Source organism: Bradyrhizobium sp., from assembly GCF_016219575.1.
Classification (GTDB): domain Bacteria; phylum Pseudomonadota; class Alphaproteobacteria; order Rhizobiales; family Xanthobacteraceae; genus Bradyrhizobium.
The window spans coordinates 1-53,936 of record NZ_JACRMG010000022.1; the positions used below are offsets into that span (position 1 = coordinate 1).

Annotated in this window: 49 protein-coding genes, 1 tRNA gene, 1 other RNA gene and 6 pseudogenes; 26 read left to right on the plus strand and 31 right to left on the minus strand. The window is 64.1% G+C overall.

Annotated features, from left to right (window positions below):
• Window positions 1–261: 261 nt before the first annotated feature.
• Together HZB49_RS18085 and polA are read right to left on the minus strand one after the other, a co-directional pair.
• Window positions 262–894: a LysE family translocator gene (locus tag HZB49_RS18085; protein ID WP_291613786.1), complete on the minus strand. Its 633-nt coding sequence runs from the start codon at window positions 892–894 to the stop codon at window positions 262–264.
• A 92-nt stretch (window positions 895–986) separates the two neighbouring features.
• Window positions 987–4,016, minus strand: a complete 3,030-nt coding sequence (gene polA / locus HZB49_RS18090) for a DNA polymerase I (RefSeq protein WP_291613788.1) — start codon at window positions 4,014–4,016, stop codon at window positions 987–989.
• Window positions 4,017–4,166: 150 nt separating this feature from the next.
• On the opposite strand from polA, the gene HZB49_RS18095 reads away from it, so the two are divergent.
• Window positions 4,167–4,757: a hypothetical protein gene (locus tag HZB49_RS18095; RefSeq protein WP_291613790.1), complete on the plus strand. Its 591-nt coding sequence runs from the start codon at window positions 4,167–4,169 to the stop codon at window positions 4,755–4,757.
• A gap of 49 nt (window positions 4,758–4,806) precedes the next feature.
• Here the strand turns inward: HZB49_RS18095 and HZB49_RS18100 are convergent, their stop codons facing one another.
• Window positions 4,807–5,865 carry an acyltransferase family protein gene (locus HZB49_RS18100; protein ID WP_291613792.1) on the minus strand — a complete coding sequence of 353 codons (1,059 nt, stop codon included), beginning with the start codon at window positions 5,863–5,865 and terminating at the stop codon, window positions 4,807–4,809.
• A 168-nt stretch (window positions 5,866–6,033) separates the two neighbouring features.
• Between HZB49_RS18100 and HZB49_RS18105 the strand changes: the two genes are divergently transcribed.
• From HZB49_RS18105 to HZB49_RS18120, 4 genes are all read left to right on the plus strand, one after another.
• Complete coding sequence (locus HZB49_RS18105; RefSeq protein WP_291613793.1) at window positions 6,034–7,350, plus strand: UDP-glucose/GDP-mannose dehydrogenase family protein; 1,317 nt, start codon at window positions 6,034–6,036, stop codon at window positions 7,348–7,350.
• Window positions 7,351–7,474: 124 nt separating this feature from the next.
• Window positions 7,475–9,949, plus strand: a complete 2,475-nt coding sequence (gene hrpB, locus HZB49_RS18110; RefSeq protein ID WP_291613794.1) for an ATP-dependent helicase HrpB — start codon at window positions 7,475–7,477, stop codon at window positions 9,947–9,949.
• Window positions 9,950–10,076: 127 nt separating this feature from the next.
• Entirely contained in the window at window positions 10,077–10,595 is a 519-nt protein-coding gene (locus HZB49_RS18115; protein ID WP_291613795.1) for a TIGR02281 family clan AA aspartic protease, read from the plus strand.
• A gap of 122 nt (window positions 10,596–10,717) precedes the next feature.
• The gene (locus HZB49_RS18120) at window positions 10,718–12,217 is read left to right on the plus strand and encodes a phosphomannomutase/phosphoglucomutase (protein WP_291613796.1); all 1,500 of its coding nucleotides are present in this window, start codon (window positions 10,718–10,720) and stop codon (window positions 12,215–12,217) included.
• A 220-nt stretch (window positions 12,218–12,437) separates the two neighbouring features.
• On the opposite strand, the gene HZB49_RS18125 is transcribed toward HZB49_RS18120, so the two are convergent.
• From HZB49_RS18125 to HZB49_RS18150, 6 genes are all read right to left on the minus strand, one after another.
• Window positions 12,438–13,907 carry a methyl-accepting chemotaxis protein gene (locus tag HZB49_RS18125; RefSeq protein ID WP_291613798.1) on the minus strand — a complete coding sequence of 490 codons (1,470 nt, stop codon included), beginning with the start codon at window positions 13,905–13,907 and terminating at the stop codon, window positions 12,438–12,440.
• Between the two features lie 10 nt (window positions 13,908–13,917).
• A complete protein-coding gene (locus HZB49_RS18130; RefSeq protein WP_291613800.1) occupies window positions 13,918–14,250 on the minus strand; it encodes a hypothetical protein in 333 nt (110 codons plus the stop codon).
• A gap of 131 nt (window positions 14,251–14,381) precedes the next feature.
• A complete protein-coding gene (locus HZB49_RS18135) occupies window positions 14,382–14,888 on the minus strand; it encodes an Lrp/AsnC family transcriptional regulator (protein WP_291613802.1) in 507 nt (168 codons plus the stop codon).
• A gap of 80 nt (window positions 14,889–14,968) precedes the next feature.
• A complete protein-coding gene (locus HZB49_RS18140; RefSeq protein WP_291613804.1) occupies window positions 14,969–15,919 on the minus strand; it encodes a sugar kinase in 951 nt (316 codons plus the stop codon).
• A 64-nt stretch (window positions 15,920–15,983) separates the two neighbouring features.
• Window positions 15,984–16,934: an NAD(+) diphosphatase gene (gene nudC, locus HZB49_RS18145; RefSeq protein WP_291613806.1), complete on the minus strand. Its 951-nt coding sequence runs from the start codon at window positions 16,932–16,934 to the stop codon at window positions 15,984–15,986.
• A 10-nt stretch (window positions 16,935–16,944) separates the two neighbouring features.
• On the minus strand, window positions 16,945–17,361 hold the full coding sequence (locus HZB49_RS18150) for an HIT family protein (protein WP_291613808.1): 417 nt from the start codon (window positions 17,359–17,361) through the stop codon (window positions 16,945–16,947).
• A 224-nt stretch (window positions 17,362–17,585) separates the two neighbouring features.
• Here HZB49_RS18150 and ffs point away from each other — a divergent pair.
• The 5 genes from ffs to HZB49_RS18175 all read left to right on the plus strand — a co-directional run bounded on the left by ffs (window position 17,586) and on the right by HZB49_RS18175 (window position 21,019).
• An RNA gene (gene ffs / locus HZB49_RS18155) (signal recognition particle sRNA small type) lies at window positions 17,586–17,682 on the plus strand.
• Between the two features lie 103 nt (window positions 17,683–17,785).
• Complete coding sequence (locus HZB49_RS18160) at window positions 17,786–19,606, plus strand: DNA polymerase III subunit gamma/tau (protein WP_291613810.1); 1,821 nt, start codon at window positions 17,786–17,788, stop codon at window positions 19,604–19,606.
• 18 nt (window positions 19,607–19,624) lie between these two features.
• Window positions 19,625–19,954 carry a YbaB/EbfC family nucleoid-associated protein gene (locus HZB49_RS18165; protein ID WP_291613812.1) on the plus strand — a complete coding sequence of 110 codons (330 nt, stop codon included), beginning with the start codon at window positions 19,625–19,627 and terminating at the stop codon, window positions 19,952–19,954.
• Window positions 19,955–19,957: 3 nt separating this feature from the next.
• Entirely contained in the window at window positions 19,958–20,560 is a 603-nt protein-coding gene (recR, locus tag HZB49_RS18170; protein WP_291613814.1) for a recombination mediator RecR, read from the plus strand.
• 24 nt (window positions 20,561–20,584) lie between these two features.
• The gene (locus HZB49_RS18175; protein ID WP_291613817.1) at window positions 20,585–21,019 is read left to right on the plus strand and encodes a hypothetical protein; all 435 of its coding nucleotides are present in this window, start codon (window positions 20,585–20,587) and stop codon (window positions 21,017–21,019) included.
• A 115-nt stretch (window positions 21,020–21,134) separates the two neighbouring features.
• On the opposite strand, the gene HZB49_RS18180 is transcribed toward HZB49_RS18175, so the two are convergent.
• Both HZB49_RS18180 and rmuC read right to left on the minus strand, forming a co-directional pair.
• A complete protein-coding gene (locus tag HZB49_RS18180; protein WP_291613819.1) occupies window positions 21,135–22,496 on the minus strand; it encodes an MFS transporter in 1,362 nt (453 codons plus the stop codon).
• A 112-nt stretch (window positions 22,497–22,608) separates the two neighbouring features.
• Window positions 22,609–23,814: a DNA recombination protein RmuC gene (gene rmuC / locus HZB49_RS18185; protein WP_291613821.1), complete on the minus strand. Its 1,206-nt coding sequence runs from the start codon at window positions 23,812–23,814 to the stop codon at window positions 22,609–22,611.
• Window positions 23,815–23,984: 170 nt separating this feature from the next.
• Between rmuC and def the strand changes: the two genes are divergently transcribed.
• The 3 genes from def (at window position 23,985) to truA (ending at window position 26,333) form a co-directional block, all read left to right on the plus strand.
• Window positions 23,985–24,512: a peptide deformylase gene (gene def, locus HZB49_RS18190; RefSeq protein ID WP_291613823.1), complete on the plus strand. Its 528-nt coding sequence runs from the start codon at window positions 23,985–23,987 to the stop codon at window positions 24,510–24,512.
• 151 nt (window positions 24,513–24,663) lie between these two features.
• Window positions 24,664–25,596, plus strand: coding sequence for a methionyl-tRNA formyltransferase (fmt, locus tag HZB49_RS18195; protein WP_291613824.1), 933 nt, complete (start codon window positions 24,664–24,666; stop codon window positions 25,594–25,596).
• Window positions 25,596–26,333 (plus strand): tRNA pseudouridine(38-40) synthase TruA, encoded by a 738-nt coding sequence (truA, locus tag HZB49_RS18200; RefSeq protein ID WP_291613826.1) that lies wholly within the window; start codon window positions 25,596–25,598, stop codon window positions 26,331–26,333. Before fmt ends, truA begins: the two co-directional genes overlap by 1 nt.
• A 198-nt stretch (window positions 26,334–26,531) precedes the next feature.
• Here truA and dapE read toward each other — a convergent pair whose 3' ends face one another.
• Together dapE and HZB49_RS18210 are read right to left on the minus strand one after the other, a co-directional pair.
• Window positions 26,532–27,686, minus strand: a complete 1,155-nt coding sequence (gene dapE, locus HZB49_RS18205) for a succinyl-diaminopimelate desuccinylase (RefSeq protein ID WP_291613828.1) — start codon at window positions 27,684–27,686, stop codon at window positions 26,532–26,534.
• A gap of 142 nt (window positions 27,687–27,828) precedes the next feature.
• Window positions 27,829–29,382 (minus strand): winged helix-turn-helix domain-containing tetratricopeptide repeat protein, encoded by a 1,554-nt coding sequence (locus HZB49_RS18210; protein WP_291613830.1) that lies wholly within the window; start codon window positions 29,380–29,382, stop codon window positions 27,829–27,831.
• 152 nt (window positions 29,383–29,534) lie between these two features.
• Between HZB49_RS18210 and mddA the strand changes: the two genes are divergently transcribed.
• Window positions 29,535–30,311 carry a methanethiol S-methyltransferase gene (gene mddA / locus HZB49_RS18215; RefSeq protein WP_291613832.1) on the plus strand — a complete coding sequence of 259 codons (777 nt, stop codon included), beginning with the start codon at window positions 29,535–29,537 and terminating at the stop codon, window positions 30,309–30,311.
• 26 nt (window positions 30,312–30,337) lie between these two features.
• A complete protein-coding gene (locus HZB49_RS18220; protein WP_291613834.1) occupies window positions 30,338–30,760 on the plus strand; it encodes a GFA family protein in 423 nt (140 codons plus the stop codon).
• 57 nt (window positions 30,761–30,817) lie between these two features.
• Here HZB49_RS18220 and HZB49_RS18225 read toward each other — a convergent pair whose 3' ends face one another.
• The 10 genes from HZB49_RS18225 to rpmH form a co-directional block, all read right to left on the minus strand.
• Window positions 30,818–32,380, minus strand: coding sequence for a winged helix-turn-helix domain-containing protein (locus HZB49_RS18225; protein ID WP_291613837.1), 1,563 nt, complete (start codon window positions 32,378–32,380; stop codon window positions 30,818–30,820).
• A gap of 348 nt (window positions 32,381–32,728) precedes the next feature.
• Entirely contained in the window at window positions 32,729–33,574 is an 846-nt protein-coding gene (gene dapD / locus HZB49_RS18230) for a 2,3,4,5-tetrahydropyridine-2,6-dicarboxylate N-succinyltransferase (RefSeq protein ID WP_291613839.1), read from the minus strand.
• Between the two features lie 78 nt (window positions 33,575–33,652).
• Window positions 33,653–34,339, minus strand: coding sequence for a pyrimidine 5'-nucleotidase (locus HZB49_RS18235; protein WP_291613841.1), 687 nt, complete (start codon window positions 34,337–34,339; stop codon window positions 33,653–33,655).
• A gap of 132 nt (window positions 34,340–34,471) precedes the next feature.
• A complete protein-coding gene (locus tag HZB49_RS18240; protein ID WP_291613898.1) occupies window positions 34,472–35,485 on the minus strand; it encodes a DUF1036 domain-containing protein in 1,014 nt (337 codons plus the stop codon).
• Between the two features lie 50 nt (window positions 35,486–35,535).
• Complete coding sequence (argB, locus tag HZB49_RS18245; RefSeq protein ID WP_291613843.1) at window positions 35,536–36,429, minus strand: acetylglutamate kinase; 894 nt, start codon at window positions 36,427–36,429, stop codon at window positions 35,536–35,538.
• 92 nt (window positions 36,430–36,521) lie between these two features.
• A complete protein-coding gene (locus HZB49_RS18250) occupies window positions 36,522–36,893 on the minus strand; it encodes a DUF423 domain-containing protein (RefSeq protein WP_291613845.1) in 372 nt (123 codons plus the stop codon).
• Window positions 36,890–37,546 (minus strand): ribosome biogenesis GTP-binding protein YihA/YsxC, encoded by a 657-nt coding sequence (yihA, locus tag HZB49_RS18255; protein ID WP_291613847.1) that lies wholly within the window; start codon window positions 37,544–37,546, stop codon window positions 36,890–36,892. Before yihA ends, HZB49_RS18250 begins: the two co-directional genes overlap by 4 nt.
• A gap of 123 nt (window positions 37,547–37,669) precedes the next feature.
• Entirely contained in the window at window positions 37,670–39,562 is a 1,893-nt protein-coding gene (gene yidC / locus HZB49_RS18260) for a membrane protein insertase YidC (RefSeq protein ID WP_291613849.1), read from the minus strand.
• 20 nt (window positions 39,563–39,582) lie between these two features.
• Window positions 39,583–39,993, minus strand: a complete 411-nt coding sequence (gene rnpA, locus HZB49_RS18265) for a ribonuclease P protein component (protein WP_291613851.1) — start codon at window positions 39,991–39,993, stop codon at window positions 39,583–39,585.
• Window positions 39,994–40,019: 26 nt separating this feature from the next.
• The gene (gene rpmH, locus HZB49_RS18270; RefSeq protein ID WP_008542748.1) at window positions 40,020–40,154 is read right to left on the minus strand and encodes a 50S ribosomal protein L34; all 135 of its coding nucleotides are present in this window, start codon (window positions 40,152–40,154) and stop codon (window positions 40,020–40,022) included.
• A 482-nt stretch (window positions 40,155–40,636) separates the two neighbouring features.
• Between rpmH and HZB49_RS18275 the strand changes: the two genes are divergently transcribed.
• On the plus strand, window positions 40,637–42,028 hold the full coding sequence (locus HZB49_RS18275; RefSeq protein WP_291613853.1) for a HAMP domain-containing sensor histidine kinase: 1,392 nt from the start codon (window positions 40,637–40,639) through the stop codon (window positions 42,026–42,028).
• 268 nt (window positions 42,029–42,296) lie between these two features.
• Window positions 42,297–42,373: transfer RNA gene (locus tag HZB49_RS18280), tRNA-Arg, on the plus strand.
• Window positions 42,374–42,674: 301 nt separating this feature from the next.
• Here the strand turns inward: HZB49_RS18280 and HZB49_RS18285 are convergent.
• Together HZB49_RS18285 and traA are read right to left on the minus strand one after the other, a co-directional pair.
• Window positions 42,675–42,887: an AlpA family phage regulatory protein gene (locus HZB49_RS18285; protein ID WP_291613855.1), complete on the minus strand. Its 213-nt coding sequence runs from the start codon at window positions 42,885–42,887 to the stop codon at window positions 42,675–42,677.
• 128 nt (window positions 42,888–43,015) lie between these two features.
• The gene (gene traA / locus HZB49_RS18290) at window positions 43,016–45,982 is read right to left on the minus strand and encodes a Ti-type conjugative transfer relaxase TraA (protein WP_291613857.1); all 2,967 of its coding nucleotides are present in this window, start codon (window positions 45,980–45,982) and stop codon (window positions 43,016–43,018) included.
• Between the two features lie 171 nt (window positions 45,983–46,153).
• On the opposite strand from traA, the gene HZB49_RS18295 reads away from it, so the two are divergent.
• On the plus strand, window positions 46,154–46,480 hold the full coding sequence (locus tag HZB49_RS18295) for a conjugal transfer protein TraD (RefSeq protein WP_291613900.1): 327 nt from the start codon (window positions 46,154–46,156) through the stop codon (window positions 46,478–46,480).
• A 1-nt stretch (window position 46,481) separates the two neighbouring features.
• Window positions 46,482–46,742 carry a conjugal transfer protein TraD gene (locus tag HZB49_RS18300; protein WP_291613859.1) on the plus strand — a complete coding sequence of 87 codons (261 nt, stop codon included), beginning with the start codon at window positions 46,482–46,484 and terminating at the stop codon, window positions 46,740–46,742.
• A 296-nt stretch (window positions 46,743–47,038) separates the two neighbouring features.
• Here HZB49_RS18300 and HZB49_RS18305 read toward each other — a convergent pair whose 3' ends face one another.
• The 5 genes and pseudogenes from HZB49_RS18305 to HZB49_RS30070 all read right to left on the minus strand — a co-directional run.
• A complete protein-coding gene (locus HZB49_RS18305) occupies window positions 47,039–47,299 on the minus strand; it encodes a hypothetical protein (RefSeq protein ID WP_291613861.1) in 261 nt (86 codons plus the stop codon).
• Between the two features lie 344 nt (window positions 47,300–47,643).
• Entirely contained in the window at window positions 47,644–47,910 is a 267-nt protein-coding gene (locus HZB49_RS18310) for a flagellar biosynthetic protein FliQ (RefSeq protein WP_291613863.1), read from the minus strand.
• Window positions 47,911–48,092: 182 nt separating this feature from the next.
• Window positions 48,093–48,457, minus strand: a pseudogene (locus tag HZB49_RS18315) (transposase); the annotation flags it as partial.
• Window positions 48,458–48,643: 186 nt separating this feature from the next.
• On the minus strand, window positions 48,644–49,018 hold the full coding sequence (locus HZB49_RS18320; RefSeq protein ID WP_291613865.1) for a hypothetical protein: 375 nt from the start codon (window positions 49,016–49,018) through the stop codon (window positions 48,644–48,646).
• A gap of 1,250 nt (window positions 49,019–50,268) precedes the next feature.
• Window positions 50,269–50,410, minus strand: a pseudogene (locus tag HZB49_RS30070) (YHS domain-containing protein); the annotation flags it as partial.
• 173 nt (window positions 50,411–50,583) lie between these two features.
• Between HZB49_RS30070 and HZB49_RS18330 the strand changes: the two are divergent.
• The 7 genes and pseudogenes from HZB49_RS18330 to HZB49_RS18360 all read left to right on the plus strand — a co-directional run bounded on the left by HZB49_RS18330 (window position 50,584) and on the right by HZB49_RS18360 (window position 53,576).
• Window positions 50,584–50,854, plus strand: a pseudogene (locus HZB49_RS18330) (metal-sensitive transcriptional regulator).
• Between the two features lie 106 nt (window positions 50,855–50,960).
• Window positions 50,961–51,437, plus strand: a complete 477-nt coding sequence (locus tag HZB49_RS18335) for a hypothetical protein (RefSeq protein ID WP_291613889.1) — start codon at window positions 50,961–50,963, stop codon at window positions 51,435–51,437.
• Window positions 51,438–51,612: 175 nt separating this feature from the next.
• Window positions 51,613–51,810: pseudogene (locus HZB49_RS18340) on the plus strand (copper oxidase); the annotation flags it as partial.
• A gap of 76 nt (window positions 51,811–51,886) precedes the next feature.
• A complete protein-coding gene (locus HZB49_RS18345) occupies window positions 51,887–52,384 on the plus strand; it encodes a cupredoxin family protein (RefSeq protein WP_291613892.1) in 498 nt (165 codons plus the stop codon).
• A gap of 66 nt (window positions 52,385–52,450) precedes the next feature.
• Window positions 52,451–52,666 (plus strand): annotated as a pseudogene (locus HZB49_RS18350) (copper-binding protein); the annotation flags it as partial.
• A gap of 113 nt (window positions 52,667–52,779) precedes the next feature.
• Entirely contained in the window at window positions 52,780–52,941 is a 162-nt protein-coding gene (locus HZB49_RS18355; RefSeq protein ID WP_291613894.1) for a hypothetical protein, read from the plus strand.
• Entirely contained in the window at window positions 52,932–53,576 is a 645-nt protein-coding gene (locus HZB49_RS18360; protein ID WP_291613896.1) for an FkbM family methyltransferase, read from the plus strand. The genes HZB49_RS18355 and HZB49_RS18360 overlap by 10 nt, the downstream gene beginning before the upstream one ends.
• 52 nt (window positions 53,577–53,628) lie before the next feature.
• Here HZB49_RS18360 and HZB49_RS18365 read toward each other — a convergent pair.
• Window positions 53,629–53,936 (minus strand): annotated as a pseudogene (locus HZB49_RS18365) (hypothetical protein); the annotation flags it as partial.

Below are 53,936 nucleotides of genomic sequence, written 5' to 3' on the forward strand. Positions count from 1 at the left end.
AACATGCGCCGATGGGCCACAATCGCAGCATAAGCTTCACCCCGAACACAGCCACCTAGCCTTCAGCCCCAATCCGAAAGACGTCCCTCTTCCCTCTCACGGCCAATAAGTCCAATTACGCAACAGGCCCCTTGTGGGAGAGGGTCGCTTCGCGCAGCGAAGCGGGGTGAGGGGTCTCCATCCGCGGAGACAGACCCCTCATCCGTCGCGCATCTGTCGATGCGCGCCACCTTCTCCCACAAGGGGAGAAGGAAGAAAAGATCAAGCCCGCTTCTCCACCGCCATTTTCACCGCAAGCCCGGCGAGCACCGTTCCCATCAGCCAGCGCTGGATCAGAAGCCATGCCGGCCGCGTGCCGAGGAATAACGCGATCGAGCCTGCGGCCAGCGCGATCATCGCATTCACACTGACGCTGATGACGATCTGGATCGAGCCGAGCGCAATCGATTGAACCAGCACGCTGCCTGCGGCGGGATCGATGAACTGCGGCAGCAGCGCCAGATACAGCATCGCGATCTTTGGATTGAGCAGGTTGGTGAGCAGGCCCATAGCGAATAATTTGCGCGGACCGTCGACCTGCAACCTCCTCACCTGGAACGGCGAGCGGCCGCCGGGCTTCAGCGCCTGCCAAGCCAGCCACAGCAGATAGGCCGCGCCGGCAAGGCGCAGCGCGTCATAGGCATAGGGCACGGCGAACAGGAGCGCAGTGATGCCGAACGCCGCGCACAGCATGTAGAACACGAAGCCGAGCGCGACGCCGCCGAGCGAGACGATGCCGGCGGCGGGCCCTTGCGTGATCGAGCGCGAGATCAGGTAGATCATGTTCGGCCCCGGCGTCAGCACGATGCCGAGCGAGACCAGGGCGAATCCGATGAGAGAGGCATGCGAGGGCATGCGCGTTTTCTAGCGCACGATGTCCCGCGCTGTCATCGCGCCAATTGCACTCGGAGCAATTTTAGGCGTGGCCCGTGGTCAGCGCGAATGCGCTAATGCGCCTCGTCCCAGTTGTTCGCCGCGCGCGCGTCGACCTGCAGCGGCACCGACAGCAGCACGGCGGGGAACGGCGCGTCCTGCATGACGTGCTGCACCACCGGCAGCGTCGCCGCGACTTCCTTCTCGGGCACCTCGAAGATCAGCTCGTCATGCACCTGCAGCAGCATCTGCGCCGACAGTTTCTTCTCGGCGAGAGCATCCTCGATGCGGGTCATGGCGCGGCGGATGATGTCGGCCGCCGTGCCCTGGAGCCGCGCGTTGATCGCGGCGCGCTCGTTGAAGGCGCGGACCGAGGCGTTGGAAGCCTTGATCTCGGGGTAATGGCACTTTCGTCCGAACAGCGTCTCGACATAGCCGTGCTTGCGGCAAAACTCCTTCGTCGAGTCCATGTAGTCGCGGATGCCCGGGAAGCGCTCAAAGTACTTCTTGATGTAGGCGGATGCTTCCTCGCGCGCGATGCTTAGCTGGTTGGCGAGCCCAAACGCCGAGATGCCGTAGATGATTCCGAAGTTGATCGCCTTCGCGCGCCGGCGCACCTCGCCCGGCATGTCCTTGATCGGGACGCCGAACATTTCCGAGGCCGTCATGGCGTGAATGTCGAGCCCGTCCTTGAACGCCTGCTTCAGCTGCGGAATGTCGGCGATCTCGGCCAGCAGGCGCAATTCGATCTGCGAATAGTCGGCGGAGACCAGCTTGTGCCCGGGCGCGGCAATGAAGGCGCGGCGGATCTTGCGGCCGTCCTCGGTGCGAACCGGGATGTTCTGCAGATTCGGCTCGTTCGACGACAAACGCCCCGTGGTGGTCGCCGCCAGCGCGTAGGTCGTGTGCACGCGATGGGTCTGCGGATGCACGTAATTCGGCAGCGCGTCGGTATAGGTCGATTTAAGCTTGGAGACCTGGCGCCATTCCAGGATCTTCTTCGGGAATTCGTGGCCCTGCTCCGCGAGTTCGTCGAGTACCTGCGCCGAGGTCGACCACGCCCCGGTCTTGGTCTTGCTGCCGCCGGGCAACCCCATCTTGCCGAAGATGACATCGCCAAGTTGCTTGGGGCTGCCGACATTGATCGGCTCGCCCGCGAGCTCATGGATTTCCGCTTCCACCCGCGCCGCGGTCTGGGCGAAATCGCCCGACAGCCGCGACAGCACCTGCCGATCGATCGAGATGCCGCGTCGCTCCATCCGGGCCAGCACGCTCACCAGCGGACGCTCCAGCGTCTCGTAGACCGTATTCATGCGCTCGGCGACGAGGCGCGGCTTCAGCACGCGCCAGAGGCGCTCGATCATGTCGGCATATTCGGCGGAATATTCCGCGGCCCTGTCGATCGCGACCTGATCGAAGCTGAGTTTGCCCTTGCCGCTGCCGACCAGCGCGCCGTAGTCGATCACCACATGGTCGAACCAGCGCGAGGCCAGCGAATCCATCGCGTGCGAATTGCGTCCGGCGTCGAGCGCGTAGGACATCAGCTGCACGTCGTCATGATTGCACAGCGTGATGCCATGCTGCGCCAGCACGACCGCGGTGAACTTGATGTTGTAGCCTAGCTTGAGGATGCCGGCGGATTCCAGCAGCGGCTTCAGCGCGGCGAGCGCATCGGCGGCCTTGATCTGGTCGGGCGCGAGCCCCGCATCGAACAGCCCCGCTCCGCCGCCGGACTGTTTGTGGCCGAACGGCACATAGGCAGCGTCGTTGGGTGCCATCGCCAGAGCAAGGCCGGAAATCTCGGCCTGCATCGGATCGATGGAATCCGACATCGCATCAACAACGAAATGACCGGCCTCCGCAGCGCGCGCGATCCAGGCCTTGAGCGCATCGTGGCTGCGGATGGTCTCATATTTCTTGCGGTCGACCGGAATCTTCTTGACCGCTTCGGCACGTGCTTCCGCGAGCGAGACCGGCGTGCCCTTTGGGCTCGACGACTTGTCCTGCCTGTCGCCGGATTTCTTCGCTGCAGGCAACGGCTTGTCGCCGGGAAACAGATCACCCGTGGTATCGGCGGACCTGGCCTTGGCGGGTGCGGCCGCTGCTCCATCCTTGCTGCCGATATCCGGCGAGACATCGGCCGGATCGATCTGCGAATACTCCGCCACGCGGCGGGTGAGGGTGGAGAATTCCATCGCCTTCAGGAACGCAATCAGCTTGCGGGCGTCGGGCTCGTGCACGGCGAGATCGTCGAGCGGCACTTCGAGATCGACCTTGTCGTCGAGCAGAACGAGCTTGCGCGAGATGCGCGCCTTGTCGGCATTCTCGATCAGCGCCTCGCGCCGCTTCGGCTGCTTGATCTCGGTAGCGCGGAATAACAGCTGCTCGAGGTCGCCATATTCGACAATCAGCTGCGCCGCGGTCTTGACGCCGATGCCGGGCACGCCGGGCACGTTGTCGGTGGAATCGCCGGCCAAGGCCTGCACCTCCACCACCTTCTCCGGCGGAACGCCGAACTTCTCGATCACCTCGGGGATACCGATGCGGCGATCCTTCATGGTGTCGTACATCACGACCTTGTCGGTCACGAGCTGCATCAGGTCCTTGTCGGACGACACGATCGTCGTGGTCGCGCCGCGCTCGCTGGCCTGCCGCGCATAGGTCGCGATCAAATCGTCGGCCTCGAAGCCGCCTTGTTCCAGGCAGGGCAGATCAAAGGCGCGCACGGCGTCGCGGATCAGGCCGAATTGCGGGATCAGGTCGTCGGGCGCCGGCGGCCGGTGCGCCTTGTAGTCGGGATAGAGCTTGTTGCGGAACGTGACTTCAGACTTGTCGAACACGATGGCCAGGTGGGTCGGTCGGTTGTCGGGCGGCATGTCGCGGAGCAGCTTCCACAGCATGTTGCAGAAGCCGAGCACGGCGTTGACCTGCAGCCCGTCGGACTTGCGGTTCAGCGGCGGCAGCGCGTGATAGGCGCGAAAAATGTAGGAGGAGCCGTCCACCAGGAACACATGATCGCCCTTGGCGAGCGACTTTGCGGCGACCGGCTTGGGGGCGGCCTTGGCGGCGGGTTTTGCGGCGGCTTTGGGGGCTGTCTTCGGCATGGCCGAAACTTAGGGATTTTTGCGCGGAATGACAGCCTCCGGGTGCGGGTTGTGACCGGGTTTTTTGCCTTTCCGGAGTTCAATTCCAGATGGGTTGCGTCGGCGGCTGTTCCGTGTCCCCTTGGATCGCGGTGCACCGAAAGGAACGACATGACCACGCAACTCGACACGCTCATGGAGAAGCTGCGCGAGATTCAGGCCGAAATCGAGGTCGAACTGGCGAGGCGGCGGGAAGAGCTGCGTTTCCATCTCGAAAATCGCCGGATCGTCTTCGAGAAGGAGGTGCTGCGGCTGCACGGGCAAATCAAGGTCGGCCTGGCGCGCTATGTCCGCGAGGCCAACCCGCTGGTGGTGCTGACGGCGCCGGTGATCTATTCGATGATCGTTCCGATCGTCCTGCTCGACATCTCCGTCATGGCCTATCAGGCCATCTGCTTTCCGGCCTACGGGATCCCGAAGGTGAGCCGCCGCGACTATCTGGTGTTCGACCGCCACCACCTTGCCTATCTGAACGCTCTCGAAAAGATTAATTGCGCCTACTGCTCCTATGCCAATGGCGCGATCGCGTTCATGCGCGAGGTGGCGTCGCGCACCGAAATCTACTGGTGTCCGATCAAGCATGCCCGCCGTGTCCTGGGCCCGCACCCCCACTATCATGGCTTCGCCGATTTCGGCGATGCGGAGGGGTATCGTGCCAAGCTCGCGCAGCTGAAGGATGGCGTGAAGGTCGAGGGGGCCTGATAACTCGAATCGATCGCCGATGCCGCAGCGGACGGCCGCGAATGCAGTTCTACTCCGCCGCTTGCAGTGTTGCGGCCGGCTTTTTCGGCGCGATCCAGAATGCAACGGGGCGTTCGAACAGGAAGTTGGCGTGCGCGGCGAGCGCCGCGCGCCAGATCAGGATCGCGCCGGCCACCCCGGCGACGGTCACGATCAGCGAGACGGTGCCGATATCCGGGATTGCGCCGGTCTTCAGCAGCAGCGTTCGCGTCGTTGCCATCGGCAGGAAGAAGGCAAGATAGACGACGATCGAGTGTTCGCCGCAATAGCGCAGGAAGTCGAGCCAGCGCATGTGTGCGAGCAGAGTGCCGACGACGATGATGGCGGAGGCACCGGCCAGTCCCAGCGCCAGCGAGATCAGCGGCCGCTCGCTGTAACCGAACTCGACCAGCACGCCATTGATCAGCGCCCACAGCATTAGCGCGACGACTGCGAGCGCCGGATTGCCGCGCGCCCGGTCCGACAGCGCGAACACCCAGGCTGCCAGCCAGTAGCCGGCAAAGAAATAGACGTAGCGCGCGCAGAACTCGTCAATGACGGTCCAGCCGGTCGCGACGTGTGCGCTCTCCAGCAAGGCAGCAACGGCAAAGATCGCGAGCGGCGCCACTCGACGTGTCAGTTTTGTGACAACGAAGAAGACTGGAAGCAGATAGATGAACCACAGCGTGCCGAACGGCTCGATGAAGGATTCCAGATACAGATAGCCGACGTGCGCCCAGCTCGACTCGGCGGCCAGGCCCGGCGCCTTGAAGCCGAACTGGATGGTCACCCACAGCAGATAGAAGTAGGCGAAATGCACCACCTTGCGGTCGAGATAGGTGCGCCAGTCGCGGTCGATCACGACGGACAGGAAAAGCCCGGAAATCAGGAAGAAATCCGGCATCCGGAACGGTTTCGCGAACGCCACCAGCGCATGCATGAAGCCGGTCTGGCCGGCGGCTGCCTCCACCCCCAGCACCGAATGCATCATCACGACCATGACGATGCAGATGCCCTTGGCATAGTCGACCCAATCGATGCGGTGGCCCGCGGGACGATAGGTTGCTTCGGATGTGCCGTTTGGAGTCATTGCTGTCCTGTTTCGGCGCGGCGAGGGCGCATCTTCGGCCGGATCTGTTTCTTTCTCCTTTATTCATACAAATGACATGCCGCTTTTTGCGGAACCTACCCCTTCCCATGGGGCCCCGAATTTCTTAAAGACCGGACCGCGTTAACCATCGAGAAGCAGGTTCTTTCCATGCGAATTGCCATGATTGGCACGGGTTATGTGGGACTGGTGTCCGGCGCCTGCTTTGCCGATTTCGGCCACCAGGTCACCTGCGTGGACAAGGACGAAAGCAAGATCGCCGCCCTTCGCCGCGGCGAGATTCCGATCTTCGAGCCGGGGCTGGATGCGCTGGTGGCCTCCAACGTGAAGGCCCGGCGTCTCGACTTCACCACCGATCTGAAGGCGCCGGTCGCCGAGGCCGATGCCGTGTTCATCGCGGTCGGCACGCCGTCGCGGCGCGGCGACGGCCATGCCGACCTCAGCTACGTCTATGCCGCCGCCCGCGAGATCGCGGAAGCGCTGGAAGGTTTCACGGTGGTCGTCACCAAGTCGACCGTGCCGGTCGGCACCGGCGACGAGGTCGAGCGGCGCATCCGTGAGGCCAATCCGAAGGCCGATTTTGTCGTCGCCTCCAATCCGGAATTCCTGCGCGAGGGCGCCGCAATCCGCGATTTCAAGTTCCCCGATCGCATCGTCGTCGGCACGTCCGATGAGCGCGCGCGCAAGGTGCTGAGCGATATCTATCGGCCGCTGTCACTGAACCAGGCGCCGCTTATGTTCACGGCGCGACGCACGGCGGAGCTGATCAAATACGCCGCCAACGCCTTCCTCGCTACCAAGATCACCTTCATCAACGAGATCGCCGACCTCTCGGAAAAAGTCGGCGCCGACGTGCAGGAGGTCGCGCGCGGCATTGGCCTCGACAACCGCATCGGCTCGAAATTCCTGCATGCCGGTCCCGGCTTCGGCGGCTCGTGCTTCCCGAAGGATACCCGCGCGCTGGTCAAGATCGCGCAGGACCATGACGTGCAGCTGCGCATCGTCGAGGCGGTGCTCGGGGTCAACGACAACCGCAAGCGCGCCATGGCGCGCAAGGTCGCGACCGCCGCCGGCAATCTGCGCGGCAAGAAAGTCGCCGTGCTTGGGCTCACCTTCAAACCCGACACTGACGACATGCGCGAGGCGCCATCGATCCCGCTGGTGACGGGCCTGCTCGACATGGGCGCGAAAGTGCGCGCGCACGATCCGGTCGGCATGGAGCAGGCGCGCAAGGAATTGCCCGAGATCGAATATTTCGACGATCCCTATGAGTGCGTCAGGGGCGCCGATGCCATGGTCGTGGTCACCGAATGGGTGCAGTACCGCACCCTCGACCTGGAGCGGCTGAAGGCCGAGATGGCGCAGCCGGTCGTGATCGATTTGCGCAACATCTACCGTCCCGCCGACATGGAAGCGCACGGCTTTGTCTACGAGAGCGTCGGCCGCGCGCCCGAACCGAAGGTGTGAGGGAAGTAAGCCCCACGATTCCGTCATGGCCGGGCTTGTCCCGGCCATCCACGTCTTGTCTGTTAGGTAGGAAGTAAGACGTGGATGCCCGGGTCGAGCCCGGGCATGACGAGTGGATATAGCTTTGACCCGCACTTTCGACACGCCCCTGCCGATCGATGCCGTGCTCGACGAACTGTCGCGCACGCTCGCGGGCCGCAACGCGGCCGTGCTGGTGGCGCCGCCGGGCGCCGGCAAGACCACGCGCGTGCCGCTGGCGCTGCTCGATGAGCCCTGGGCCAGGGGCAAGAGGATCATCGTGCTGGAGCCACGGCGCATTGCGGCGCGCGCCAGCGCCGAGCGGATGGCAAACACGCTGGGCGAACGTGCCGGCGAAACCGTCGGCTATCGCGTCCGCTTCGGCTCAAAAGTGTCGCGCGCGACGCGGATCGAGGTGGTCACCGAAGGCATCTTCTCGCGGCAGATCCTCGACGATCCCGAGCTCAACAATGTCGCCGCCGTGCTGTTCGACGAGTTCCACGAGCGCTCGCTCGACGCCGATCTCGGGCTCGCACTGGCGCGCGATGCGCAGACCGGTCTGCGCGAGGATCTGCGCATCCTCGTGATGTCGGCAACGCTCGACGGCGCACGGATCGCAAGGCTGCTTGGCGATGCCCCCGTCGTGGCGAGCGAAGGCCGCGCTTTCCCGGTCGAGACCCGCTACCTCGGCCGCAAACCGGATGCGCCGCTGGAGCGGCAGATGGCGGACGCGATCGCAAGCGCGCTCCGCGCCGATCCCGGTTCGGTGCTGGCCTTCCTGCCGGGCGCCGCCGAAATCCGCCGAACCGAGAATTTTCTGAGAGAGCGCGTGCACGACGCGTCCATCGAGATCGTGCCGCTGTTCGGCGCGCTCGATGCCGCTGTGCAGGATCGGGCCATTGCGCCCGCGCCGAAAGGCACGCGCAAGGTCGTGCTGGCGACGTCCATTGCCGAGACCTCGCTGACCATCGAGGGCGTGCGCATCGTCGTGGACTCCGGCATGGCGCGGGTGCCGCGCTACGAGCCCGACATCGGTCTCACGCGGCTGGAAACCGTGCGCGCCTCGCGCGCCGCGGTCGATCAACGCCGCGGCCGCGCCGGCCGTACCGAACCCGGCGTCTGCTATCGCCTGTGGGACGAGCCGCAGACTGCGTCGCTCGCCGCCTATACCCAGCCGGAAATCCTTTCCGCCGATCTGTCCACGCTGGTGCTCGACCTCGCACAATGGGGCGTGGCCGATCCATCGGACCTCGCCTTCCTCGATCCGCCGCCGGCGCCCGCGCTGAAGGAAGCAAGGAGCCTGTTGCACGAGCTCGGCGCGCTCGATACCGACGGCCGCATCACCGCGGAGGGCAAGAGCCTGCGCGCGCTGGCGCTGCCGCCGCGGCTGGCGCGCATGATCGTGGATTCCAACCGGTTCGGCGCGGGCGGGGAAGCCGCTGACATCGCCGCCATCCTCACCGAGCGCGGTCTCGGCGGCGACAGCGCCGACCTCGACGCGCGGCTCGATCAGTTTCGCCGCGACCGCTCACCGCGCGCATCCGGCGCCCGCGATCTCGCGCGCCGCTGGGCGCAGCAGGTGGCGTCGGCCGAGAAGCCGGGAAATGACGGCGATCTCTCCACCGGCGTGATGCTCGCCTTTGCCTTCCCCGATCGCGTCGCGCGCAACCGCGGCAATGGCAGCTTTGTGCTGGCCAACGGCCGCGGCGCCGCGGCCGAGCAGACCTCGTCGCTGGCCCGCGCGCCCTACATCGCCGTCGGCGAGCTGACCGGCACGGCCGCAAGCGGGCGAATCCTGCTGGCCGCGCCGATCACGCAGGACGAGATTGAGCATCATTTCGCCGACCAGATCGAAAGCGCCGAGGAAGTCACCTTCGATCGCGGCGCCATGGCGCTGCGTGCGCGCCGCAAGCGGACGCTGCATGCGGTCACGCTGTCCGAAGCACCGATGTCGCTGTCGCCGTCGGCGGAGACTGCGAAGATTTTCGCCGATGGCCTGATTGCTGCCGGTCTGGAGAGGCTGCCTTGGACGAAGGCGCTCAAGCAATGGCGCGACCGCGTGATGTTCCTGCGCAAGGCGGAAGGCGAAAGCTGGCCCGATCTCTCCGATGCCGCGCTCGCGGCGACGAGCGACGACTGGTTGGTGCCCGGGCTCTTCGACAAGACGCAGCTCAAGGAATTTTCCGCCGGCGACCTCTCCGATGCCGTGATGAATCTCTTGCCCTGGGAATTGCGCGCCCGGCTGGAGCGCGAGGCGCCGACCCATTTCGAGGCCCCGACCGGCACCATGCTCGCGATCGACTATGAGGCGGAGCAGGGGCCGACCATCGCGGTACGGCTGCAGGAATTGTTCGGCCTCAACACCCACCCGTCAATCGCGAAAGGCGCGGTGCCGCTGGTGCTGGAACTGCTGTCGCCCGCCCAGCGGCCGGTGCAGGTGACGCGCGATCTGCCCGGCTTCTGGCGCGGCAGCTATGCCGCTGTGCGTTCCGACCTGCGCGGCCGCTATCCCCGGCACCCCTGGCCGGAGGATCCCGCCAGCGCGATGCCGACGCGCCGGGTCAAGCCGCGCGGCACTTGAATACAATTCGTTAACGCTTCGCTCATCGTTTTCGCCAAAATGGCGGCCTTCGGCTTTGCGGGTTAGTCGCGATTTGGCGGCCGGCATGGTCAGATCGGCGGTCATCGTAACCTGCGTGAGTGGCGTGATGCGTAACATCCTGTTTGCTGCTGCTGCGATTGCCGCCGCCGGCGTCTTCATGGCTCAGATGGCGGACCGGATGACGCCTGCGTCCGCACACACCAACGCGCCGCGCAAGGAGGCGACGGTTGGAGCCGCTGCGGTACCGGCAGGCAATCGCAGCATTTCGATTGCGCGCGACGCCCGCGGCCATTTCCAGACCGACGCCCGTATCGACGGCCAACGCATCGACTTCATGGTCGACACAGGCGCCTCCGTCGTCGCGCTGAACGAGAGATCCGCCGCGCGCTTCGGACTGCGCCCGTCGCGCGGCGACTACAACGCCACGGTCACCACGGCCAACGGCACGCTGAAGGCCGCCCGCGCGCGTATCGCCATGATGGATGTCGGCGGCCTGATCGTTCGCGACGTAGAAGCCATGGTCCTGCCCGACGCGGCGCTGTCGGAAAACCTGCTCGGCCTGTCCTTCCTGTCCAGGCTGAAGCGGTTTGAGTACACCAACGGCCGGCTGGTGCTGGAGCAATAGGCGGCCCGCCGCCTTCAAAAGCGCCGTATTTAATCCTCAAAAGCCCGCTTCCCGCCTTCCGCTGCGGCCGCGCATTCGCTATGGCTGCACGGTCCCTTCAGCCATTTCCGAGGCCTTTCCTGATGTTTCCCAAGCCGAAGTCCGCGCTGGTTCCCAATACCTATGCCTATGAATCCGAGCCGATGGTGAAGGCGACCGGCTTTCGCGAATACGACGCGCGCTGGCTGTTCGGCAAGGAGATCAATTTGATGGGCATCCAGGCGCTCGGCATGGGGCTGGGCGTACTGATATCGGAGCTCGGCGCCAGGCAGGAGATCGTCACCGGTCACGATTTCCGCGGCTATTCCGCCTCGATCAAGTATGCGCTGATTTCGGGCCTGCTCGCCTCCGGCTGCAAGGTGCATGACATCGGGCTATGCGTGACGCCGATGGCGTATTTTGCGCAGTTCGATCTCGACGTGCCCTGCGTCGCCATGGTGACGGCTTCGCACAACGACAACGGCTGGACCGGCGTGAAGATGGGCGCCAACCGCCCGCTGACCTTCGGTCCCGACGAGATGACGCGGCTGAAGGAGATCGTGCTCAACTCGCAGTTCAGGAACAAGGTCGGCGGCTCCTACCAGTTCCACGAGAACTTTCCGGCGCGCTACATCGCCGATCTCACCAACCGCCCGAAACTGAAGCGCAAGCTGAAAGTCGTGGTGGCCTGCGGTAACGGCACCGCCGGCGCGTTCGCGCCGCAGGTGATGGAGGCGATCGGCTGCGAGGTCATCCCGCTCGATACCAACCTCGACTACACCTTCCCGAAATACAATCCGAACCCGGAAGACATGGAAATGCTGCACGCGATCCGCGACGCGGTGCTGCAGCACAAGGCGGATGTAGGCCTCGGCTTCGACGGCGACGGCGACCGCTGCGGCGTCGTCGACAATACCGGCGAGGAGATCTTTGCCGACAAGGTCGGCGTCATGCTGGCGCGCGACATGTCGGCAATCCACAAGGATGCGCAGTTCGTGGTGGATGTGAAGTCCACCGGGCTCTTTGTGACGGATCCCGTGCTGCAGAAGCAGGGCGCCAGGACGACCTACTGGAAGACCGGCCATTCCTACATGAAACGCCGCACCCATGAACTCGGCGCGCTCGCCGGCTTCGAGAAATCCGGCCATTTCTTCTTCAACAAGCCGTTCGGCCGCGGTTATGACGACGGCCTGGTCTCGGCGATTGCGGTCTGCGACATGCTCGACCGCGCGCCCGGCAAGTCGATGGCGGACCTGAAGAACGCGCTGCCAAAAACCTGGTCGTCGCCGACCATGTCGCCGCATTGCGAGGACGAAGCCAAGTACGGCATCGTCGACAAGGTCGTGAAGCATTTCGAGGCTGTGCAGAGCAGGGGTGAGAAGGTGGCGGGCCAGCCGATCCGCGATCTCGTCACCGTCAACGGCGTGCGCGTCACCGCCGAGGACGGGAGCTGGGGCTTGATCCGGGCTTCATCCAACAAGCCGGAGCTGGTGGTGGTGGTGGAAAGCCCCGTCAGCGAACAGCGCATGCGCGACATGTTCGAGGCGATGGATTCGGTGCTGCGCACCCATCCCGAAGTCGGCGAGTACAATCAGAAGATTTGAGCGGGTGGCCGCGTCCAGTACACCGCTGTCATGCCCCGCTTCAAGCGGGGCATCCAGTACGCCGCGGCATCTCGGCTAAATCACAGGTGTCTCTGGAATACTGGATCGCCCGCTTGCCGCCTTCGCTAAGGCTTCAGCGAGCCCAACTGCCCCACCGCGGCGAAGCCTTGGCGTAGACGGGGCGCGGGCGATGACAGTCATTGTGTGTCTTGCAGCTCGCTTAAGCCGCGCGGAGCGAGCCGAGGAAGCCGTCGACTTCGGCCTTCAGCCGCCCGGACTGCGCCGACAGGCCGTTTGCGGCCTCCAGCAGCTTCGCGGTTGCCTGGCCGGCCTCCTCGGACGCCTGGCTTACGCTCATGATGTTGCTGTTGACCTCGCGGGTGCCGTCGGCGGCCTGCTGCACGCTGCCGGCGATCTCGCGCGTTGCCGCGCCCTGCTGATCGACGGCAGCGGCGATCTCGCTGGAGATGCCGTCGATCTCGGCGATGGTGGCGCCGATCGCCTGGATCGCGGCCACCGCGTCGCCGGTGGCATTCTGGATGCTCTGCACTTGCGCCGAGATTTCCTCGGTCGCCTTTGCGGTCTGGTTGGCCAGCGCCTTCACTTCGCTCGCGACCACCGCAAAGCCCCTTCCGTGCTCGCCGGCGCGGGCAGCTTCGATGGTGGCGTTCAGCGCCAGCAGGTTGGTCTGGCTGGCGATGGTCTGGATCAGCGTCACGACCTCACCAATCTTTTGCGTGCCGCTGGCGAGCCCTTCGACCACGGCATTGGTGCGGCGCGCCTCGTCGGCGGCCTTGCCGGCGATTTCCGCGGAGCGCGTCACCTGCTGCGAGATGCTGCCGATCGATGCCGTCAGTTCTTCGGTGGCGGACGCAACCGTGCCCACATTGGTCGAGGCCTGGCTTGAAGCGGAGGCCGCGGCGGCCGTTTTGCGCGCGGTCTCGGCGTTGCCGTGGCTCATCGACGAGGAGAGCTGCTGCATCTGGCCTGCAGCGACCGCAACAGCCTCGACGATGCCGCCGATCTTGCGTTCGAATCCGGCAGCGAGCTCGCGCCGGGCCGCATCGCGATCCTGTTTGGCGTTTTTCTCCGCCTCGGCACGCTCTGCGTTGGCGCGCGCTTCGGCCGCACTCGCCGCTTCTGCCTCCGCGGTCTTTTGCGCGGTGGTTTCGAACAGATGCGAAAGCGTCAAGGCGAGCCAGCTCAGGACGCCGGCTTCGATCAGCAGGATTACCGCGTGCAGCACGACGCGGCCGAAATCGGCGCCGCCGGGATAGATCGCCGCAGGCAGGACGAAGTTCAGCACCAAATGATGCAGCGCGACCGCCACAGTACCGGCGAGGATCGGCCGATAGTCGCAATAGGCGACGAGGCAGGCGAGTGCAGCAAAGAAATACATGTGCATGTCGATCTGCCAGGCATGCCCCGCGAGCTGGTAGGCAAACACGGAGACGCCGCCCATCAGTGCGACGGCAAAGATCAGCCGGGTCGAAAGCCCGTTGCCGCTCATGCGCCACGATATGGTCGCAGCCATCGCCATCGCGGTCATGATTGCCGCCGGCATGATCCAGCCTTCGCCGCGCCCCATCCCGATGGCGATCGCGATCGGAACATGCAGCCAGAGCACCGCCAGCAGGGTCTTGCTGGTGGTCTCGCGCAGAACTGCCAGATCGTCGGTCTCGATGTTCATTTCCAACCCCTCAAGCCTTGAAGCAGGCGGCAATCGCCTGCGGATCGATGGCAAGCCAGACACCGGCGGTGCGAAGCCGGACCAGCCCGTCATGGTCGTTTGGCCGCACCACCAGGATGGCGGGCACGGCGGTTGTCCTTACGATTGCTGCATCGGCGGAAGCGGCGGCCAGCAGCACCTGCTGGGCGCTCCACCATGGCGGGAAGGCCACGGCGACAATCTCGGCGCCTGGACGGGCCTGAAACGCGAGTGCCGCAATGGCAACCCAGCTCGCAACCAGCAGCGCCGCAGCGTTCAGCCAGGCGGGCCATCGTAAAGCTGGCGTGGTCTTGTTCCCGTCCATTGCGCGCGACAGTAGCGGGATGGAACTAACTGCACGTAAATGACGGGGTTAATGAATGGTTGACGGACCGCACAACGAAAACGGGCCGCGGCTGGCGCGGCCCGTTGCTCACAAAGCGATATGAAGCGCGGTTACGCCGCCGGCACCGGCAGCGCGGTGACCGACTTGATCTTCTCCATCGCAAAACGCGAGGTGACGTTCTTCAGCGGCACGGCGCTGATCAGCTTCTTGTAGAACACGTCGTAGCTCGGCATGTCCGCGACCACGACGCGCAGCATGTAGTCGACGTCGCCGGCCATGCGGTAGAATTCCATCACTTCCGGCATGGCGCTGACGGCATCGGCAAACTTGCGCAGCCAGGCTTCCGAATGGTCGGAGCTCTCGACCGAGACGAAGACGGAAATTCCGAGCCCGATCTTGTTCTGGTCCACCAGCGCCACCCGCCGCAGGATCACGCCATCGGCCTCCAGCCGCTGGATACGCTTCCAGCAGGGGGTCGAGGACAGGCCGACCCGGTCGCCGATCTCGGCAACGGATAGCGAGGCGTCCTCCTGCAGCACGGTCAGTATCTTGCGGTCGATGGCATCGAGCCGCCGATTCGGCTCATGCAAGGGAACGGCGGTAGCGAGGTCAGTCATGAGAATAAAGTTCCATACAAAGGGGCTGTAACCCTCATATAGAGAAAATTCTTCTCACGCAAGGCCCGCCATGGCCGCGGTCAGACCGGGCGGGCGGACTGGCCCTGGCCCAAAAGTGCCGTGACTTCAGCACGTTGCGGGGCGGCAAAAGCGCCGCCGAAGCGCGTGCATTTCAAGGCTGCTGCGGCGGAGGCGAATCGGAGCGCCTCGCGCAGTTCCTGGCCCTCGGTGATGGCCAGCGCAAAGGCGCCATGGAACACGTCGCCTGCGCCCAGCGTGTCCACGGTGTGGACCGGGAAGGCAGGGGTCTCCTGCAACTGGCCGTGCTCATCGAGCCAGATCGTGCCCCGCGGCCCGCGCGTGCCGGCGAGGAAGGATTTTGTCAGCCTGGCGATCTTGTGCAGCGCCTGGCCGTCGTCGCTGACATCGGCTGTCTCCTGCAGCGGTTCGCTGGAGAACACCAGATGCGTCGAGGCGTTGAGCAGGCCCTCGCGCAACGACATCGCGCGGTCGACGTCGACGATGACGGGAATGCCACGCCGGACCGCTTCCGCGCAGAGGTCGGTGCAGAACTCGGCGCAGCGGCTTTCGGTGAGGATGGCCTGGCAATCGTCCAGCAGCGTATCGAAATCGGGCAATTTCACATGCCACAATTTCGGATCGCGGAAGGTGACGATGGTGCGCTCGCCCGTGGGATCGATCATCACGGCCGAGATCGGCGTCACCAGACCCGGCATGTGGATGAGATGCTTGGTCTCGATGCCCTCATGCGCCATCTGCTCGAAGATGAAGCGGCTCGAGGTTTCCTTCGCATCCCCCATCGGCCCGCAGATCGAGGCGCGGCCGCCCAGCCGCACGATGCCGATCGCGGCATTGAGCGCGTTGCCGCCGCAGATTTCGACGAAGCCCGTCGCATTTTCCTTGGAACCGCGCGCGGGAACGCCAGGCGTGTTGAAGGTGAGATCGCGCACCGGCATGCCGATGCAGAGGATACGCGGCGGTATCTTCGGCGCCCTGTCCTGAAAGTTCATGCGTGAATCCGCCATGTCCGTTCAAGCTCCCGAGACAATCGAGCAAGACATGCGCCGGTTCCCGCTATGCGCCTCCGGCCTTCCCGCCATGCAGCCACTGGCCGATCAGATGATGCGCAATCGCAAAGGGATGTGCCGCAAACAGACCGTTGGGATGCTCGCGCTTGTGCATCAATTCCAGTTCCGCGCGGTCGAACCAGCGCGCCTCTTCGAGCTCGTTGCGATCCACGACGATATCCTCGTTGAGCGCCCGCGCGGTGCAGCCGATCATCAGCGACGACGGATAGGGCCATGGCTGCGTCATGTAGTAATTCACGTCGGTGACGCGGATGCCGGATTCCTCGAAAATCTCGCGGGCAACGGCGTCCTCGATGGTTTCCGCGGCTTCGACGAAACCGGCGAGGCAGGAATACATGCCGGGCATGAACTGCTTCTGCCGGCCGAGCAGCGCCTTGTCGCCCGAGCTCACGAACATGATCACGACGGGGTCGGTGCGCGGAAAGTGCTCGGCCTTGCAGCTCGCGCAATCGCGCTTCCAGCCGCCTTCCTTCATGGAGGTGCGCTGCCCGCAATTGGCGCAGAAGCCGTGGCGCTGATGCCAGGTCACGAGCGATTTCGCCATCGCAATCGCCGACAATTGCTCCAGCGGCACCAGGCCCTGCATCGCCATGCCGCGCAATTCCGTCACCGCGACGTCATTGCGGCCGACCAGCTTTTCCGCAGCAGGAGGCGAAATGCCCATGCCGAAGATCGGCGCACCGTCGCGCAGGCCCAGGAAGATCGTGCCGGGATTGGCGCCATAGCCGAGAGCTTCCTTGATCGAGAGCAGCGCGCGGGGGCCGGCCTCCTCCTGTTTCATGACCAGCGAGTCGCGGTAGACCACATAGGCCCGCGCATTTTGCTGGCCTTCGAGCGCGAACAGTTTCTCGTCATTGGTGCGCAGATGTGCGGCGCGATCGAGGACATGGGTGACGAAGGCGGGCTTGCCCAGCGGATATTTGTCGAATGCGGACATTTTCTTGTTCTCAACCTAGCCAGATTTTGCGGCGAAGCGCGCTGATGAAATTCTGTACTTCCGTCGCGTCATGCGCGAGCGGCGGCACCACGCCCCAGACCGGGCGCGGCCAGGCCGCATCGTTCTTGCGGCGGGCAATGACGTGAACGTGGAGCTGCGGCACCACATTGCCGAGGGCGGCAATATTCAGCTTGTCGCATTTGGTGATCTCCTTCAGCGCGCGCGCGACGCGCGACACTTCCGTCGTCAGCTGCGCTTGCGCGACCTCGTCGAGGTCGATGATCTCTATCGCGCCCTCTCGGCGCGGCACCAGCAACAGCCAGGGATAGTTAGCGTCTTTGATCACGAGCACGCGGCACAACGGCAGATCGCCGATGTCGATGGTGTCTTGGGTGAGCTGGGGATGCAGCGACCAGGCGGCGGGCATTCTTGGTTCCCAAACCCGATTTCAGCCGGGTCCAAAAGAGTGCCTTCTGGAGGGCACTGTCTGTGTCATATCAAGGCGTCATCACCCGCGAAAGCGGGTGATCCAGTACGCCGCGGCTCCTCTGTTTACGGCGGGGCCGGCGATTACTGGATACCCCGCTTCCGCGGGGTATGACAGCGGGGGAGCGCTTGCTTTCCGGCCTTTTTGGCTCCAAATAGGGACCGGGAGATTGGCGGTGGACGAGCCACTCGCCAACCGGGTCAGGTCCGGAAGGAAGCAGCCCTAACGAGGTTCGGATCGGGTCGCTCGTCAGTCTCCCACCTGTTTTTTCGAGCGAATCGCGCTGGGAGCGGGCCCTTGCCCGTCCGGCGCGTGCTCCTTTCCGCAATCAGGCCACGAGAGATTATCAATTGCGGATCGACCGATGACCGATGCTGGCGCTCCCCCTCCTGAAGGCCAGGGCGGCTTCGATCTCGGCGGTCAGCCGGATGCCGCCAGGCCGTACCGGGTGCTGGCACGGAAATACCGTCCCTCCAGCTTTGAGGATCTGATCGGCCAGGAGGCCATGGTCCGCACCGTCTCGAATGCATTCGAGACCGGGCGCATTCCGCAGGCCTGGATCCTCACCGGCGTGCGCGGGGTCGGCAAGACCACCACTGCCCGCATTCTTGCCCGTGCGCTGAACTACGAATTGCCGGATGGTTCCGTGAAGGGGCCGACCATCGTCATGCCGAAGCTCGGCGTGCATTGCCAGGCGATCATGGAAAGCCGGCACATGGACGTGCTGGAGATGGACGCAGCCTCCCACACCGGCGTCGACGATGTGCGCCAGATCAATGACAGCGTGCGCTATGCGCCGGCTAGCGCGCGTTACAAGGTCTATATCATCGACGAAGTCCACATGCTCTCGACGGCGGCGTTCAACGCCTTCCTCAAGACGCTGGAGGAGCCGCCGGAGCACGCCAAGTTCGTGTTCGCCACGACGGAGATCCGCAAGGTGCCGGTCACGGTGCTGTCGCGCTGCCAGCGTTTTGACCTGCGCCGCGTCGAGGCCGACGTGCTGATGGGGCATCTGTCCAACATCGCCAGGAAGGAAGGCGTCGAGGTCGAGGGCGAAGCGCTCGGCATCATTGCGCGCGCTGCCGAAGGCTCGGTGCGCGATTCGCTGTCGCTGTTCGACCAGGCCATCGCGCATGCCGCTGGCACAGTTCGTGCCGACGCCGTGCGGCAGATGCTGGGACTGGCCGATCGCACCCGCGTCATCGACCTCTTTGAAAAGCTCGCCGGCGGCGATATCGCCGGCGCGTTCAAGGAATTCCGCGAGCAGTATGACGTCGGCGCCGATCCGATCGTGGTGCTGTCGGATCTGGCCGAATTCGTCAACTTCGTCACCCGCGTGAAGATCGTGCCGGCCACCGCGGATAATGTCACGTTCGGCGAGACCGAGCGCGTGCGCGCCCGCGAATTCGCGGCAAAGCTCTCGATGCGGGTGCTGTCGCGAATGTGGCAGATGCTCCTCAAGGGCATTACCGAGGTGCAGACCGCGACGCGCCCCGCTGCGGCCGCCGAGATGGTGCTGGTGCGGATTGCCTATGTCGCCGATTTGCCGACGCCGGATGAGGCGATCCGGATGATCGAGCAGAACGGCGGATCGTCGCCGGTGGCCTCGAGCAGTGCCGCGCCGCGCGGCGCGCCGGCTTCGACCGTGTCGGCGATGCCGTCCTCTCCGGCCCGTGCGCCGGTTTCCTCGCCTCGCGCCAACGCCGAGGCCCGCCCGCAGCCGATGGCGAGCGTCGAGCCGCAATCCGCGCCGGTGTTGCGCATCTCCAGTTTTCCGCAGCTCATCGCGCTCGCCGGCGAGAAGCGCGATCTCATGACCAAGAGCGCGCTGGAAGCCGACATGCGGCTGGTACGCATCGAGGACGGCAGGCTCGAGATCGCGCTGGAGCCCAACGCCTCGCGCGGGCTCGTCAACGATCTCTCGCGTAAGCTCGAATTATGGACCGGGCGGCGCTGGACCGTGATCGTCTCCAACGAGGCCGGCCATCCGACGGTGCGCTCGCAGAATCTCGCCGAGAAGAGCGCGCGCGAGCGCGCGGCCGAAGCCGATCCGCGCGTGCAGGAGGTGCTCGCACGTTTTCCCGGCACCAGGGTCGTTGAGGTTCGCCGCCTTGCCGCGGAGCTGCCGGAATCCGATCTTATCGCTGACGATCCCGCGGAAATGCCCGACAGCGACGACGACTGATCTGACAAGGAAAGAGCAATGGCTGATTTTCTCGGCATGATGAAGCAGGCCGCGCAGCTGCAATCGAAAATGCAGGCGATGCAGGACGAACTCGGCAATGTCGAGGTCGAGGGCATTTCCGGCGGCGGCATGGTATCGGTGCGCATGACGGCGAAGATGGAAGTGAAGGCGGTGAAGATCGATCCGTCGCTGATGAAGCCGGAAGAGCGAGAGATCGTCGAGGATCTGGTGGTCAGCGCGTTCAATGACGCCAAGCGCAAGGCGGAAATCGCGATGCAGGAGAAGATGCAGTCGCTGGCCGGCGGGCTCGGCCTGCCGCCGGGTTTGCTCGGGGGCTTCGGTTCCTGACCTATGCCCGCGGTTGCCGGTCCCGAGATCGAACGCCTGATCCAGCTGCTTGCGCGGCTGCCCGGGCTTGGCCCGCGCTCGGCGCGGCGCGCGGCGCTGCACCTGATCAAGAAGCGCGAGGCGCTGATGACGCCGCTTGCGTCGGCGCTGCAGGTCGCGATCGAGAAAATCCAGGTGTGCAAGACCTGCGGCAATATCGACACGCAAAACCCCTGCACGGTGTGTACCGATCCGCGCCGCGACCCCTCGATCATCGTCGTCATCGCCGATGTCGCCGACCTCTGGGCGCTGGAACGGGCGAATGCCGGCAACGGCCGCTATCACGTGCTGGGTGGCACGCTGTCGCCGCTCGACGGCGTCGGCCCGCAGGACCTGTCCATCGATGCGCTGGTGGCGCGCGCACATGAGGAACCGGTGAAGGAGATCGTGCTGGCGCTCAATGCGACGGTGGACGGCCAGACCACCGCGCATTACATCACCGACCTCCTGCAGGACGCCAATGTGCGGGTGACCAGGCTGGCGCACGGCGTGCCGGTCGGCGGAGAGCTTGATTATCTGGACGAAGGTACGCTATCGGCTGCCATGCGGCAGCGCACGCTGTTCTAATTCTCTCGACATACGGAACTGGAAATGACGAAACGACGATTCGGCGGACGCTGGGGCTTTGCGTTGCTCATGGCGATGGCCTTCGCGGCGCCTGCTGCCTCCGCCCAATCCGCGCAGCCAGCGGAACCCGCACCGTCGAAGCCCGGCAAGCTGATCAATGCCGGCGACGTCCTGTCCGGCGAGCTCACCACCATCAAGACGCGCGGCAAGCGCGGCAAGGCCGCGACCTACCAGATCACCTCGGAGCCGCGCCGGCTGCCGCCTCCGAACGGGCTATGCAACCTCGAGACGGGTCCGGAGACGTTCCAACTCGTCACCACCAGCGACGCGCAGGCGGCACAGCTGAAGGGCTTTGTCGGCAAGTCCATTTCCGTGAAGGTGGACGAAGTATCCTGCGCGCAGGCCGCGGGGCAAATGACCGAGGCCATCATCACCAAATGGAGCGTGGTGAAGCAGTAAGAGGTGTCATCGCCAGGCTTGACCGGGCGAGCCAGTACGCCGCGGCCTCTCGCTTCTATTTCAAGCGCCTCTTGAATACCGGATCACCCGCATTCGCGGGTGATGACAGCTTGGATCAGACCCTTACCGGTCCCAGCGCATCGAAATGCCCGCGCTTCTGCAGAAGGGCCAGCAGAAGCAAGCTCGGCACTGCCACCAGAACGGAGATCGCGAAGAACAGCGGCCAGCCCGTTGCCGCCGCCACATAGCCCGCGCCTGAGGACAGGTAGGTACGTCCGACCGCGGACAGCGCGGTGAGCAATGCGTATTGTGTCGCGGTGTGCAGGGGATTCTGGCACAGCGCCGACAGGTAGGCGACGAAGATCACGGTGCCGATCGCGCCGGTGAAATTCTCCACCGAGATGGCAAGTGCCAGCGCCCATTGGTTGACGCCGACATGGGCAAGCCAGGCGAATGCCAGGTTGGAGGTGGCCTGCAGCAGGCCGCCGATCCACAGGCTCGTGACCAGCGAATAGCGCCGCGCCACATAGCCTCCCGCAAAGCCGCCGATCAGGGTAGCGGCCAGACCGACGCCCTTGACGATGCCGGCGTAGTCATTGCGGGTGAAGCCGAGGTCGATCACGAACGGCGCGGTCATGGTGCCGGAGAAGGCGTCGGTGAACTTGTAGAGCACCACGAAGGCGAGTGCGGTGAGCGCATCCTTTCGGGTCAGGAATTCCGAGAAGGCGCCGATCGCCGCGTGCAGGACGCGCGAGAATGCGCTCTCCGAGCGGGTGGCCGCTTCCGCGCGGGCGGACTGCTCGGGCTCGGTGGCGGCAAGCGCCGTCAGCGTGCCGATCAAGACCAGCGCCGCCATGCTCACATAGCCCCACATCCAGGCCGAGGTGCGGCCGATGCCGGTGGATTCGAAAGCGGTGACCAGGAACAGCACGCCGGCGGTGGAGACCAGCATGCCGATCCGGTAAGCCGCGACGTAGGAGGCCATGCCGGCGGCCTGCTCGTTCTCGGGCAGGCTTTCGACGCGGAAGGCGTCGACCACGATGTCCTGGGTCGACGACATCGTCGCGACGAGCAGCGCGCCGAGCGCCACGAACAGCGGCGAGCGCGCCGGGTCGGTCAACGCCAGCAGCAGGATCGCGCCGATCAGCAGCAGTTGCGAAAATACCAGCCAGCCGCGGCGGCGGCCGAAGGCGCGCGTGAAGACCGGCACATGCAGTGCATCGACCAGCGGGGCCCAGAGAAATTTCAGCGTGTAGGGCGTGCCGACCAGCGCGAACAGCCCGATGGTGCCGAGGTCGACGCCGGCCTCGCGCATCCACACCAGCAGTGTCGATCCCGACAGCGCCAGCGGCAGGCCGGAGGAAAAGCCGAGCAGCAGCACGATCAGCACGCGCGGCTGCAGGTAGACGGTGAGGCTTTCGCGCCAGGAGGGCCGGTCGGGGGATGCGTTTTCGGCGGAGGTGTCGGGAGCGGTCATGGGACCGTTGGTAGCAGATTCTGCGGGAATTCGTAGGGTGGGTAGAGCGCAGCGAAACCCACCAACCAAGGTGATGGGTTTCGCTGCGCTCTACCCATCCTACGCGACCTTACTACTCCCCCGCCTGCAGCTTGCGCGGCGGCAGCGGGAACAGCTCGGCGGCGCCTTTGACCAGCCGCGGGGCCTCAGCCGGCGGCTCCTTGGAAAAATCCAGCTCCTCGATGCGCCCGGCGCGCTTTTCGATCTTGTCGGCGGAGATCAGGATCTGGCGGACGTCCTCGTTGACGTCGCCAAAATGCTTTTGCAGCTTCAACACGCGATCCCTGAGTCGGCCGAGATCGTCGCCGAGGTGCATCACCTCGTTGCGGATCTGGTCGGCGGCGTCGCGGATACGGGCGTCCTTCAGGATCTGCTGCATTACCTGGATCGCCAGCATCAATAGCGACGGCGACACCAGCACGACGCGGGCGCGATAGGCCTTCTGGATGACGTCGTCGAACCCGTCGTGGATTTCGGCGTAGACCGATTCCGACGGCACGAACATCAGCGCGGTGTCCTGGGTCTCACCGGTGACCAGGTATTTTTCAGCAATATCGCTGACATGCTTCAGAATGTCGGTGCGCAGGCGCTGCGCGGCGATGCGGCGCTCTTCGTCGCTGCGCGCATCGTGCAGCGCCGTCATCGCCTCCAGCGGAAATTTCGCATCGATGCAGAGCGGGCGCTGGTCGGGCAGGAACACCACGCAGTCCGGCCGCTTGCCTGACGTCAGCGTGAACTGGAATTCGTAGGAGCCCTTGGGCATACCGTCCTGGACGATCGCTTCCATCCGCGCCTGGCCGAACGCGCCGCGCGACTGCTTGTTGGCGAGCACGTCGCGCAAGGTCGTCACCTGCGTCGTCAGGTCGGTGAGGTTCTTGTGCGCATTATCGATGATGCCGAGCCGCTCGTGCAGCTTGCGGAGACTGTCCATCGTGTTGCGCGTGGTCGCTTCCATCGACTGGCCGACGCGATGGGTCACCGAATCGAGCCGTTCGTTGACCGCGCGCGCCATGTCGGCCTGCCGGCCGGCGAGCGCCTGCGCCATCGCATCGACCCGGCCGGTGGATTCGCTCTGGGCGCGCAGCATGTCGGAAAGCCGCTCTTCCAGCTCGTCGGCGCGGATGGCTTGCGCCATGGCGAGCTCCGCACCGCGCCGGCCCGATTTGGCGACGACGATCACCAGCGCCAGCAGCAGGATGAGTGCGAGCGCGCTGATGCCGATCAGGCCGTCGGCGACGCGGACCGGCCAGTCGCCGATCAGGAAAAGAATCTCGTTCATGCCGCCTTGTAACCCGATTCGGCCACCCGCGCGAACGAAGAGGGAACATTTATGGTTAATGGGGCGCTAATTTTTATGGTTAACGCCGCCCTAAAAATCATGGTTAGCGCGGGGTTAACGGGCGCCGGCCCGCATTGACCCCGGCAAATCAAGCCCTTAAATCGCGCTTCATGGCCATCAGAGAGATCATCATCCTGCCGGACAAGCAGTTGCGGCTGGTGTCGAAACCTGTCGAGAAGGTGACAGCGGAAATCCGCAGGCTCGCCGACGACATGCTGGAGACCATGTATGAAGCGCCCGGCATCGGGCTTGCCGCGATCCAGGTCGCGCAGCCGTTGCGGCTGATCACCATGGATCTGGCCAAGCGCGACGAGAATGGCGAGACCGCGCCGAAGCCGCGCGTCTTCATCAATCCGGAGATCGTTGCGCGCTCCGAAGAGCTGTCGGTCTACGAGGAAGGCTGCCTCTCGATCCCCGAATATTACGAGGAGGTCGAGCGCCCCGCGCGCGTGCGCGTGCGCTTCACCGATCTCGACGGCAAGGTGCACGAAGAGGACGCCGAAGGCCTCTACGCCACCTGCATCCAGCACGAGATCGATCATCTCAACGGCGTGCTGTTCGTCGATTATCTCTCCAAGCTGAAGCGCGACCGCGTGCTGAAGAAGTTCGCCAAGGCCGCCAAGCGCGCCGGGGAGTAGGCCCCGCTTTATCCGCCGTCATGTCCGGGCTTAAGCGCGAAGCGCGTCTATGCGCCAATATCCCGGGCATCCACGACTTGCTTTCTCGCGGGACCAAAGACGTGGATGGCCGGGGCGAGCCCGGCCATGACGAACAAACCAGGGCGCTCAAATGCCGCTTCGTCTGATCTTCATGGGCACGCCTGATTTCGCGGTGCCGACGCTGCTCGAACTCGTCGCCCATGGCCACGAGATCGCCGCCGTCTATACCCGCGCGCCAAAGCCCGCCGGGCGCGGCATGAAGCTGCAGCCGACGCCGGTCGAACAGGAAGCGCGCCGTCTCGGCATTCCCGTGCTGACGCCGTCGTCCCTCAAGACTCCCGAGGCGCAGGACGAATTCCGCGCGCATGACGCCGACGCCGCCGTGGTGGTTGCCTACGGCATGATCCTGCCCCAGGCCATTCTCGATGCGCCGAAACTCGGCTGCTTCAATCTGCATGCCTCGCTGCTGCCGCGCTGGCGCGGCGCCGCGCCGATCAATCGCGCAGTGATGTCCGGCGATGCCGAGACCGGCGTGATGGTGATGAAGATGGACGTCGGCCTCGACACCGGCGACGTTGCGATGGTCGAGCGGCTGACGATTACCGACAAGATGACTGCATCGGATGCGCACGACGCGTTGGCGCGGCTCGGCGCCGACCTGATGGTGCGCTCGATGGCGGCACTGGAGCGCGGCAGCTTGCGGCTGACGAAGCAAAGCGAGGCGGGCGTCACCTACGCCGCCAAGATCGAGAAGGCGGAAGCGAAGATCGACTGGAGCAAGCCGGCGCCCGCCGTGCTCAGGCACATCCACGGCCTCTCGCCGTTTCCCGGCGCGTGGAGCGAAGTGCCGGTCGATGGTGAAGCGGCACGGGTGAAGCTTCTGCGCTGCGAGCCTGCGAAGGGCACGGGTGCGCCCGGTACATTGCTCGACGACCAGCTCACGATCGCCTGTGGCGACGGCGCGATCCGCATCGTCGAACTGCAGCGCGCCGGCAAGGCACCGATGAAGACCGCCGATTTCCTGCGCGGCACCCCGCTGAAACCGCCGCTGCGGTTCTCCTGATGCCCCGCTACAAGCTCACCATCGAGTATGACGGCGCGCCGTTTGCCGGCTGGCAGCTGCAGCCCGATCATCCGACGGTGCAGGGCGTGCTGGAAGCGGCGGTCAAGGCGACCTGCGGCGAGGACGTGCGCGTGCACGGCGCCGGCCGCACCGACTCCGGCGTGCACGCGCTCGGCCAGGTCGCCCATTGCGACATCGCAAAGCCTTTCACGGCGAGCCGCCTGCGCGATGCGCTCAACGCGCATCTGCGTCCGAACCCGGTTGCAGTGCTGGCGGTCGAAATCGTGCCCGGCGACTTCGAGGCGCGCTTTTCCGCGGTCAGGCGCCACTACCTCTATCGCATCGCCAATACGCGGGCGAACCTCGCGCTCGATGTCGGTCGCATCTGGCGCGTGCCGCGGCGTCTCGACAGCGACGCCATGCACGCCGCCGCGCAGCGCCTGCTCGGCAAGCATGATTTCACGACCTTCCGCGACACCGAGTGCCAGGCGAGGTCGCCGGAAAAAACACTCGACCAGCTCGACGTGATCCGCGACGGCACCGAGATAAGGATCCTCACCTCGGCGCGTTCGTTCCTGCACAGCCAGGTGCGCTCGATGGTGGGCTCGCTGGTCTGGGTCGGCGAGGGCCGCTGGAGCGCCGACGACCTTTACGCCGCACTCGCCGCCCGCAACCGCGCCGCCTGCGGCCCCGTCGCACCGCCCGAGGGGCTGTATCTGGTGCGGGTGGATTATTAGCGAGTCGACGCGTTGTTCTCTTCACCTCGCCCCGCTTGCGGGGAGAGGTCGGATCGCATCGGAGATGCGATCCGGGTGAGGGGGACTCTCCGCGAGTCCTCTTTGCCAACGAATATGCTGAAGCAGCCCCTCACCCCAACCCTCTCCCCGCAAGAGCGGGGAGAGGGAGAAGTGAGGCCCCTTCTTTGCGGATAGACGCTAAGCAAAATACCGATCCAGCACGCAGCGGTAGATCTTCGTCAGCTTCTCCAGATCTGCCACCGGCGTGCGCTCGTCGATCTGGTGCATGGTCTGGCCGACCAGGCCAAACTCGATCACCGGGCAATAGCTCGAGATGAATCGCGCGTCGGAGGTGCCGCCGGAGGTGGAAAGCTCGGGCTTGCGTCCCGTGACTTCCTCGATCGCGGCCACCGCAAGATCGGTGAACGGGCCGGGCTTGGTCACGAACACGTTGGAGTTCGACGGCTCCCAGACGATGCGGGCCTTGATGCGGTTGCCGCAGGCTTTCGCCAGCCGTACATCGACCAGGTCGCGCAGGCTCTGCTGCGTGTGCAGGTCGTTGTAGCGGATGTTGAATTTTGCCCGCGCCTGGCCGGGGATGACGTTGCTCGCGCTGTTGCCGACGTCGACCGAGGTGAATTCCAGGTTGGATGCCTGGAACTGAGCACTGCCGTGATCGAGCGGCTCGTCGGAGATCGCCACGATCAGCCGCGAAATATCCGGCACCGGATTGGAGGCGCGATGCGGATAGGCGACATGGCCCTGCACGCCGTCGACATAGAGCGTGCCGGATTGCGAGCCGCGGCGGCCTACCTTGATGCAATCGCCGAGCACCTCCACGTTGCTGGGCTCGCCGAGCACGCAATGATCGAATTTCTCGCCGCGCGCGGCCACCCATTGCAGCAGTTTTATCGTGCCGTTGACCGAGATGTCTTCCTCGTCGCCGGTGATCAGGAATGAAATGGAGCCCTTGGGCTTGCCGCCATTGTCACGTAGATATTGCAGCACGGCAGCGACGCTGCAGGCGATGCCGCCCTTCATGTCGACCGCGCCGCGGCCGTACAACATGCCGTCCTTCACCTCGCCGGCGAACGCGCCATGCGTCCAGGCGCTTTCATCGCCCGCCGGGACTACGTCGGTATGGCCGGCAAAGGTGATATGCGGCGCCTCGCTGCCGATGCGCGCATAGAGATTGTCGATGTCGGCCGTGCCTGGCTCGCCAAAGGTGACGCGGTGGGTCTCGAAGCCGGCTTCTTTCAGGAGGGTTTCGAGAACGCCCAGCGCCCCGGCGTCGGCCGGGGTTACGGATGGGCAGCGGACGAGGGATTGAGCAATCGAGAGGGCATCGGTCATGCCCCCGACTTAACATGCCAAACCGGCGGAGCACTAGCTTTGTGCGGCACCATTTCGATCTCGCTGTGTTGCTCCCAGCGCCGTTCGGTTTTGGGCAAGAGCGGGTTCGTTCCAAACCGGTTGATCTTGTCGGAGGGCCGGTTCAGGTCAACCCGGCGCGGCGGAACCCCTCCAGATAATGCTCCCGGTCGGCTTCATTGCGCCACGGCAGCTGGGTCGCGATCCACGACAGCGAGATGTTCGGCTGGGTGCGGCGAAGCTCGGCGATGGCCATCTCCGCCGTGCTCGTATCCCCGCTCATGCCGGCGGAGACCGCGAGCACGCGATAGGCGCCGGTGAGATCGCCGCGGTGGCGGATCGCCTCGCGCGCCAGCGCGATCGCCTCGTCATATTGCCGCGTCATGAAGCGGGCATAGCCGGCGATGCCGTAATAGATCGCAAGCGAGGGATCGCGGGGGCTGAGACGGATGGCGCGCTGCGCGGCCTCGAAGGAATCCTCGGTGCGCCCGGCATAGGACAGCGCCAGCGCGTAGTAGCCCTGCGCGAGGCAGAAATTGGAATTCAGCCGCAGTGCGGTCTCGAACTCGGACAGCGCGTCGTCGAGTCTTCGCGTCGAGAAATACACGCTGCCGAGCGCAGTGTGCGCCCACGCGTCCTCGTGGTCGAGCTGTACGGCCGTCGTTGCGGCCTGCTCGGCAAGCGGCGCAGCCTTCGCCAGCTCGGCCCAGCCGAGATGCACGCCGAACATGTGGCTGGCCGCCAGCACCGACAGCGCCTGGCCGTAATTCGGATCGATCGCGATTGCCTTCTGCAGCAGCGCCTGCGCCACCACATGGTCCTCGCGCGTCACGCGCCAGTAATGCGACAGCGCCCGCATCAGGAGGTCCCAGGCGTCGAGGTTCGCCGGCGGCTTGCGTTGTGCGCGGAAATTCTCCGCCGCATAGATCTGCGGCTCCAGGGCGGCCACGATCGCGTTGGTGATCTCGTCCTGCACGGCGAAGACGTCGACCAGTTTGCGGTCGAAATGCTCCGCCCAGATGTGGCTTTCGGTGGTGGCGTCGTTGAGCTGCGCCGAGATGCGGACACGGTCGCCGGCCTTGCGCACGCTGCCTTCGACCACGTAGCGGACTCTCAGTTCCTCCGCGATCTGCCTGATGTGGACGTTGCGGCCCTTGTAGGTGAAGGAGGAATTGCGGGCGATGACGAAGAACCAGCGCACCCTGGAGAGCGCGGTCAGGATATCCTCGCTGATGCCGTCGCAGAAATATTCCTGTTCCTCGTCGTCGCTCATGTTCTTGAACGCGAGCACGGCGATCGCCGGGCGGTCGGAGGCGACCGTGGCCGCCGCGGGCGCCGGCACGGTCGCGGGGGATTGAGCGGCGGGGGGAAGCTCCACGCACTCGCCGACGAAGCGAAAGCCCTTGCGCGGAATGGTGCGGATCAGTCGCTGTGCCTTGCCGTCATCCTGCAGCGCCTTGCGCGCGGCGTTGATCCGGCTGTTCAGCGCCGAGTCCGAAATGGGCCGGTTGCCCCAGACTTCGGCAACCAGATCGTCCTTGCTGACGACGCGGTCGCGATGCGCGATCAGGAACAGCAGCAGGTCGAATACCTGCGGTTGCATGGGGATCAGCACGCCGTCCCGTTTGAGCTCGCGTAGCTCGCTCTCAAGTTCGTGATTTTCAAAGCGAAATCGCACCAAACACTCCGGTTCCGCTTCTCAAGCAAAAATCAGGAATATCTCAGGCAAAGGACAACCATCCGGAAAAGCCCTGGGCGGCTCAATACGGCATTTTGCAGCGGTCGATTGCCGACACCATCGGCGCAACTGTGCTGCCAACGGAGCTATCCATGTCCCAAGTCCATACCATAGGCCCGGATTTCTCGGGCTCCAGATTGTTCAAGTTCATCGCATTCCTCTACGGAATGGCATCCTATCTCGTCTTCTTCGTCACCATTCTCTACGCCATCGGTTTCGTGATGGGGCTGGTCGTGCCGAAGACCATCGACACCGGCACCAACACTTCCACGATCGAGGCCGTCGCCATCAATCTACTCCTGATGTCGCTGTTCGCCGTACAACACAGCGTGATGGCGCGAAAGGGCTTCAAGGCGTGGTGGACGCAGTATGTTCCCAAGCCGATCGAGCGCAGCACCTATGTGCTGGCGTCGAGCGCGTGCCTGCTGCTGCTGTTCTGGCAGTGGCGTCCGATTCCGGCTGTCGTGTGGCTGGTCGATGATCCCGACCTGGCGGTGGCGGTCGCAGTACTCTCGCTCGTGGGCTGGGGCCTCGTGTTCATCAGCACGTTCCTCATCAACCATTTCGAGCTGTTCGGCCTGTCGCAGGTCGTCAACCATCTCGTCGACAAGCAGGCGGCGCCGCCGCGCTTCCGCACGCCGCTGCTCTACAAGTTCGTGCGTCACCCGCTCTATCTCGGCTTCATCATCGCGGTCTGGGCCGCGCCGGTCATGACCGTGGGCCACCTGCTGTTCTCTGCGGTGATCACGGCCTACATCCTGGTCGGCATCTGGCTCGAGGAGCGCGACCTGGTCGAGATGTTCGGGGACCAGTACCGCGAGTACAAGCAGCGCGTCTCCATGCTGATTCCCTGGCGCAAGTCGTGGTGAGCCGGCCGCAGATGAGGAAGACAGCCATGAATCACATCGGCAACTGTTTCTGTGGCGCCGTGGAAATCGAGGTCCACGGCGCCCCGGAAGCGATGGGATACTGCCACTGCCGTTCGTGCCGCTCCTGGTCGGGCGGCCCGGTCAATGCCTTCAGCCTGTGGAAGCCGCAAGCCGTGCTGATCACCGCCGGTGAGGAGCACGTCGCGACCTACACCCGGACGCCGGTCAGCGAACGCAAATACTGCAGCAAGTGCGGCGGTCATCTGATGACCAATCATCCGCAACTCGGGCTGGTCGACGTGTTTGTCGCGACCATCCCCACGCTTGCCTTCGCGCCGCAGGTCCATGTCAACTATGCCGAGACCGTGCTGCCGATGCGCGACGGCCTGCCCAAGCTGAAGGATTTTCCGTCCGAATTCGGCGGCAGCGGCGAGATGGTGGCGGATTAGCGAACCTTTTTGAACAGTGAAGAAGGGCGTGCAACGTTGCTGCACGCCCTTCCTGCTTTATTTCAGCCCGGCCCGGCGCAGGCCGTCGAGATAGTGCTCGCGATCTTCGGCCTGCTTCATCGGCAGCTCGCGCGCGATCCATTCCAGCGAGATGTCCGGCTGCGCCTGCAGCAGTCCCTGCAAGGCGACGGCGGAGAGCTCGCGATCGCCGGCCATGCCGGCCGCCGCCGTCAGCACGCGGTGCGCGCCGACGAAATCCGCGCGCTGCCGCAGCGACTCGCGCGCGAACCTGATCGCTTCCTCATATCTGCCGGCGGCGAACTGGATGTAGGCGCCGACCCCTTGATAGATCGCCGCCAGCGGGTCGCGCGGGCTGAGCCGCAGCGCTCGGCGGATGGCGACGTCGCCTTCCTCATAACGGCCCGCATAGCACAGCGTCACCGCATAGAACGCCTGCGAGAACGCGAAATTGGGATTGAGGCGCAACGCCAACTCGAATTCGGCGATCGCGTCGTCGAACCGTCGCATGAACAAATAGGAGTAGGCGAGCCCGATATGCGCCCAGGCATCCTCGCTGTCGGCCTCGACCGCGGCGAGCGCCTCGCGCGTGGCGATCGGCATCACGCTTGCCATGTCGGCCCAGCCCATGTGGGCGCCGAAGATGCGGCTGTTGGCGAGCAGACCCAGCGCCTTGCTGTAGCGGGGATCGATCTCGATCGCCTTTTCCAGCAGCGCCTGGGCCACCGTGTTGTCCTGCTGCGTCACCCGCCAGTAATGCGACAGCGCGCGCATCACGAGATCCCAGGCGTCGAGGCTTCCCGGCGGCTTCTGCTGGGCCCGAAAGCTCTCGGCGGCATACAGATGCGGCTCGACCGCGGCGACGATCGCTTCGGTGATCTCGTCCTGCACCGCGAAGACGTCCTCGATGCTGCGGTCGTAGCGCTCGGCCCACAAATGGCTGCCGGTCGTTACATCGTTGAGCTGCGCGGAAATGCGCACCTGGCCGCCGCTGCGGCGCACGCTGCCTTCGACGACGTAGCGCACGCCGAGTTCGCGCGCGATCTCGTTGATGTGGACCGAGCGGCCCTTGTAGACAAAGGATGAGTTGCGCGCGATCACGAAGAACCATCGCAGCTTCGACAGCGCGGTGATGATGTCCTCGCTGATCCCGTCGGAAAAATACTCCTGCGCGCGGTCGCCGCTCATGTTGAGGAAGGGCAGCACGGCGATGCCAGGCCGGTCGGTGAGGGCCGGCAGCATCTCCAGTTCGCGGCGCGCGGTTGCGGGTTCCGCCTGGGTGGTTCCTTCCGTGGCGGTCTGCACGGCGCCGACGAAACGAAATCCCTTGCGCGCGATGGTGCGGATCAGCGCCTGCTCGGCGCCGCTGTCGCCGACGGCCTTGCGGGCGGCATTGATTCGGCTGGTCAGGGTCGACTCGGCGACATGCCGTCCCCGCCAGATCTTCTCGATCAATTCTTCCTTGCTCACCACGCGATCGCGATTTTCCATCAGATGGACGACGAGGTCGAACACCTGCGGCTCCAGCGAGACCGGCAAGCTCTCCCGGCTCAACTCCCGCGTGTCTGTGTCAAGTACCTGATTTGAAAAGAAAAACTTCATCCGTCGTCGATCCCAAAACAGAACTCGCGAATTACTCAAGAAAAACTGGACAGATTCTCAAGCACGGCGGTCAATCCATGACTCTGTTTGAGTCGGCAGATGACGCCGATGGTTCACCGGGCGTGCTTGCCACTATCCAGTTCACGCCATCGAAATATCCCGCGCGAGGGAAGCCGCGACAGTGAGGTCGCGCACGGTCAATATACGCGCGTGAAATGCCGGGCAAATATGGCTGAACTGCAGATCGTTCGTTGCCCTAAAGGCACAAGTCAGTGCAATCGGTGCAAGCGATTGCCGAGCACCTGTTGGACTTGATTCAAATGATGCCGGTCGCGCTGTCGCGCCGAATCAGTCGCGCAGCAGTTCGTTGATGCTGGTCTTGGCGCGGGTGCGCTCGTCGACGCGCTTGACGATCACGGCGCAGGCAGTGGCCGGACCGGGCTGGCCGTTCTTCAGGGGCTTCGGCGGCAGCGTGCCGGGCACCACGACCGAATATTCCGGCACCTCGCCGATGAAAACTTCGCCGGTCTCGCGATCGACGATCTTGGTGGAGGCGCCGAGGAAGACGCCCATAGAAAGCACCGCGCCCTTGCGCACGATCACGCCTTCGGCAACTTCGCTGCGTGCGCCGATGAAGCAGTCGTCCTCGACGATCACGGGCTCGGCCTGCAGCGGCTCGAGCACGCCGCCGATGCCGACGCCGCCGGAAATGTGCACGCGCTTGCCGATCTGCGCGCAGGAGCCGACGGTGGACCAAGTATCGACCATGGTGGCTTCATCGACATAGGCGCCGAGATTGACGAAGGAGGGCATCAGCACGACGTTGCGGGCGATGAAGGCCGAGCGGCGCACGATCGCTCCGGGCACTGCGCGAAAGCCGGCGTCGCGAAAGCGGTTCTCGCCCCAACCCTCGAACTTCGAGGGCACCTTGTCCCACCACGAAGCCTTGCCGGGGCCGCCCGGAATCTGGGCCATGTCGTTGAGGCGGAAGGACAGCAGCACCGCCTTCTTCAGCCACTGATTGACCTTCCACTTGCCGCTGGCCTCGCGCTCGGCGACGCGCGCCTCGCCCTTGTCGAGCAGCTCGAGCGCGTGATCCACGGCGTCGCGGACCTCGCCTTTGGTCGCGGTCGAAATGCCGTCACGGGCGTCGAACGCGGCATTGACTGATGTTTCGAGGGCGGCGAGGGACATGGGTGTTTCCTTGGCGGACGGGCTTTTCGGGTCGCTTTTTCGGGAAATGGGGCGTGTGAGTCAAGGCCGGGATGACAGTTACAGCAGGCGCTGCAAGAACCCGGTCAGATCGTCGGTGACGTGATCGACATGGCCGGCATCGCGGCCTTCCAGCTCCCAGTCCTCGCGCACCACTTCCTTCGCCCCGTCGGGCACCACCAGCACGGTGGTCATGCCGAGCCGGTGCGGCACCACGAGATTGCGCGCAAGATCCTCGAACATCGCCGACCGCGCCGGATCGACGCCGTGCAGGTCGAGAAATCGCTGATAGGTCTGCGGCGCCGGCTTCGGCTCGAGCTCGGCTGCGATGATGTCGAACACCGCGTCGAAATGTCCCGACAGCCCGAGGCGGTCCAGCACCGCATCGACATGATCGACCGAGCCGTTGGTGAGGATCAGCTTGCGGCCGGAAAGCTTTGCGATCGCAGCCCCCATCGCCGGATTGGGCTCCAGCGGCGAATGATCGATCCTGTGCACATAGCTGAGGAAATCGTCGGCGATGACGCCGTGCTCGGTCATCATGCCGCGCATGGTGGTGCCGTAGCGGCGGTAGTAGTCCTTCTGGATGCGCCGTGCTTCCTCTGGCGAGACGTTGAGGAAATCAGCCACGAACTCGCCGATCCGAGCATCGACCTGCTGCCACAGATTGACGTGATGCGGATAGAGCGTGTTGTCGAGGTCGAACACCCAGGTGTCGACATGGTCAAAGCCGCGGGGAGGGGTCATCGCATTTCCCCCGCTGTCATCGCCCGGCTCGACCGGCGATCCAGTACGCCGGGGCGTCGAGAAGATAACTGCCGCCTCGGCGTACTGGATCACCCGCATTCGCCGGTGATGACAAGTGAGTGTGCGGAATCTTCATGGCATCGCAAAGCGCAGCGTCTTGCTGCCGCCGCTCATGTCGACGGCGGCAAAGCCTGCGGCGGAAAGCCCGCGCGTGCCGCAATCGCCCTGTTCGTTGATCTCGAACTTGGCTTCCCGGGTGCAGAGCTGCGTGGCGCCGCCCCAGTTCAACGCCTTGTCCCTGTACTTCACCGTGCGGTTCTCGCCGTCGACGGCTTCCGCAAAGCTGAAAATCTGCTTCGGCTGGCCGGCGACGTCGGGATGCAGGCACTTGCCGGGGTCGATGCGGTACCAGCCGCGGCTCGTCACGGTCTTGCCGTCGTCCGTCGCCACCGCCGCCATGACCTTGTGCGGCGTGTCGTTGCACCAGGTCAGCCCCGTCGCGGAAGGCGACTGCACCGCCTCGATCAGCTTGGCGAAGAAGTTCGGCTGCTGCACGGCGTCCGCATTCAGCCCGCGGCTCTTCAGAAACGCATTCAGCGCGGCCTGGGTCTTCGGCCCGTCGGTGCCGTCGATCGGCGCGGCATCGTAACCGGCGACGACCAGCAGCCGCTGGATGCCCGCTAGTCGCGCCTGCTCGTCGTCGTACTCGGAGTCTTCGGCGAGATAGGCGATGAGGTGGCCGTCGTCGGTCTGCGTCGGATTGATCTGGGTGAACGGCGCCGGGGTCTGTCCGGAACGGCATTGCCGCGCAGCTGCGATGACGAAATTCTGCTCGGCGATGCAGAGCGTGTCGGCACCGCCCTGCGGCGCCGGCGAGGAGCCGTAGAGACCGAGCGCGCGCGCATGCAGCAAGATGCGATCGGCGGTCAGCGTGCCCTGCGCCACCACGCGGCAGCCGGCGGGATCGATGCGGAACCAGCCGCGCGTGGCGGTCGCCGACTGATGATCGATGCCGATCGCCACCTCGACCACATAGCTCATGCGGTTGCAGAGTTTCAGGTCCGCATGCGCGGGTGCGGCAGACGCCAGGATCGACACAATTGCCGCAGGCAAAGAGAGAGCCGTACGCCGCACATAACGGCGCATCCGGGCGCGAAGACTGCGCCTGATCTTCGGGGCTTTCTCTCTGAAGCCTGTCACTTGTGGATCAGCGTGCCGGTGCCCTGATTCGTGAACAGCTCAAGCAATACCGCATGTTGAGTCTTGCCGTCGATGATGACGACGCCCTGCACGCCCTGCTCCAGGGCGTAGATGCAGGTCTCGACCTTCGGGATCATGCCGCCGGAAATGGTGCCGTCGGCGATCAGTTTTCGCGCGTCCTTTACGGAGAGTTCGGGAATCAGCTTCTTCGACTTGTCGAGCACGCCGGGCACGTCGGTGAGCAGCAAGAGGCGCTTGGCCTTCAGCGCGCCGGCCACGGCCCCTGCAAAAGTGTCGGCGTTGACGTTCAGTGTCTGCCCGTCGGCCGAAGTCGCGAGCGGCGCCAGCACCGGAATCAGTTCATGGCCGATCAGCTGGTTGAGCAACGTGAGGTCCACCTTCTCGGGATCGCCGACGAAGCCGAGATCGATCGCCTTCTCGATGTTGGAATCCGGATCGACCATGGTGCGCTTGGTCTTCGACGCCTTCACCATGCTGCCGTCCTTGCCGGACAGGCCCACCGCCTTGCCGCCGGCCTCGTTGATGTAGCCGACCAGCTGCTTGTTGACTGAACCCGCCAGCACCATCTCGACGATCTCGATGGTGGCGGCGTCGGTGATGCGCAGGCCGGCTGCGAATTCCGACTGGATGCCGAGGCGCTTGAGCATGGTCGCGATCTGCGGCCCGCCGCCATGCACCACCACCGGATTGATCGCGGTCTGCTCCAGCAGCACGATGTCGCGCGCGAAAGCTTTCGCGGTGTCCTCGTCGCCCATGGCATGGCCGCCATACTTGATGACGATGGTTTCCTCGTCATATTCCTGCATGTGCGGCAGCGCCTCGGACAGGATGCGGGCCTTGTCGAGCGGGCTGATATCGGTGTCGGTCATGAAACGGTCTCGCGAGAACGGGCGGGGCGGATGTCGGGCCGGTTTCTATCCGATTGCCGGGCAGGGCGCAAAGAGGCCGCGCCGCAGCCCTGTCACGCGCGCCGGGGCCACGCCGCTGCAACCGCCAGTGCCAGCCAGCTTGCGATCAGCAGCGTGCCGCCGGTCGGCGCGGCAAGCGGGAACAGGCCGTGGCCGGCAAATTGCCGCAGCGTCAGGTCGCCGGCGAACAGCGCCGCCGCGACGACGAATCCGCCCGCAGCAGCAAGCCCGATGCGGGCATGGATGAGAGCGCGCTCCGCCAGCGCCACGGCCGCCAGCACGGCGCAGGCATGAAACAGCAGCATCGACGATGCGGCGGCAAGCCGCGAGGCTTCGGCCTGGTGTGCGGAGGCTGCCGCCAGGATGACGCCGTCGGCACCCATGATGCCCGCCAGCACGATCAGCACGCGCGCGGCACGGTTCATTGCCCGCGCTCCCGCATCAGGCGCACCATCGCCGCGCGCAATTCCGGCATGCCCTGGCCCGAGCGCGAGGACGTTGTCAGCACTTCGGGAAACGCAGCGGGATGTCTTGCCAGCGCCGCCTTGGTTTCCTCGATCCGTGCGGCGAGTTCGGCCGCCTTCACCTGGTCGGCCTTGGTCAGCACGATCTGGTAGCTCACGGCGGACTTGTCCAGCGTCTTCAGCACGTCCTGGTCGACGTCCTTCAGGCCGTGGCGGCCGTCGATCAACACATAGACGCGCGCCAGAGAAGCGCGCCCCAGCAGGAATTTGTGGATCAGCGCGGTCCATGACGCGACCTTGGTCTTCGCCGCCGCGGCGTAGCCATAGCCGGGCATGTCGACCAGCCGCAGACCATTCTTGTCGGGGCCTTCGAAGAAGATCAGTTCCTGCGTGCGGCCCGGCGTGTGCGAGGTGCGCGCCAGCGCGTTGCGGCCGGTCAGCGCGTTGATGAGGCTCGACTTGCCGACATTGGAGCGGCCGGCGAACGCGATTTCGATGCCACCCATCGGCGGCAGCGTCTCGATCGAGGGCGAGGCCCAGATGAAGTGCCAGTCGCCGGCGAACAGCTTTCGCCCTTGCTCGATCAGCTCCGCATCGATGTCGGTGGCGGTCATGCGAAGGCGTCCCTGCTCGTCGGTCATTCCGGGATGGTGCGGAGCACCAGGCCCGGAATCTCGAGATTCCGGGTTCGATGTTTCGCATCGCCCCGGAATGACGTCACGCGAATGCGCGCGACGTCACGTCTTCGACTCCGCCTTCGCCTCTGGCTTCTTCGCGAAGGTGGCCCGGAGATTGTCGAACAGCTCCACCTTCACGCCGTTCTTGCGCATGATGTAGCTCTGCTGGATGACCGAGAGCAGATTGTTCCACGCCCAGTAGATGACGAGGCCCGCGGGGAAGCTCGCCAGCATGAAGGTGAAGATCAGCGGCATCCAGTCGAAGATCATCTTCTGGGTCGGATCCGGGGGCGCCGGGTTGAGCTTCATCTGGACCCACATCGTGATGCCCATGACGATCGGCCAGATGCCGAGCATCAGATAGGCGCCGATATGCGGGCCGAACACCGCGAGCGGATCGAACGGAATCAGCCCGAACAGGTTGAAGATCGTGGTCGGGTCGGGCGCCGAGAGATCCTTGATCCAGCCGTAGAACGGCGCGTGACGCATCTCGATGGTGACGAACAGCACCTTGTAGAGCGAGAAGAACACCGGGATCTGCAGCAGGACGGGAAGACAGCCCGCGACCGGATTGATCTTCTCCTTCTTGTAGATCTCCATCATCTCCTGCTGCTGCTTCACCTTGTCGTCGGGGAAGCGTTCCTTCAGCGCCTGCAGCTGCGGCTGCACCGACTTCATCTTCGCCATCGAGGCGTAGGACTTGTTGGCGAGCGGGAAGAAGATCAGCTTCACCAGCACGGTCACCAGCAGGATCGCGATGCCGAAATTGCCGAACATGTGGAAGAACCAGTCCAGCGCCAGGAACATCGGCTTGGTGATGAAGTAGAACCAGCCCCAGTCGATCAAGAGATCGAAATGGTTGAGCCCGAGCTGCTTGTTGTAGCCGCCCAGCCCAACCAGCGGGAAGTTGATGCCGACCACGCCCGCTTCCTTGGCGCCGGCAAACAGCCGTGCATTGGAGGAGCCGGTGCCGCCGATCGGAATCGTCTGCGGGTCCTGCAGATAGTCGGTCTGGTAGGTGCGGGTCTTGCCGACGAGGTTGGACGAAAAACGCGCCTTCAGCTTCGCCGTGGTGTCGGGCAGCAGCGCCGAGGCCCAGTATTTGTCGGTGATGCCGAGCCAGCCATTGGTGACGTTGAACTCCACCTGCTTGGCATCGTCGATCGACTTGTAGGGATATTCCTGCAGTCCCTTTTCGCCGAGATAGCCGATCAGGCCTTCGTGCAGGATGTAATAGCCGGACACCTCGGGCGCGCCGTGGCGCGAGATCAGCGCGAACGGATAGAGCGTCACCGGCGTGGAGCCGATATTGCTCACTTCGTCCTTCACCGTGAAGAGATAGCGCTCGTCGATCGCGATGGTGCGCTTGAAGGTGAGGCCTTCGCCGTTGTCGTGCTTCAGCACCACCGGGCTCGACGGCGACAGCACATTCGAGCCTTCCTGCGTCCACATCGTGTTCTGGTCGGGCAGGCGGATCTGCGAGCCCGCCGCCGGCACCCAGCCGAACTCGGCGTAATAGGGGCTTGCGGTCTGCGACGGCGAGAACAGCACGATGGCCGGCGACTTCGGATCGACCGTCTCGCGATACTGGTTCAGCGCGACGTCGTCGATGCGCGCGCCCCTGAGCGAGATGCTGCCGGAGATCTTCGGGCTGTCGATCTTGATGCGCGGGGTGGCCGCGATCGCGGCGTCGCGCGGCAGCAGGGCGCTGGCGACGGGCGTCACCGGCGTGCCCGAGGAGGGCGTGGTGCCGGCCTGCGGCGTCGCGCTGCCGGGCGTGCTGGTTCCCGGAGCGGCGCCGGGCGCCGCCTGCGTCGGCTTCTGCAGCTCGGCCTGCTTCTGGGCCTCGACGCGCTGCTTCTCCATCTGCGGCACATTGTAGAAATATTGCCAGGCGATCAGCACGAGGCCGGACAGAATGACGGCGAGGATGGTGTTGCGATTGTCGGTCATCGGTTTTGCGGTCTCGTCATTCAGGTCGGGGTGGAGCGCCGTGAGTCCTTCTTAGACGCGTTTTCTTTACGCGAACCGGAACCCACTTCGCTTGAAAACGCTTTGGTCGGTCGATCAAGGCGGCGGAGCGCCGAACGCAGATCGTCCAGCATGACCGCAAAGTCCCGCGTCAGCGCCTCCCGGCGGCCGACTAGCACATAATCATGGTGCGGTCGCATGGATATGACGTCCAGCCGCTTCACCAGTTCGCGAAGCCTGCGCCGGATGCGGTTGCGCTCGGTGGCGGTGCCGTTTTTCTTGGTGACGGTGAAGCCGAGGCGGATCGGACCCTGGTCGTCGCGGCGGCGGGCCTGCAGGGCAAAGGCCGCGCTGGAGACCCTCGCGCCATTGGCAACGGCGAGGAAGTCCGCCCGCTGCCTTAGCCGATCCATGTTTGCTGTCCTAGGGGCGGCCCGGCTCAGGCGCTCAGACGCTTGCGGCCCCGCGCGCGGCGGGCGGCGAGAACCTTGCGGCCGCCGGCGGTGGCCAGGCGCGCGCGGAAACCGTGGCGGCGCTTGCGCACCAGTTTGCTGGGTTGATAGGTCCGCTTCACGGGTCGATCTCCGCTGACATAGCAATTCGCCGCTTGAGGCAATCTGCCGTTGAATTGAGAAGGCGTCCGGTGATGCTGACCGGCCCAAAACGGCCGTTTGCGGCCCCAATGAGCCGCCGCCCGAAAAACCGGGCCATCGCGGACAATTGGCGCGGCTTATAAGCGAGCGACCCCAATTCGTCAACGCTATCAGATGTCTCGGCCGGGGTTCTTCGAAACGGCACAATCTCCGTAAATATTGCTGATTTTGCGGTGTTTTAACGGTTGAGGATGGCGACCCGTCCGGCCGAACACTAGATCAGGGAACCGGCGCACATTAGCGATCGGTAATTTGACCGGCTTGGGGGCAGGACCGCATCCTGCAGGACCGGATATCGAGGGCAGATATCGTGTCAGAGGCGACTGACAATCAGCCGGACGGCGACAGGCCGCGACCCCCCGGGGGGGCGCGCCGGTTCGGCCTGTCCGGCAAGCTGCTCTTGATGACCATTCCGCTGGCCATGATCGCCGGCATGATGATCTACGTGCCCGCCATCGCCAACTTCCGGGTCAACCGGCTCAACGATCGCCTCGCCGCCGCCAACACCGCCGCCCTGGTGCTGGATGCCGCACCGTCGGGCATGGTGCCGGAGACGCTGGCGCGGCAGATCCTCACCAGCATCGATGCGCGTGCGGTGGCCATCAAGATGGGCCAGCAGCGCCGCCTGCTGGCGAGCGCCGATCTGCCCGAGAAGATCGACCACGACATCGACACCCGCAACATCACCGTGTGGGCGGCGATCCACGATGCGTTCGAGGTCATGTTCGAGAACGACAACCACGCGATCCGCGTGGTCGGCAAGGCGCCGGGCGCCGCGCAATTCATCGAGGTGGTGATCGACGAGGCGCCGCTGCGCAAGGCGATGTACCGCTTCTCGCGCAACGTGCTGATCGTGTCGCTCTTGATCGCCGGCATCGTGTCGGCGCTGGTTTACCTCGCCTTGCATTATCTCTTCGTGCGGCCGATGCGGCGGCTCACCGCCAATCTCGTCGGCTTCCACGAAAACCCGGAAAATCCTGCGCGCATCATCGTTCCGAGCCAGCGCGGCGACGAGATCGGCGTCGCCGAGCGGGAATTGAGTGACATGCAGCGCGACCTCGTCTCGATGCTGCATCAGAAGAGCCGGCTCGCCGCCCTCGGTCTTGCCGTCTCCAAGATCAACCACGATCTGCGCAACCTGCTGGCGTCCTCGCAGCTGCTGTCGGACCAGCTCGCCAGCGTGCCCGATCCGCGCGTGCAGCGCTTTGCGCCAAAGCTGATGCGCTCGCTGGAGCGCGCGATCGCCTTCTGCCAGTCCACTCTGTCCTACGGCCGCGCGCAGGAGGCCGAGCCCGACCGCCGGCTGATGCTGGTCGAGCCTGTCGTCGCCGAGGTGCGGGAATCCGCAGGTCTCGCCAGCGACGCCTCGATCACTTGGGTCGCCGCAATCGAGCGCGGCCTCTCCATCGATGCCGATCCCGACCAGCTGTTCCGCGTGCTGCTCAACCTCGTGCGCAACGCGGCGCAGGCGCTGGAGAGCCAGCCGCAAAGCAGCGCCGCCGCGATGCAGATCCGCATCACCGGCCGCCGCGAGGGCTCGGTTGCGATCCTGGAAGTGTCCGACACCGGCCCCGGCGTGCCGGCGAAGACGCGTGCGCATCTGTTCGAGGCGTTCCAGACCTCCGGTCGCCCCGGCGGCAGCGGGCTGGGACTGGCCATCGCCGCCGAACTGATCCGCGCCCATGGCGGCAGCATCCACCTCGTCGAAGGCACCATCGGCGCCACCTTCCGCATCTCCATCCCTGACCGCCCGGTGGAACTGCAGACCGTGCGCAACGAGCGGGCCAGCGCCTAAGCCGTTATAACCGCAGTCTTTTCCGTCATTCCGGGGCTTCGCGCAGCGATCAACCCGGAATCTGGAGCTAATGGAGCGAGATTCCGGGTTCGCGCTCACGCGCGCCCCCGGAATGACGATGGAAACCATGCGGTCCGGCGCCCGGACCACGTCGCTTCCGGACCTTGCAAACCAGTCCGGAAGCCGGTAGCTAGAGCGCTCTTCGCGGCCATCCGAGCCTTCACCGGATGCAAATCGGGTTTTCAAGCCCCATATCGCCGAAGAAAACGCGCCCGTAGCTCAGCTGGATAGAGCATCAGACTACGAATCTGAGGGTCGGACGTTCGAATCGTTCCGGGCGCGCCATCTATCTTCTTCACATGTCATCGATTTTCAGAACGGCCTAAAATCACCCCAGACTAGAATCTCTGTTTAGTCTGGGTTTTAGTCTGGGGAAATTTTTAGCCGGCAGGCGCCGATGCTTTCCATTCCGGATTGGAAGCGTGACCGCTCCCAATCCGCCTTTGTCTGCTTGGAGCGCCCAAACCGGGGCGGCGTCGGGCTGTCAAGGCCGAAGCCGCGAAGCGGAGGTGCGACAGCGCAACCTTTTGCGGCCCTGACGCCGGCCCGGTTCACGGTCGCCGGCAGCAAATGACCACATGCCTCGTCAGACCACATCGAGCTCGCGCTTCGGGCGCCATGCGACGGGATCAGCAATCCAGCGGTTGATGTCGGACTCATGCCAGCCGCTCCCGTTGACGCTGATCCTGATCTGCGGCGGGAACGTGCCCTCGGCGATCTTGCGGTAGATGGTGGACCGGGACAGCCCGGTCCGGGAAAGAACGGTTCTGAGGCGGATGATACGTTCCGGTTCGTGCATAGCCGCGTTGCCTCCTGCTGGCTATTTCTGACGGCTTCTGAGCCCAGACAGGACATGCAGGTGCAAGCGGGCAAGAGGGTTGTTCGACTCGTCGTAGCGTGGCGTAGAGACGATGGCAGATGGATGGTTCAAATTCCGATGCCTCGGCCTCTGCCGATGTCGATGCCGTGAATGAAAGCCAATTCCTGGCCGAGCCGGCGGCCTGATTCGAACGTGATGCCGAGTTCGATCTTGCGGTTGGTGAGGATGGACTCCAGTTGCGGATCGCGTTCGAGGCTTTTCGCCATGTCGCCCATCGCCGTGCGCGTCGCCGTGTAGCCGGACATGTCGCCGGCCTGATACTGGCGTTGGCTGGTGTGGTCGAGCTTCTGCCAGCGCTCCACGAAACGGTCAGCGCGGCGGCTCGGATTGGTACGCAGTTCGGTTTCAAGCTGGAGCGCGCGGATGGCACGGGCAGAGTTGCCCGAAGCGGCTTCAAGGGCGAGTTCCGGGTTTTTCTTGTAGGCAGCTTCGGCGTCGTGCGAGCCATAGGGCCGCACCTCCTCGAAGACCTTGCGGGCCTCCTGCAATTCCTTCACCTGCTCCGGGCTGGCCTTGGCGCCCCGCTCCTGCATATCGAAGATCGCAGCCACGGCCCGGGCATGGCGAACCAGCGCCTTCGTGCGGGCCTTGCGCAGCGCCGCTTCCGGGTCTTCCGCCGCCGTCCTTTCCGGCCTTTCCCGTTCCGGCCTTCGCGCGTCGTCCGGGCCAGGCACGGCGTCAGCGGACGGCCGCAGCCCTTCGAACATGCCGCGCATCTTCTCGGGCACGATCTTCCTGACAATTTCGGCGACACGCTCGCGGAAGGTAATGCCGCGCCGCTCGGCATAGCTCTGCGCCGGCTCGATCTGCTCGTAATCCGAGGCCATGTCCTTCGCGCGATCGCGCGACAGGGTGCGAACCAGCCGATCCTGACCGGCGAAGTCATCGTGGCCGTAGTGCAGGTCCATGCCGTCGCGGTGCCGCGACAGCGCGACATAGCTGGCATGGGCGTCCATGCCCGGGGTCGCCAGCACATGGGTGCGGTCCACTGTCATGCCCTGCGCCTTGTGGATCGTCGCCGCATAGCCATGGTCGATCCGGCTATAATCCCTGAGGTCGAAGGCTACGGATCGGCCATCGTCGGTGCGCACGGTCATGGATTGCGGGCTGACTTGCTCGATGGTCCCGAGTGTGCCGTTCTTCACGCCAAGGCCGCGCTCGTTTTGCAGAAACATGACGCGATCCCTGCTGGCGAAGTTTCTCGCGCCGCGCTCGACCGTCACACGCACCTCATCGCCCAGATCACCCGCAGTCCGCATCCGCTCGCGCGCTGCCTCGTTCAGCGCGCGAACCTCGTCATTGGTATGGGTCAGGATGATCCGGCTATTGTCCGGCGACGCCTGCCGGTCGCGGTCCCAGCGATCGATCAGATCGCCGCGCGCCTGTTCGCGGGTTTGAGCACCATGCACCATGCCGCGGGAGCGATAGGCGTCAAGCGCATTACCGGTTTTGCCATCGGCGAGATCGCGCGTAGCCTCGCGCTGCCAGTCCTGCCGCTGGCGGCGCACTTCGCCGATTTTCGCTCCGCCGTGACGCTCATGGATCGACCGGAACGCCGCGCCCGCTTCTATTGCTTGCAGCTGTTTTGGATCGCCGATCAGGACGACCTTTGCGCCGGCTTCGGCAGCACGGGATAGGACGCGCTCCAACTGGCGCGTGCCGGCCATGCCCGCCTCATCGATGACAAGCACATCGCGGGTTGTAAGCCCGTCGCGACCCTGTTGCCAGCCATGTTCCATGCTGGCAATGGTGCGCGACGCAATGCCCGATCCGCTTTCGAGGTTTTGTGCGGCGATGCCGGACAGCGCCACCCCCTGGACCTCATAGCCGGCCGCCTCCCACGCCTCCCGCGCCACGCCCAGCATCGCGCTCTTTCCCGTTCCGGCATGGCCGACCACGATCCCAAGATCGCGCCCGTCCGTGACATGCGCCAGCGCGTCGGCCTGCTCGCCTGAAAGGACAAGACCGCGCGCTTCCGCACGCGCAAGAGCCGCCCGCTTGTCGGTGCCGTTCACCTCATGGCATTCCCGTTCTGCCATAAGTCCGACGGCGCGGTGCAGGCGCTGTTCGGCCTCAATCATCTCGCGCGTGGTGAAGCGATCCTCGCCGCGAGCGTCCTTGCCGAGTTCGACCAGATTTGGCGCGCTACGCACAGCGCCCACGACATCGTTGAACTGGTCGATCCCGTCGCTATGTCGGTGCGCGAAGACAGCCATGTCGCGGTGCGTGAAGGTCGATTGCTGATGGGTGATTGCGTCCAGTGCGATGAAAGGATTGGCGATGATCCGCGCGCCGTTGTTGCGCGCGATCTCGCGGTGCATCTCCGCGCGGTCGGCGGCCTCGACCCCTTCGCCCTCGATCCGTTGCGCCGGCGCACCGATCTTGCTTTGCGGCTCCAGCGCAATGCCCTGCGCCTCGAAGCTGCGATGGTCGATCCGCGCGTCGATATCGAGTTCGGCCAGCCTTTCGTTGGCAAGCGCGGCCCAGCGTTCCCGCCAACGCTCGACCATCTCGGTGCGGTTCCAGTCCCGCACCTTCGGACCAAAGCCGCCGTTCTCGTCGCCATCTACGTTCACTTGGCGCATGGTCAGCATGACATGGGCATGGGGTTTGGGCATGCCGTCCTCGATCATGTCCCAGTGCACATTGAGGTCGGCAATCATCCCCAAACCTACGAACTCGGCCCGCACAAAGTCGCGGGCGAGCTCAATGCCCTGAGCCTGGGTCATCTCGCGTGGAAGCGCGAATTCGACCTCTCGGGCAAGCTGTGCGTCCTTGCGCATCTCGAACGCCTCGACATCGTTCCACAGCCGCTCGCGGTCGCTCCATGCCTCCGGCGCATTTTCAGGCAGCATCACCTCGGAATGGACGACGCCACGCTTGGCCGAAAAGTCGTGGTTGCGCTCAAGTCGCTCGTCGCGCAGCCGCGAGCCCGAGCGATAGGCGGCTGACGCCACCGCGCTGGAGCCGGCCTTGCGGCCAATGACCTTGACGTGAAGATGATAGATCGCCATCGCGACCGGATCAGTGGCACAGCGAAGCGCACGTCGGAACGACGTATAAGCGCGCCCTCCCTCGAAAAATTCTCGGGCGGGATTACACCGTCTCAAACCGTCCCGGCGACCTTACAGCATTATGCCCAAGGCTCAACTATCATCCCTTCATCAACATTGCTGGAGAATGTGATGCGCAAGCCGCGGGATTTCGACGGGGAACTGAAAGCGCTTCAAGACAAGGCCCGCGACCTCAAGAGCCGCAAGGTACAGCAGCTCGGCGAACTGGTCATCGCCACCGGGGCAGATAGCCTCAGCGCTGACGAACTGGCGGGCGCGCTGATCGTGCTGGCTGAGACAAAGGACGTTGGAAAGAGGGAGGCCTGGGCGAAGCGCGGGGCCGCGTTTTTTCAGAGCCGGTCGCGGCGAACAACACCGGCAGCTGACCGCCACGCTGGCGGCGCTCGGGCGCAACCGGGCGGCGCGCAACCGTCAACAGGCAGCAAGGGCGCGGCATGACATGCGCACCTGGCAAGTCGAGCGCCGCAAGCGCACGCGGCACCTGATCGAACTGGGCGGCCTCGTCGTCAAGGCTCGTGTCGTGGACCTAACCGGCGATGATCGCGCCACCATCCTTGGCGCGCTGCTTTGGATGGCTGACAAGCTCCAAAGCGATCAGGGCGAACAGGCGCGCGAGCTATGGGCCGCAAAGGGGAAGCAAGCGTTCGAGGCGGACCCGGCAACACACAAGGGGGCAGATCAAACTGTTTCAGCAGTTTGATGCACGACAATGTCATGTCAGCCGAGCGACTGCGTGCGCGGAGCGTCGTTCGAGCATGCGATGGGCGCTGGAAGCGTGGCGACGGAACTCGCGATCCGCCAAAAGGATAACTTGCTTCGCGGGCTCGTAGATACAAGATTGTGGTTGCCACCCCACCAGCCGATGCGCAAACATCAGTTATGTCTCGCCTGAGGCCGCGGCTGGCGGTGTCTTCGGCCTTGTCGAAGAAGGCGTCCACTAAACCGGCAGCAGCTCAACCTCAACCTTGTGGCTTTCCGTTGCAATTTCCCACCTTGTCATCTGCCGATGCACAAGCCGAACCCCCGAACTGCCAAGGCAATAGCAACCGGCGTGGAGTGGATGCGAGTTGCTGATATAAGGTGCAAATCTTCTTCGAGAGCTGGGTTATCGTGAAGCGGAATTCCGTCCGACAGACCGTCGAGCAAGTCTCGAAGCGGAGATCGCGCAGAGACACCAAAGTCGTGCTGTCCGAATTGAATGTGAAGCGGATCAAAGCCGGCATCTCGATCGAGAATCTCGCCCAGGACATCGCCCATTGCGGAAACTGCTGCTCTACGTCCAGCGGATACTCGATGCCGAGGGCCACACAATCACTTTGCAAACTGTTTGCAGCCCATAACCGCAGCCGCCTAATCGGCCAGGCCGTCACCAAAATTTAGCGATAGCTCAGATCACTGCACGGAAAAACGCGTCGCACGATTTTTCCGATGCCGTCCAAGCGCTTTACAAACGGCTACGGCTGGAAGGCAAGACGTAATCTGGGTCCATGCTTTGTTGAGGTTAGCTTGAACTGTTGGACTGTCTAAGGACAACACCGCGCAGACTGCAACGCAGGTCTCCTCCTCGAGGGGAGGGGCGACGGCTCGTCAAGTTGAAGCCACTACCGCTGCGAGATGATCAGCGAAGCCATCCGGATCGTGTACTGGTTGAGTGTTTCAGCCATGAACGGCAAGGCGAGCAGGAAACCGATGAACGTGGCAATGATCTTTGGCACAAATATGAGAGTTTGCTCTTGGATCTGGGTCAGAGCTTGGATCAGTGATATAGCCACACCAACAACAGTACCGATCACCAAGAGTGGCGCTGAGATCACGACGACTGCGAGGATCGCGTCTCGCGCTGTCTCGACTACCTCGATCCCGGTCATGCGTCCTCTTGACGACGTGATTCGCTGCCTCACCCTACATCCTTTCCGACACTAGCCCAATTCGAATCCATTCGACCGTGCGCTGCGAATCGCCTCCTAGACCAATTCCTCTGGCTGTTTCTGGTAGATTGGCTGCTCCGAGGCGTGGCCGAGCTATCGCCGAATCTTGGTGATGGAAGGGATCAGGCGGCAGCGGCTTGTGCTTGCGATCTGACGACCTCAATTCCGTCGGCGAACTTTACACCGAGGATGACTTTCGGCAACTGGTTATGACTATCGAGCCGACGCCAACTTTTCTCGGCGGCCTCGGCGAGCTTGAAGATCATGGCGAGCGCGGTCTTATTCGACAGACCGCCCTTGGAGCGTACCGCGCGGCGGCGCTCCGTCGCGAACGAGCTATCGATCACACTCGTCGTGCGCAGATGCTTCCAGTGCTCAGCAGGGAAGTCGTAGAAAGCCGGCAACGCTTCGCGATCCTTGACCAGGCGCGCGACCGCCTTGTCGTATTTGACGCCCCAGTTTCGACGAAGGCGTCAAACGCCGCCAGCGCGACTGGAAAGTTGAACTCGGTGAACGTGTTGTCTTCGCCTGCTTCGCGCTGAAGCGGGTCTATCGAAATATTCCGGGGCCTGGGCAGGATGGTGAAGATCATGAATCTTCGGGGCGACCGGCATCTATTTGCAAGCAGGTGCGCTACATTCGAGCGGTGCGTATTATTTTTTTCTGGTGCATGTCATTGGGTATTTCGGGCCGCCTGCGTCCCACAGCTCATCCAGCAATGGCAGGTGCGGTTCAAGTGAACTCTGCCGGTTCTCTCACCGCGGGCGATCTGCCGAACGAGTTTGCGGCTGTGGCTGGTGCGGCGCACAATCCCCTTGATAGGGGTCCCTTCGCTGACAAGCCGCATGATTGCCGCATTGATCTCTTCACGCCGCAGATAGCCCTGATACTGCAGTCGTTCTGCGCAAGTGAGCAGGTCCGGATTGATCGTGGTGGCACCGATTGCGGTACGGATCGCCCGCAACGATTTGCGGACAGAAACCAGAAAAGTCGAACTCGCGTTTTCCATCAGGTGCCAGCGATCGGCGATCTGAATGGCCTTGGGCAACGCCTCCGCGACCGCCTCGCGATAGCCGCCACCGCGGCCGCGCGCTTGACCCCGGCATACTTGAAAAGCCTGGCCTGCACCGTTGCATTCTCGCGAACGGGCAACAGTGCTACGATCCGCCGCCGCTCCAGATCGCACACGATCGTTCCATAGCGATGGTTCTTCCGGAAGGCCCAGTCATCGATGTCGATGGCAGTCAGAGGCTCAGTCCGCGGGCAGGTCCGTCGCCGGACGACCTTCAGTAAGGTATAATTGCTCACCGGCAGGATCAGCCGCTTGCCGAAAGCTGCTGCCGGCCTGCCACCGAGCGCCAAACCGAGGTACTGGACGATGCATTCCAGCCGCGCCGTTCGGCGCGACCGCACTGGAAGAACCTCGTCGCCAAACCGCTCGGCAAAGATCTGTCGACGGCGATTGCGGACCTCACAGACGAACCGTCGCGTGATCACGCGCGGACGTACATGCCGCGCTGGGCAGGTCTGCCATCTGCCTGCTGTAGCGACTGTGAATGCGGCGCGACGCCACTCCGCACAACGGACACTCGGCCATGCCGGCTCGCAATCGGACAGCAAAGATAATCGAGTCAGATGAATCATATACGCTCTCAACCGCCAACCCGCGCGCCACAAGGGATGATGTTTGGAAATCGGTTCGCATGATGCTGATTCCCTCCATCGGAGAACCGCGACTCGCCAGTCAAATTCATCAAAAGTGAGTCTGAGCCAATATTGCAGGCCAAATGACAGGCTCACGTCGGCGTGAGCTTGTAACCGGCGAACGATTTGCTCCGAAATCACCATTAGGAGCGCGCATGAGGCGCCTCAAAAAATGATGGAGCCGGACAATGTCAACGGAACGCCGTCTCACGATTTCACTCTTGTTGCCGATTGTTGCCATCTCGGCAGCGGCTCAAGCCGGAACGACGATCTCAGGCAATCGGTATTGGCCAAGCGAGGTCAGACCGAGCACATACAGGGCGGGTCACTCTCAAAGCGACCTGAGCTATGCACTAGCGTCCGGCAGAGCAACGCCGCGTCCTCAAGCCGCGACGAAAGTGGGTTCCCATGCAGCAGCGCCGACGCCAATTGGCGGCGGCAGATGCGTCTGGCGATATCAAGGTGGCCCGAAATCACCGATGACATGCGCCAGAGAGAGATGATGCGCGCGCCATCCAAGATGCGGGCGAATCATCGACGAGCGTCCAGAGCCCCCTCGAAATCGCGCCTCCGGGAGGTCGGCGTGGTGCCCTCCTTTGCCTCGTCGAGGTACTGCTGCGGCGCCGCCTCGAATTTAGTGCGGCAACCGGCGGAGCAGAAATGGTAAGTCACGTCTCGGTAGTCCAAGCTTGCTCGTTTCCGGATCGACGCTCATCCCGCAGACCGCGTCGACGACAGCGGCTGCAGCGTGGTGATGATAGTCGTGGCCACCGCTCGCGCCGCCGCAGCATCCGCGTTTTGCGACCGGCGCTTCAGGCCTGGCAGGCGTCTTCGCGGAGCATCCGCAGCCGCCTTCGGATTTGGCTTTTTGATTCTCGGCCATCTCGGCCTCCATGCCTATCTTGAGGCATGCGAAAAGACGTCAAGGCGTCCTGCCAAAAATGGCTCAGTCGGATCGAAGGCCGGGTGCGTGGCCTGTCCAAGATGGTGGACGAGGACCGCTACTGCATCGATATCGTGACCCAAATTTCGACCGTCCGCGCCGCGCTGGGTGGAAGAAAAACTCCTGAAGGATCATATCGCCCATTGCGTAGAACACGCGATCGCGAGCGGCGACAAAACGGACCAGCGCAAAAAGATCGCAGAAATCATGACCGTCGTCGGAAGGGTCGGCAGATGATTGAGGAACTTTCGGGCTCGTCAAAGGTTCCGCCTTGGCGCGGGCGCGGTTTGTCTCTAGGCTCTCGAGCCACCGCCCACCGAGCGGTAGGGAATCCGGACGAGCGATGCTGAACTGGCTGACCGGGAGTAGGAGATCGATGGCGGGGCGATTGCTCGCGCTGGTCTATCTGTTTTGCGTTCTGGCGCCGGCGATGTCATTTGCCTTCTCCGACGGTACCCGTGCCGGCCCGTGTCTGACCGAGGATGAACACGGCATGGGCATCGTGCATGTGCACGAACATATCAGCGCGGTCGCGCAGCACGTCCAAGAGGACGGCCGTTCGCATGACCATGCGTCATCTGTCGTCGCTTCGGCGCCCGACGATGGGCAAACTGCTGCGGGATCGGATCCGGTTTCGTCTCCCGTGAATCATGACAAGTCCTTCGGCGGACAGTGTTGCGGCATGATCTGCGTCAGCGCCTTGCCGGCCAAGCTGGCCGATATTCGGCCGCCCGCGCCGCGCACGATTTGTCTGTCGGCCAACTACCGTGCCGTCGCGGACAACACACCCCCTCGACTCTACCGTCCCCCCATCGCCTGAACTGACCGCCAAGACGCGGTGCCGGCCCTTTAGGACGCGCGCACCTGTGGTCCATCCTCAGTCCGGGGGAAACCTAGATGCGTGCGCAGCACGAGGTGAAGTCCGACGCCGTTCGGTGGCTGGAAAGGTATTCAAGTTCAGATCGGGTCTGCTCGCGGCAGCATCCGTCGCGGCGTTCGGGCCGGGCGGTGCCTGCCTGTTCTCGGTCACGAAGATCCGGTAAGAAATGGCCCGCGACGACTACCGGGACCCGGGTCCGTACAAGAATCCGCCAGGAACGGTCGCATACGAAGTCGATGCGCCGGCCGCGGCGGCTCCACGCCGGAATGGCGGCAAGGACGAGGGCGGGACAACGCAAATGAAGGGCGCATGAAAAGGCATGAAGGGCATGAACATGAAGGACATGTGACCCGGACGCTTTCGAAACCAACATCAAAGAGGAGAAGACGATGAAAAACTTTAACCACGCCGTCGCATCGGCGATCACGGGCCTTCTACTGGCTGGTGGAAATGCCGTTTGGGCAGGCGAAGGCCCGGCCGGTCATAGTCACAGCCATGACGAGACGTTCTCCGCGGGCGAGCCCGGCGACGCCAAGAAGCCCGCCCGGATCGTCCAGGTCACGATGGGCGAGATGGACGGGAAGATGATGTTCATGCCTCCCAAGATCGAAGTGAAGAAGGGCGAGCAGATCAAGTTCGTGCTGCGCAACAACGGTGAACTGGACCACGAATTCGTGCTCGCGACGACCGCGGAGAATCTCAAGCACGCCGAAGCCATGAAGAAGAATCCCGACATGGAGCACGACGATCCGAACGCCAAAAGACTGGCTCCGAAGAAGGTCGATGAGATCGTGTGGAAGTTCACGAAGGCCGGCGAGTTCGAATTCGCCTGCCTGATCCCCGGCCATCGAGAGTCCGGAATGGTCGGCACCGTCGTCGTGAAGTGACCAGGCGAATCCGCAGGAAAACGAACCTACGAAAGGAAATCCAATGAAAAAACTGAAGATTGCAGCGGGGAGGTCAAGAAGATTGACGAGGCGGCGGGCAAGATCACCCTCAAGCACGGCCCCATCAAGAACCTCGACATAGACGAGGACGGTTTGACGATGGTGTTTCGCGTCCAGGATCCGTCGATGCTCAAGCAGGTCAAGGTCGGCGACAAGGTCCAGTTCGAAGCCGAACGGGCCGCGGCCGGCATCACCATCACGAAGCTCCAGAAGGGCAGATAGACGTCAGGGTGCCGCCGTCGACGACCGCGGCGCCCTGATAGCTTTGACGCCGCAGGGAGGACCGATTGGAAGCTTCGTTGCACCGGCCTGAGACGACGGTCGGCAGAGACGCATTGACGTTCGATCGCGCGAACGGCCGTCTGGACGGCGCAACCGTCCTCGATTGTGCGGCGCTGCTCGCGCTGCAGGCCGGATCGGCCGCGACGGCGCCTTTTGGGCACCGCGGCTATAGGCTCGGCTGCCGCATCGTGGCGTCGCTTGCGCAGTGCGCCTGAACGACGACGCGGCGTTCGCCATCCCGTTCTGCGACGGCTACTGGAGCCGGTTGCTCAACCGCCGTTATCACTACGAAGCGGAGATCGAGGTTTTTCTCCGGAGTGCAGCACGGGACCGATTCTTCTTCGTCGATTGCGGCGCCAACTTTGGGTACTGGTCCGTGCTGGCATCCAGCCGTCCCTTTGGCTCGCAAAGCGCGCTGGCAATCGAAGCATCCTCGGCGAACGCGCAGCGGCTCACCCGCAACTCCGACTTGAACGGAAACCGTTTCCGCTGCCTGAACGCCGCGGTCTGCGGCGAGAACGGCGGTTTCGCGCGTGTCGTCGGCGGCAGGCATGAAAAGCTCGGTACGATCGCGCTGGCGCAAAGCGAGCCGGATTGCGTCGACACCGTCTCCCTCGACGGGCTCGCCGAATCAGGTCTGATCGACTCCACGATCCCTGTCGTCGTCAAGCTCGATGTCGAAGGCGTCGAGATCGAAGCGCTGAAGGGTGGGCGCGGCTTGCTGGTTGGAAACTGCCTCGTCGTCTGCGAGGAGCACGGCGCCGACCGGACCCATGCAGTTTCGAGACACATCGCGAACGAGACGGCGATGAAGCTAGGAGAGCTGTCCGGGCCGTGGGCTTCATCATGACTTTTCGCAATCGATGCGGTCTGCCGATCGCTCAATGGATCCCCTAACCATTCTATTGCGTCTTGCCACCATCGACGGCGGTCTCTGCGGAGGGGAGCCGGCGCCACCACCAAGCCGCCTCAAGTCCCGATTCAAGCAACGCCATCGCCGCATCGCGTGAGCGCAGGGCCGGTCGCTCGATCCATAGCCAAGAAGGAAGAGCGATGGTTGCCGCCAAGGCCAGGGAAAGTATGACGAGCGAGATGACATCGAGGCCGGGGTATAGCAAAATAAGCGTCTGCGTGATCGGCCAGCCGAAGATGTAAATTCCATAGGATAGATCGATCTTGTTGGTGAAATGACGCAACCGCCCCGTCGGGA

Coding starts and splice junctions, on each gene's coding strand:
- traA (WP_291613857.1), bottom strand. CDS start 45,982: ATGGCGATCTATCATCTTCACGTCAAGGTCATTGGCCGCAAGGCCGGC.
- HZB49_RS18135 (WP_291613802.1), bottom strand. CDS start 14,888: ATGACTGACCTCGCTACCGCCGTTCCCTTGCATGAGCCGAATCGGCGG.
- HZB49_RS18095 (WP_291613790.1), top strand. CDS start 4,167: ATGACCACGCAACTCGACACGCTCATGGAGAAGCTGCGCGAGATTCAG.
- HZB49_RS18235 (WP_291613841.1), bottom strand. CDS start 34,339: ATGACCCCTCCCCGCGGCTTTGACCATGTCGACACCTGGGTGTTCGAC.
- recR (WP_291613814.1), top strand. CDS start 19,958: ATGCCCGCGGTTGCCGGTCCCGAGATCGAACGCCTGATCCAGCTGCTT.
- HZB49_RS18285 (WP_291613855.1), bottom strand. CDS start 42,887: ATGCACGAACCGGAACGTATCATCCGCCTCAGAACCGTTCTTTCCCGG.
- HZB49_RS18250 (WP_291613845.1), bottom strand. CDS start 36,893: ATGAACCGTGCCGCGCGCGTGCTGATCGTGCTGGCGGGCATCATGGGT.
- HZB49_RS18160 (WP_291613810.1), top strand. CDS start 17,786: ATGACCGATGCTGGCGCTCCCCCTCCTGAAGGCCAGGGCGGCTTCGAT.
- def (WP_291613823.1), top strand. CDS start 23,985: ATGGCCATCAGAGAGATCATCATCCTGCCGGACAAGCAGTTGCGGCTG.
- fmt (WP_291613824.1), top strand. CDS start 24,664: ATGCCGCTTCGTCTGATCTTCATGGGCACGCCTGATTTCGCGGTGCCG.
- HZB49_RS18175 (WP_291613817.1), top strand. CDS start 20,585: ATGACGAAACGACGATTCGGCGGACGCTGGGGCTTTGCGTTGCTCATG.
- HZB49_RS18300 (WP_291613859.1), top strand. CDS start 46,482: ATGCGCACCTGGCAAGTCGAGCGCCGCAAGCGCACGCGGCACCTGATC.
- HZB49_RS18130 (WP_291613800.1), bottom strand. CDS start 14,250: ATGGACGGGAACAAGACCACGCCAGCTTTACGATGGCCCGCCTGGCTG.
- argB (WP_291613843.1), bottom strand. CDS start 36,429: ATGACCGACACCGATATCAGCCCGCTCGACAAGGCCCGCATCCTGTCC.
- nudC (WP_291613806.1), bottom strand. CDS start 16,934: ATGTCCGCATTCGACAAATATCCGCTGGGCAAGCCCGCCTTCGTCACC.
- truA (WP_291613826.1), top strand. CDS start 25,596: ATGCCCCGCTACAAGCTCACCATCGAGTATGACGGCGCGCCGTTTGCC.
- HZB49_RS18225 (WP_291613837.1), bottom strand. CDS start 32,380: ATGAAGTTTTTCTTTTCAAATCAGGTACTTGACACAGACACGCGGGAG.
- HZB49_RS18120 (WP_291613796.1), top strand. CDS start 10,718: ATGTTTCCCAAGCCGAAGTCCGCGCTGGTTCCCAATACCTATGCCTAT.
- rmuC (WP_291613821.1), bottom strand. CDS start 23,814: ATGAACGAGATTCTTTTCCTGATCGGCGACTGGCCGGTCCGCGTCGCC.
- polA (WP_291613788.1), bottom strand. CDS start 4,016: ATGCCGAAGACAGCCCCCAAAGCCGCCGCAAAACCCGCCGCCAAGGCC.
- HZB49_RS18220 (WP_291613834.1), top strand. CDS start 30,338: ATGAATCACATCGGCAACTGTTTCTGTGGCGCCGTGGAAATCGAGGTC.
- HZB49_RS18140 (WP_291613804.1), bottom strand. CDS start 15,919: ATGAACTTTCAGGACAGGGCGCCGAAGATACCGCCGCGTATCCTCTGC.
- HZB49_RS18115 (WP_291613795.1), top strand. CDS start 10,077: ATGCGTAACATCCTGTTTGCTGCTGCTGCGATTGCCGCCGCCGGCGTC.
- dapE (WP_291613828.1), bottom strand. CDS start 27,686: ATGACCGATGCCCTCTCGATTGCTCAATCCCTCGTCCGCTGCCCATCC.
- HZB49_RS18345 (WP_291613892.1), top strand. CDS start 51,887: ATGAAAAACTTTAACCACGCCGTCGCATCGGCGATCACGGGCCTTCTA.
- HZB49_RS18295 (WP_291613900.1), top strand. CDS start 46,154: ATGCGCAAGCCGCGGGATTTCGACGGGGAACTGAAAGCGCTTCAAGAC.
- HZB49_RS18310 (WP_291613863.1), bottom strand. CDS start 47,910: ATGACCGGGATCGAGGTAGTCGAGACAGCGCGAGACGCGATCCTCGCA.
- yidC (WP_291613849.1), bottom strand. CDS start 39,562: ATGACCGACAATCGCAACACCATCCTCGCCGTCATTCTGTCCGGCCTC.
- HZB49_RS18180 (WP_291613819.1), bottom strand. CDS start 22,496: ATGACCGCTCCCGACACCTCCGCCGAAAACGCATCCCCCGACCGGCCC.
- yihA (WP_291613847.1), bottom strand. CDS start 37,546: ATGACCGCCACCGACATCGATGCGGAGCTGATCGAGCAAGGGCGAAAG.
- HZB49_RS18085 (WP_291613786.1), bottom strand. CDS start 894: ATGCCCTCGCATGCCTCTCTCATCGGATTCGCCCTGGTCTCGCTCGGC.
- HZB49_RS18240 (WP_291613898.1), bottom strand. CDS start 35,485: ATGCGCCGTTATGTGCGGCGTACGGCTCTCTCTTTGCCTGCGGCAATT.
- dapD (WP_291613839.1), bottom strand. CDS start 33,574: ATGTCCCTCGCCGCCCTCGAAACATCAGTCAATGCCGCGTTCGACGCC.
- HZB49_RS18165 (WP_291613812.1), top strand. CDS start 19,625: ATGGCTGATTTTCTCGGCATGATGAAGCAGGCCGCGCAGCTGCAATCG.
- HZB49_RS18275 (WP_291613853.1), top strand. CDS start 40,637: ATGACCATTCCGCTGGCCATGATCGCCGGCATGATGATCTACGTGCCC.
- mddA (WP_291613832.1), top strand. CDS start 29,535: ATGTCCCAAGTCCATACCATAGGCCCGGATTTCTCGGGCTCCAGATTG.
- HZB49_RS18335 (WP_291613889.1), top strand. CDS start 50,961: ATGCTGAACTGGCTGACCGGGAGTAGGAGATCGATGGCGGGGCGATTG.
- HZB49_RS18150 (WP_291613808.1), bottom strand. CDS start 17,361: ATGCCCGCCGCCTGGTCGCTGCATCCCCAGCTCACCCAAGACACCATC.
- rnpA (WP_291613851.1), bottom strand. CDS start 39,993: ATGGATCGGCTAAGGCAGCGGGCGGACTTCCTCGCCGTTGCCAATGGC.
- HZB49_RS18100 (WP_291613792.1), bottom strand. CDS start 5,865: ATGACTCCAAACGGCACATCCGAAGCAACCTATCGTCCCGCGGGCCAC.
- HZB49_RS18105 (WP_291613793.1), top strand. CDS start 6,034: ATGCGAATTGCCATGATTGGCACGGGTTATGTGGGACTGGTGTCCGGC.
- HZB49_RS18305 (WP_291613861.1), bottom strand. CDS start 47,299: ATGGGCGATGTCCTGGGCGAGATTCTCGATCGAGATGCCGGCTTTGAT.
- HZB49_RS18125 (WP_291613798.1), bottom strand. CDS start 13,907: ATGAACATCGAGACCGACGATCTGGCAGTTCTGCGCGAGACCACCAGC.